General features: G+C 69.6%; 57 protein-coding genes and 1 pseudogene (1 of these 58 only partly in view). 27 read left to right on the top strand and 31 right to left on the bottom strand.

What is annotated here, in order from left to right:
• From VM95_RS11630 to VM95_RS44265, 7 genes are all read left to right on the top strand, one after another.
• Positions 1-252 carry the 3' portion of a hypothetical protein gene (locus VM95_RS11630; RefSeq protein ID WP_157882057.1) on the top strand. The gene continues 84 nt to the left of window position 1, outside the view, so only the last 252 of its 336 coding nucleotides appear in the window; the start codon falls outside the window, past its left edge; the stop codon is at positions 250-252.
• Positions 253-876: 624 nt separating this feature from the next.
• Positions 877-1,518, top strand: a complete 642-nt coding sequence (locus tag VM95_RS38740) for a hypothetical protein (protein WP_157882056.1) — start codon at positions 877-879, stop codon at positions 1,516-1,518.
• 172 nt (positions 1,519-1,690) lie between these two features.
• A complete protein-coding gene (locus VM95_RS11620; protein WP_045695203.1) occupies positions 1,691-2,761 on the top strand; it encodes a tyrosine-type recombinase/integrase in 1,071 nt (356 codons plus the stop codon).
• Positions 2,758-5,106, top strand: coding sequence for a tyrosine-type recombinase/integrase (locus VM95_RS11615; protein ID WP_244178727.1), 2,349 nt, complete (start codon positions 2,758-2,760; stop codon positions 5,104-5,106). The genes VM95_RS11620 and VM95_RS11615 overlap by 4 nt, the downstream gene beginning before the upstream one ends.
• Positions 5,107-5,213: 107 nt before the next feature.
• Positions 5,214-5,954 (top strand): hypothetical protein, encoded by a 741-nt coding sequence (locus VM95_RS11610; RefSeq protein ID WP_045695058.1) that lies wholly within the window; start codon positions 5,214-5,216, stop codon positions 5,952-5,954.
• A gap of 10 nt (positions 5,955-5,964) precedes the next feature.
• Positions 5,965-6,342, top strand: coding sequence for a hypothetical protein (locus VM95_RS42410; RefSeq protein WP_157882055.1), 378 nt, complete (start codon positions 5,965-5,967; stop codon positions 6,340-6,342).
• Between the two features lie 110 nt (positions 6,343-6,452).
• Complete coding sequence (locus VM95_RS44265) at positions 6,453-7,130, top strand: CPCC family cysteine-rich protein (RefSeq protein WP_244178726.1); 678 nt, start codon at positions 6,453-6,455, stop codon at positions 7,128-7,130.
• 30 nt (positions 7,131-7,160) lie between these two features.
• Here the strand turns inward: VM95_RS44265 and VM95_RS42405 are convergent, their stop codons facing one another.
• Entirely contained in the window at positions 7,161-7,331 is a 171-nt protein-coding gene (locus VM95_RS42405; protein ID WP_157882054.1) for a hypothetical protein, read from the bottom strand.
• Between the two features lie 65 nt (positions 7,332-7,396).
• Here VM95_RS42405 and VM95_RS11595 point away from each other — a divergent pair, with 65 nt between their 5' ends.
• Positions 7,397-7,942, top strand: a complete 546-nt coding sequence (locus VM95_RS11595) for a hypothetical protein (RefSeq protein ID WP_045695054.1) — start codon at positions 7,397-7,399, stop codon at positions 7,940-7,942.
• Here the strand turns inward: VM95_RS11595 and VM95_RS42400 are convergent.
• Positions 7,899-8,447: a transposase gene (locus tag VM95_RS42400; RefSeq protein WP_157882053.1), complete on the bottom strand. Its 549-nt coding sequence runs from the start codon at positions 8,445-8,447 to the stop codon at positions 7,899-7,901. The genes VM95_RS11595 and VM95_RS42400 overlap by 44 nt on opposite strands.
• 598 nt (positions 8,448-9,045) lie before the next feature.
• Here VM95_RS42400 and VM95_RS11585 point away from each other — a divergent pair.
• The 3 genes from VM95_RS11585 (at position 9,046) to VM95_RS11575 (ending at position 11,355) form a co-directional block, all read left to right on the top strand.
• Complete coding sequence (locus VM95_RS11585; protein ID WP_045695052.1) at positions 9,046-9,534, top strand: DUF4279 domain-containing protein; 489 nt, start codon at positions 9,046-9,048, stop codon at positions 9,532-9,534.
• 329 nt (positions 9,535-9,863) lie between these two features.
• Positions 9,864-10,211 carry a VOC family protein gene (locus VM95_RS11580; protein ID WP_045695196.1) on the top strand — a complete coding sequence of 116 codons (348 nt, stop codon included), beginning with the start codon at positions 9,864-9,866 and terminating at the stop codon, positions 10,209-10,211.
• A 166-nt stretch (positions 10,212-10,377) separates the two neighbouring features.
• Positions 10,378-11,355 (top strand): transposase family protein, encoded by a 978-nt coding sequence (locus VM95_RS11575; RefSeq protein WP_045695050.1) that lies wholly within the window; start codon positions 10,378-10,380, stop codon positions 11,353-11,355.
• Positions 11,356-11,414: 59 nt separating this feature from the next.
• On the opposite strand, the gene VM95_RS11570 is transcribed toward VM95_RS11575, so the two are convergent.
• From VM95_RS11570 to VM95_RS11560, 3 genes are all read right to left on the bottom strand, one after another.
• Positions 11,415-11,960, bottom strand: a complete 546-nt coding sequence (locus VM95_RS11570; protein ID WP_045695047.1) for a hypothetical protein — start codon at positions 11,958-11,960, stop codon at positions 11,415-11,417.
• A 629-nt stretch (positions 11,961-12,589) separates the two neighbouring features.
• Positions 12,590-12,739, bottom strand: a complete 150-nt coding sequence (locus VM95_RS38735; RefSeq protein WP_157882052.1) for a hypothetical protein — start codon at positions 12,737-12,739, stop codon at positions 12,590-12,592.
• Positions 12,740-13,175: 436 nt separating this feature from the next.
• Complete coding sequence (locus VM95_RS11560) at positions 13,176-14,420, bottom strand: MFS transporter (RefSeq protein ID WP_052707299.1); 1,245 nt, start codon at positions 14,418-14,420, stop codon at positions 13,176-13,178.
• Positions 14,421-14,491: 71 nt separating this feature from the next.
• Here VM95_RS11560 and VM95_RS11555 point away from each other — a divergent pair, with 71 nt between their 5' ends.
• Positions 14,492-15,475, top strand: a complete 984-nt coding sequence (locus tag VM95_RS11555; RefSeq protein WP_045695045.1) for a DUF5937 family protein — start codon at positions 14,492-14,494, stop codon at positions 15,473-15,475.
• A gap of 252 nt (positions 15,476-15,727) precedes the next feature.
• Here the strand turns inward: VM95_RS11555 and VM95_RS38730 are convergent, their stop codons facing one another.
• From VM95_RS38730 to VM95_RS11525, 5 genes are all read right to left on the bottom strand, one after another.
• Complete coding sequence (locus VM95_RS38730; protein ID WP_052707298.1) at positions 15,728-17,068, bottom strand: NUDIX hydrolase; 1,341 nt, start codon at positions 17,066-17,068, stop codon at positions 15,728-15,730.
• Positions 17,065-18,984, bottom strand: coding sequence for an ABC transporter ATP-binding protein (locus tag VM95_RS11540; protein ID WP_052707297.1), 1,920 nt, complete (start codon positions 18,982-18,984; stop codon positions 17,065-17,067). Before VM95_RS11540 ends, VM95_RS38730 begins: the two co-directional genes overlap by 4 nt.
• Positions 18,981-19,160, bottom strand: coding sequence for a nucleoside triphosphate pyrophosphohydrolase family protein (locus tag VM95_RS11535; protein WP_045695043.1), 180 nt, complete (start codon positions 19,158-19,160; stop codon positions 18,981-18,983). The genes VM95_RS11540 and VM95_RS11535 overlap by 4 nt, the downstream gene beginning before the upstream one ends.
• A gap of 72 nt (positions 19,161-19,232) precedes the next feature.
• A complete protein-coding gene (gene ltrA, locus VM95_RS40160; protein ID WP_078859795.1) occupies positions 19,233-20,966 on the bottom strand; it encodes a group II intron reverse transcriptase/maturase in 1,734 nt (577 codons plus the stop codon).
• Between the two features lie 584 nt (positions 20,967-21,550).
• Positions 21,551-21,784 carry a nucleoside triphosphate pyrophosphohydrolase family protein gene (locus VM95_RS11525; protein ID WP_045695038.1) on the bottom strand — a complete coding sequence of 78 codons (234 nt, stop codon included), beginning with the start codon at positions 21,782-21,784 and terminating at the stop codon, positions 21,551-21,553.
• A gap of 162 nt (positions 21,785-21,946) precedes the next feature.
• Between VM95_RS11525 and VM95_RS42395 the strand changes: the two genes are divergently transcribed.
• A complete protein-coding gene (locus VM95_RS42395; RefSeq protein ID WP_157882051.1) occupies positions 21,947-22,156 on the top strand; it encodes a hypothetical protein in 210 nt (69 codons plus the stop codon).
• A gap of 477 nt (positions 22,157-22,633) precedes the next feature.
• The gene (locus tag VM95_RS11515; RefSeq protein WP_045695184.1) at positions 22,634-23,254 is read left to right on the top strand and encodes an NUDIX hydrolase; all 621 of its coding nucleotides are present in this window, start codon (positions 22,634-22,636) and stop codon (positions 23,252-23,254) included.
• Positions 23,255-23,645: 391 nt separating this feature from the next.
• On the opposite strand, the gene VM95_RS11510 is transcribed toward VM95_RS11515, so the two are convergent.
• The 16 genes from VM95_RS11510 to VM95_RS11445 all read right to left on the bottom strand — a co-directional run bounded on the left by VM95_RS11510 (position 23,646) and on the right by VM95_RS11445 (position 37,657).
• Positions 23,646-24,245 (bottom strand): RibD family protein, encoded by a 600-nt coding sequence (locus VM95_RS11510; RefSeq protein ID WP_244178725.1) that lies wholly within the window; start codon positions 24,243-24,245, stop codon positions 23,646-23,648.
• An 80-nt stretch (positions 24,246-24,325) separates the two neighbouring features.
• A complete protein-coding gene (locus VM95_RS42390; RefSeq protein WP_157882050.1) occupies positions 24,326-24,463 on the bottom strand; it encodes a hypothetical protein in 138 nt (45 codons plus the stop codon).
• Positions 24,464-24,829: 366 nt separating this feature from the next.
• On the bottom strand, positions 24,830-25,915 hold the full coding sequence (locus tag VM95_RS11505) for a hypothetical protein (protein ID WP_045695029.1): 1,086 nt from the start codon (positions 25,913-25,915) through the stop codon (positions 24,830-24,832).
• 1 nt (position 25,916) lies between these two features.
• Positions 25,917-26,708, bottom strand: a complete 792-nt coding sequence (locus tag VM95_RS11500; protein ID WP_244178724.1) for a thiopeptide-type bacteriocin biosynthesis protein — start codon at positions 26,706-26,708, stop codon at positions 25,917-25,919.
• A gap of 17 nt (positions 26,709-26,725) precedes the next feature.
• A complete protein-coding gene (locus tag VM95_RS11495) occupies positions 26,726-27,850 on the bottom strand; it encodes a lanthionine synthetase C family protein (protein ID WP_052707296.1) in 1,125 nt (374 codons plus the stop codon).
• Positions 27,847-30,891, bottom strand: coding sequence for a lantibiotic dehydratase (locus VM95_RS11490; protein WP_045695025.1), 3,045 nt, complete (start codon positions 30,889-30,891; stop codon positions 27,847-27,849). The genes VM95_RS11495 and VM95_RS11490 overlap by 4 nt, the downstream gene beginning before the upstream one ends.
• A gap of 95 nt (positions 30,892-30,986) precedes the next feature.
• Entirely contained in the window at positions 30,987-31,184 is a 198-nt protein-coding gene (locus tag VM95_RS11485) for an FxLD family lanthipeptide (RefSeq protein WP_045695020.1), read from the bottom strand.
• Positions 31,185-31,234: 50 nt separating this feature from the next.
• Positions 31,235-32,458, bottom strand: coding sequence for a methyltransferase, FxLD system (fxlM, locus tag VM95_RS11480; protein WP_045695017.1), 1,224 nt, complete (start codon positions 32,456-32,458; stop codon positions 31,235-31,237).
• Positions 32,459-32,691: 233 nt separating this feature from the next.
• Positions 32,692-32,865 carry a hypothetical protein gene (locus tag VM95_RS42385; protein WP_157882049.1) on the bottom strand — a complete coding sequence of 58 codons (174 nt, stop codon included), beginning with the start codon at positions 32,863-32,865 and terminating at the stop codon, positions 32,692-32,694.
• A gap of 126 nt (positions 32,866-32,991) precedes the next feature.
• Complete coding sequence (locus tag VM95_RS11475; protein WP_341846003.1) at positions 32,992-33,633, bottom strand: HAD-IA family hydrolase; 642 nt, start codon at positions 33,631-33,633, stop codon at positions 32,992-32,994.
• A 34-nt stretch (positions 33,634-33,667) separates the two neighbouring features.
• Complete coding sequence (locus tag VM95_RS11470; protein WP_052707294.1) at positions 33,668-34,870, bottom strand: helix-turn-helix transcriptional regulator; 1,203 nt, start codon at positions 34,868-34,870, stop codon at positions 33,668-33,670.
• 181 nt (positions 34,871-35,051) lie between these two features.
• Positions 35,052-35,612 carry a hypothetical protein gene (locus VM95_RS11465; RefSeq protein WP_045695015.1) on the bottom strand — a complete coding sequence of 187 codons (561 nt, stop codon included), beginning with the start codon at positions 35,610-35,612 and terminating at the stop codon, positions 35,052-35,054.
• Between the two features lie 15 nt (positions 35,613-35,627).
• Positions 35,628-36,065 (bottom strand): ATP-binding protein, encoded by a 438-nt coding sequence (locus VM95_RS11460; RefSeq protein ID WP_045695013.1) that lies wholly within the window; start codon positions 36,063-36,065, stop codon positions 35,628-35,630.
• A gap of 214 nt (positions 36,066-36,279) precedes the next feature.
• Complete coding sequence (locus tag VM95_RS11455) at positions 36,280-37,014, bottom strand: hypothetical protein (RefSeq protein ID WP_045695009.1); 735 nt, start codon at positions 37,012-37,014, stop codon at positions 36,280-36,282.
• Positions 37,015-37,028: 14 nt separating this feature from the next.
• On the bottom strand, positions 37,029-37,217 hold the full coding sequence (locus VM95_RS11450) for a hypothetical protein (RefSeq protein ID WP_045695006.1): 189 nt from the start codon (positions 37,215-37,217) through the stop codon (positions 37,029-37,031).
• A complete protein-coding gene (locus tag VM95_RS11445; RefSeq protein WP_052707293.1) occupies positions 37,214-37,657 on the bottom strand; it encodes an ATP-binding protein in 444 nt (147 codons plus the stop codon). The genes VM95_RS11450 and VM95_RS11445 overlap by 4 nt, the downstream gene beginning before the upstream one ends.
• Positions 37,658-37,827: 170 nt before the next feature.
• On the opposite strand from VM95_RS11445, the gene VM95_RS38725 reads away from it, so the two are divergent.
• Both VM95_RS38725 and VM95_RS11435 read left to right on the top strand, forming a co-directional pair.
• Positions 37,828-38,691, top strand: coding sequence for a helix-turn-helix domain-containing protein (locus VM95_RS38725; protein ID WP_052707292.1), 864 nt, complete (start codon positions 37,828-37,830; stop codon positions 38,689-38,691).
• Positions 38,688-38,921, top strand: coding sequence for a DUF397 domain-containing protein (locus tag VM95_RS11435; protein ID WP_045695003.1), 234 nt, complete (start codon positions 38,688-38,690; stop codon positions 38,919-38,921). The genes VM95_RS38725 and VM95_RS11435 overlap by 4 nt, the downstream gene beginning before the upstream one ends.
• Before the next feature lie 43 nt (positions 38,922-38,964).
• Here VM95_RS11435 and VM95_RS11430 read toward each other — a convergent pair whose 3' ends face one another.
• Positions 38,965-39,990, bottom strand: coding sequence for a bifunctional lytic transglycosylase/C40 family peptidase (locus VM95_RS11430; protein ID WP_045695000.1), 1,026 nt, complete (start codon positions 39,988-39,990; stop codon positions 38,965-38,967).
• A 129-nt stretch (positions 39,991-40,119) separates the two neighbouring features.
• Here VM95_RS11430 and VM95_RS11425 point away from each other — a divergent pair, with 129 nt between their 5' ends.
• The 8 genes from VM95_RS11425 to VM95_RS11390 are packed head-to-tail and all read left to right on the top strand — an operon-like array spanning position 40,120 to position 48,511.
• A complete protein-coding gene (locus VM95_RS11425; protein WP_157882048.1) occupies positions 40,120-40,632 on the top strand; it encodes a hypothetical protein in 513 nt (170 codons plus the stop codon).
• Positions 40,633-40,634: 2 nt separating this feature from the next.
• Positions 40,635-40,931: a hypothetical protein gene (locus VM95_RS11420; RefSeq protein ID WP_045694993.1), complete on the top strand. Its 297-nt coding sequence runs from the start codon at positions 40,635-40,637 to the stop codon at positions 40,929-40,931.
• Positions 40,932-40,972: 41 nt separating this feature from the next.
• A complete protein-coding gene (locus tag VM95_RS11415; protein WP_052707291.1) occupies positions 40,973-41,743 on the top strand; it encodes a hypothetical protein in 771 nt (256 codons plus the stop codon).
• The gene (locus tag VM95_RS11410) at positions 41,740-43,212 is read left to right on the top strand and encodes a hypothetical protein (protein ID WP_045694991.1); all 1,473 of its coding nucleotides are present in this window, start codon (positions 41,740-41,742) and stop codon (positions 43,210-43,212) included. The genes VM95_RS11415 and VM95_RS11410 overlap by 4 nt, the downstream gene beginning before the upstream one ends.
• Positions 43,209-44,657 (top strand): SCO6880 family protein, encoded by a 1,449-nt coding sequence (locus tag VM95_RS11405; RefSeq protein WP_244178723.1) that lies wholly within the window; start codon positions 43,209-43,211, stop codon positions 44,655-44,657. The genes VM95_RS11410 and VM95_RS11405 overlap by 4 nt, the downstream gene beginning before the upstream one ends.
• An 11-nt stretch (positions 44,658-44,668) precedes the next feature.
• Positions 44,669-46,201: an ATP-binding protein gene (locus tag VM95_RS11400; protein ID WP_244178722.1), complete on the top strand. Its 1,533-nt coding sequence runs from the start codon at positions 44,669-44,671 to the stop codon at positions 46,199-46,201.
• Positions 46,201-47,934, top strand: coding sequence for a type IV secretory system conjugative DNA transfer family protein (locus tag VM95_RS11395; RefSeq protein WP_244178721.1), 1,734 nt, complete (start codon positions 46,201-46,203; stop codon positions 47,932-47,934). The genes VM95_RS11400 and VM95_RS11395 overlap by 1 nt, the downstream gene beginning before the upstream one ends.
• A gap of 40 nt (positions 47,935-47,974) precedes the next feature.
• Entirely contained in the window at positions 47,975-48,511 is a 537-nt protein-coding gene (locus VM95_RS11390; protein ID WP_052707314.1) for a DUF4913 domain-containing protein, read from the top strand.
• A gap of 23 nt (positions 48,512-48,534) precedes the next feature.
• On the opposite strand, the gene VM95_RS11385 is transcribed toward VM95_RS11390, so the two are convergent.
• The 3 genes from VM95_RS11385 to VM95_RS11375 are packed head-to-tail and all read right to left on the bottom strand — an operon-like array spanning position 48,535 to position 51,677.
• Entirely contained in the window at positions 48,535-50,193 is a 1,659-nt protein-coding gene (locus VM95_RS11385) for a hypothetical protein (RefSeq protein ID WP_045694985.1), read from the bottom strand.
• Positions 50,190-50,630: a hypothetical protein gene (locus tag VM95_RS11380; RefSeq protein WP_157882047.1), complete on the bottom strand. Its 441-nt coding sequence runs from the start codon at positions 50,628-50,630 to the stop codon at positions 50,190-50,192. The genes VM95_RS11385 and VM95_RS11380 overlap by 4 nt, the downstream gene beginning before the upstream one ends.
• A gap of 3 nt (positions 50,631-50,633) precedes the next feature.
• A complete protein-coding gene (locus tag VM95_RS11375) occupies positions 50,634-51,677 on the bottom strand; it encodes a serine/threonine-protein kinase (RefSeq protein ID WP_157882046.1) in 1,044 nt (347 codons plus the stop codon).
• A 364-nt stretch (positions 51,678-52,041) separates the two neighbouring features.
• Here VM95_RS11375 and VM95_RS42380 point away from each other — a divergent pair, with 364 nt between their 5' ends.
• The gene (locus VM95_RS42380) at positions 52,042-53,043 is read left to right on the top strand and encodes a hypothetical protein (protein WP_157882045.1); all 1,002 of its coding nucleotides are present in this window, start codon (positions 52,042-52,044) and stop codon (positions 53,041-53,043) included.
• Between the two features lie 394 nt (positions 53,044-53,437).
• Here VM95_RS42380 and VM95_RS11370 read toward each other — a convergent pair whose 3' ends face one another.
• Positions 53,438-54,154 carry an SDR family oxidoreductase gene (locus VM95_RS11370; protein ID WP_045694976.1) on the bottom strand — a complete coding sequence of 239 codons (717 nt, stop codon included), beginning with the start codon at positions 54,152-54,154 and terminating at the stop codon, positions 53,438-53,440.
• 149 nt (positions 54,155-54,303) lie between these two features.
• Between VM95_RS11370 and VM95_RS11365 the strand changes: the two genes are divergently transcribed.
• Complete coding sequence (locus tag VM95_RS11365; RefSeq protein WP_045694973.1) at positions 54,304-55,233, top strand: AraC family transcriptional regulator; 930 nt, start codon at positions 54,304-54,306, stop codon at positions 55,231-55,233.
• Positions 55,234-55,290: 57 nt separating this feature from the next.
• Positions 55,291-56,527, top strand: a pseudogene (locus VM95_RS11360) (IS701 family transposase).
• The last annotated feature ends 92 nt before the right edge of the window (positions 56,528-56,619 follow it).

The raw sequence follows: 56,619 nt of genomic DNA, 5'->3' as shown, positions 1-56,619 counted from the left end.
AGCACCCCGCAGACGGTCGCCGGGCCGATGTCGCTCGCCCAGATCGCCTCGACCCCGCGGACCATCTCCAAGCCGGACCAGCCGAGCGGTCAGATGGCCTTCACCGAGAGCGGGGAGCTGACGGTGCCCGCGGGGGTGACGTCGGTGACCGTGTACCTCTGGGGACACGGCGGGCCCGGCGGAGGCTCCACCGGGGAGGCCGGGTCGGCTGGTGAACCGGGCGGTCCTGGCTACGCACTGATCACCTGGTGACCGGGCGTTCCGTCCCCGGTGTCGAGGATCGGATTCCGCGCCGGGTCGGGGCCGTTTCGCCGGTGAGCCAGCGGCGATGAGGACGTTCTCGTGCATGGTCACGCGTTCGTCGGGCGCTGAGCCGGCGGTCCCGCGGTCCGGGACGGGCCGGTCGGACGCGGCAACGAAGGCGTGACAGGCGGTGACCAGGTCCAGGAACCCGCCCGGGCCTGCCCCAGTCCAGCCTGCCCCGGTCCCGCCAGGCCCGGGCCTGGTTGGCCCGACTGCGGGCGGGTTCGTCCGACACCGCCCGCAACGCCACCGCCGGGACTACCGGCCCCAGTGATCATCGCCAACCCCCGCAACGGAACACCCCCGCGGACGCGGGGGTGTTCCGGTTCCTTGGATGCCAGGATGCCTGCTTTCTTTGTCCTCCCCGCCGACGCGGGGGTGTTCCGTCGAGGCGCCGGTTCCGGGCGTTACTCTCCGAGTCCTCCCCGCGACGCGGGGGTGTTCCGGGGGTGCGCAGCACCTCGGTGTCGGTCGGCGTGGCTCTGGGCACGAGTTGCGGTTCTGGTCCAACTTCTGTGGAACCGTGACGCTCAGTACCGACGGGTGTCGGTAGGACGGTCGATAATGCCGGTCATGGCAGATCGCAGTCCGGTTCTCCGGATCATCACCTCGGCAGCGCGGGAGTCCCTGAAGCCGCTCGGCCTGGCCCAGCGTGGGCGGTCGCGGCTGTGGATTGATGATCACGGGTGGTGGCTGGGGGTTGTGGAGTTCACCCCACCACGGACTGCTGGCAGCGGTCTGCACGTCGGTGCGATGTGGCTGTGGCACGACGTGGACCTCCTGGCCTTCCACGTGGACGCAGTCCGAGTCAGCCCCGAGCCGTTCCGCGCCGAGGACCAGTTCACGCCGCTGGCACTCGAACTCAGCCGACAGGCGGCTGCGAACGTGTCCGCGCTGAGGGAGAAGTTCCAAGCTCTGCCGGACGTCGCCCGATACCTGACGTCCAGGCCGGTGCGGCGGGGATTCCTCTGGGACTGCTTCGATGCCGGGATCGCGGCCGCCCTGGTCGGGGATTGGGACACGGCCCGCGATCAATTCGAGCGAGTCCTTCGAGAGGACCCGCTGGCTCCGTGGATGGTCGAAGCCCAGGAAAAGGCACGTGAGCTTCACGCGCTCGCGCCAGATCGCGAGGCCGTGACTGCCTGGGTCGCCCGGGCCGTCGACTCGTGCCGGAACAAGCTGGGCCTGGATCCTGTGCCTCTCGCGATCAGCTGAATGGTCCCGTTCGCTGAGCAACAGAGCTACGGTCAGGCCAGCAGGACTCGCTTCCGCAGCAGGTCGAAGCCAGCCCGGCCGTACATCTGGCGCTTGATCATTTTAAAAGTTACGTGGAATCTGTCCGGGGTGATCATGTCTCCTCGGTGCAACCACGGACTTGGGAGACGTGTTGAGCGGCACGACGGTGCTGACGGAGAAGTGGCCGGTGCTGGGCCGGCACGAGCAGGCAGCAGTGTGGCTGCAGATCTGGACTGATCTAGGTCGGGCGCCGAGGACGATCGATGCCTACGCCCGCGGGCTGGCCGAGTACCTGGTGATGTGCGAGCGGGAGGACGTCGACCCGGTAGCCGCGAACCGCGCCCATATAGCCTTCTACGTAAGGGAGTTGACGTCACGGCCTCACCGTCGAGGGGCCAATGTGGTCTCGATCGACTCGGGGGCAGGACTGGCCAACGCCACCATCCAGCAGCGTCTGGTGCCGGTCCGCCTGTTCTACGACTTCCTCATGGAGGAGGGTCTGCGGGAGTCGAACCCGGTCGGCCGGGGTCGCTACACCCCTGGGCGCCAGCGGGGCGGGCAGCAGCGCGGGCTGGTGCCGCGGCTCACGAAGCTGCCGTGGATCCCCAGCGAACAGCAGTGGCTGGGGATCCTGCAGGTCGCGCGGGCGGAGTCGGTCCGCAACCGGGTGATGCTGGCTCTGGCCTACGATTCCGCGCTGCGGCGAGAGGAGTTGTGTTCGCTTCGAACCGACGACCTTGATCCGGCCCATCGGACGCTGAGGGTGCGGGCGGAGACGACGAAGAACCGGTTGGAGCGGGTGGTGCCGTACTCGGCGTCGACCGGCGTGTTGATGTCGGCCTACCTTGCCCACCGGGCCACGGTCAGCCGGGCCAGGGGGCCGCTGTTCCTGTCGGAGTCCCGGCGCAACCACGGGCAGCCGCTGACCCTGTGGACGTGGTCGAAGGTGGTCCGCCGGATCGCTCTGGAGGCTGGTGTCCCGCGGTTCTCGACCCATACCACCCGGCATCTGTGTCTGACCGATCTGGCTCGGATGGGCTGGGAGTTGCACGCGATCGCGACCTTCGCCGGCCACCGCAACACCGATTCCACGCTCCAGTACATCCACCTGTCCGGCCGGGACCTGGCCGACAAGCTGGCCCGCGGCATGGAGCACATCCATGCCTGGCGAATACAGATGCTCACGTCCGCGGACGGCACGACGGCGGAGGTGTCGAGGTGACCGCACCACTGTCGGCCATCGCGGCCGAGGACGGGGCCGGACGCTGGTCCTGGCCGATCTCCCCGCCCTGCGACAACGCAGCGGTGGCAGTGCGACCTGTCGAGGCCAGGGCCGTGGCCGACCTGGGCGTGCGCAATCTGCGGCGACTTCAGTACCACGACCCGTCCGCGCCGGGCTGGCGCGTGATCGCGCGGCTGCTGGGTCCGCTGGAGGCGGTCAACGCCGCACTGGATTCCCCGTCCACCCCGCACCGCAGACGGGCCATGCTCGACGTGGTCGCGGTGCTGCTGACGCGGTGCGCGCAGACCGGCAGGACCTTCTGGGGCTGGACCGAGGAGGAATGGTTCCACCTGCTCGGCCGCACTCAGGCCGAGTTCCGCCGGCACGCCCCTGCCTGGGCCGGCGATGAGGTCCGCCCCTATCTCGCGGCGCACGCCTACCTGCTCGGTGGCTTCAACGAGTTCCACCGGCTCGGCAGCTTCCAGCGGCTGACCCTGGCCTGGCGGATCTTCGGACGCGACCGCGTCAACGGCGAGGTCGCACGACTTCGTACGGTCCTGGCAGCCTGGGGCTACCGGCTCGGCCGGGACGAGGACACCCTGCTGCCGATGGTGGCCTGCCAACTGTTCCTGCTCAACCGCAGCCCTCATCTTGAGGATCTGGACACCGCACTGTTCGACCGGGTCCGCCGCGACGGGCTGCTGGAGGGCAGCCGGCTGAACACTCTGCACGCAGTGCAGCGGGCGGTCGCCGAGCTCGGATTCTGTGAACCTCCGCGTCCCGGCACCGGCCGCCACTCAGCCCGGGCCAGTGGCGGCGCGCGGATCTGGGAACAATGGGCCGACCGTTGGTATGCCACCTCGACGCTGACCCCGCGCGTTCGCGGCGGCGTCCGCTCGAACCTGCTCAAGGTCGGCCGGTGGATCGCCGCCGAACAGCCCGACGTCGCAGATCCGGCCGACTGGACGCGGCAGACCTGCGCTTCGTGGATTGCCGCGCTGGATCGGATGAAGGTCGGCGACTACGTCCAGCGCACCATCGGGCTGGGCGACCGGCTCGGCAAGCCGCTGGAGGCGCCCAGCAAGGCCGGGCAGATCACCGCGCTGCGGACGTTCTTCCGGGACTGCCAGGAATGGGAGTGGCTGCCCCGCCGCTTCGACCCCGTTCGCGCGTTGGCCATTCCCCGCAGCATCACCGCCCTCCTCGGACCCGACCCCAGGGTGATCGCCGACGAGGTCTGGGCGAAGCTGCTGTGGGCGGGCTTGAACCTGGAGGCCGCCGACCTCCCCCAGACCCGCTCCGGGCACTTCTACCCTTTCGAACTGGTCCGCGCGGTCACGCTGACCTGGCTGTTCTCCGGACAACGCAGCAACGAGATCGCCCGGCTGAGGGTGGGCTGCATCCGCTGGCAGCACGACGGGACACCGATCGCCGGCGACTCGCAGCAGGTCCTGGCACGCGACGCGGTCTGCCTGCTCGACGTCCCCACCCACAAGACCGGCACCGCCTTCACCAAGCCGGTCGACCCGATCCTCGGCCAGGCCGTCGACGCCTGGCAGGCCGCCCGCCCCGACCAGCCGAAATTCACCGACCGCCGCACCGGCGAGCTGGTCGACCCGCTGTTCGCCGTCCGGGCCCGCCGCGTCTCCACCAGCTACATCAACAACACCGTCATCCCGATGCTCTGCCGCAAGGCCGGAGTCCCGGCCGCTGACGTCCGCGGCAACATCACCAGCCACCGCGCCCGGTCCACCATCGCCAGTCAGCTTTACAACGCCAAGGAACCGATGACCCTGTTCGAGCTGCAGGCCTGGCTCGGACACCGCTCCCCGCAATCCACCCAGTACTACGCGAAGATCACACCCAACACCCTGTCCAAGGCCTACTCCGAGGCCGGCTACTTCGAGCGGAACGTGCGCACCATCGAGGTCCTGGTCGACCGCGACGCCGTCGCCTCCGGCGCCGCCGCGGCCGGCGAACCCTGGCAGCACTACGACCTCGGACACGGCTACTGCAGCTACACCTTCTTCGAGCAATGCCAGCACCGCATGGCCTGCGCCCGCTGCGACTTCTACACGCCGAAGGCCTCCAGCAAGGGCCAGCTGCTGGAGGCAAAGGAGAACCTGCAGAAGATGCTCGTGGCCATCCCACTCACCGACGACGAACGAGCCGCCGTCGACGACGGCCGGGCCGCTCTGGACCAGCTACTGGAACGGCTTGCCGATGCCCCCACGCCAGCAGGGCCTACGCCACGTCAGATCGGTGTCCCAGCCACCGCGACACTCTTGCCGATCGTCAACGTGACCGCCAGTCCCCGAGAGCGCGGTCCCGGAGGTCCATGCTGAACCCACGACGGTCGCGGCCACTGGAGTTCGCGCTGCACTGAACCACCTCGACCCGGTATCGTGCCGTCCTGCGAACCCACACCCCGTCTTGGGAAAAGAAGTGCAGGATGCACATCCTGGATGACCTCACCGGTCTTTCCTCTCGTGCAAAGAGTCTGCTTGAACGAACTGGCTGGCGCGATGATCCGCCGGAACCCCGGCTCTCCACCGAGTTCCTGCGGGTCCGGGACTGCTTCGGCCAGTTGGTTCCCACACCCATGATGCTCGTGATCCGCCGGGAGGGATTCGAGCAGAAGTACGGCGGACTGCGCTACCAAGTGCGAAGCAGCTACACCGTCGAGGGCGAACGCCGCGAGGTGCTTCGTGACTGGCACTACGACCTGGGCCAGGGCATGTGGTCCGGCTCCGCCGATGACTGGTACTTCGATTGGTTCGGGGAACGTGTCTCCTCCCCAGTGCGCTACCTGGTGCATACGGACGGACGAGTCGGGGTGGACGATGGAGGCGGCACGTTCCTCGAAATCGCCCCGTCCATCCCAACACTCATCGAATCCCACGCCCTCACCGACGCCGTCTCGACCTGGGACCGCACCACCGCAGAGGTCGACAGCTTCGCACTCGCCGAACAGCTCGACGGCCTCACCGACATTCCCGAAGCATCAGGCAGCACCATCCGATGGCGGCTCTCCGACAACGTCGCGGTCGAGGAGTTCCGGAACTGGAGCAGCGACGCGCCACGTCGTTGGCGCGCATTCATCTGGAGCCGAGGTGAAGCCGGCCGACGCCAGGTTGAAGAGGCCGCTGTTCGAGCGGTGGCCACACAGCAGACCCTGTCAGCCACCGGATGACGTCCGCTGCTTGACAGAGCTGATTCCACAGAATGATCCTGGTCACGTTGCCTTCGACAGCGCCCGAGGTGAGGGTGGTGGTCAGGGCGGCGAGGACAGCCGCGCGGTCACGCCGGATCCCGCCGGCCAGCGAGCGGAGTCCTCGTTGTCCATCGAGACGGACATCGGCGAGCCAGACATCGAGGTCCAGGTGCTCGCTGCGGCGCTCGCGAACCATGGTGGCCAGCCGCCGGGCGTACCCGCCGCCGGCCTCCCCAGCCCCATCCTCGCCGACCTGACCGGCATGCACCGTCACACTGCCATCCGCTGGGTCACCTACGTCCGACGCGACTGGGCCGAGTACCTCGCGGCACGCGCCGAGGAACAAGGGCGGGATGGTCACGAGTAGAGCTGATCGCGGCTGGGAGGTACCGTCCGGAGATCGCTTTACGAGTGGCGAGTGATCATTTCCTGGAAACCGAGTCGCATTTGGTCGGGGCGCCAGGCCAGACTGCCTCGGTGGATACCCGTCGGCCGTGCCCCTGCTGTGGTCATCTCGTCTTCGACGTCCAGGACGGGTGGCCCGGTTCTCACGTCATCTGCCCGATCTGCTTCTGGGAGGACGACGCGCTGCAGTTCCGGTGGCCGTTCATGCCGGGCGGCGCCAACCGAGTATCGCTGGTCGAGGCTCAGCAGAATTTCCAGGAATTCGGTGCCTGTGATCAGCGGGGCAGGCTGTTCGTGCGGCCACCGACAGCTGACGAGCCGTCTGATGCCGGCTGGCGCCCGATCGACCTGGCCACGGACTTCTTCGAGGACTGGGAGAGCGAAAGGCACCGGCCTTGGCCCGATGACCGGTCGGCCCTGTGCTGGTGGCTTCCCTCTTTCTGGGGGATCACCAAGGAGCCCGAGTCAGCTGTGGGTCGACGCGTGGTGATCGACGTCGCCCCCGTGCACAGTGAGCGGGCTCTCCACGCCGTCCTCAAGCGAGAGCTCGACTTCCCTGCCTTCTACGGCATGAACTGGGATGCGTTCTGGGATGCGATCACCGGCCTGGTCGAGATGCCCGACGATCTTCGCTTCGTCCACTGGGCCGAGCTGGAGCTTCGTGTACCGTCTGCGGCAGCCGAGCTCCGCCGCCAGTTGGCCAGATACAGCTCGGTTGCCCATAACTTCAATGTCGTCTACGACCAGTAGCGCCGGACTGGTCGATGGCGGACATGCCGCTCAGCCCGTGATCAGCGGGTCGAAGGGCTCATCCTCTGGCGTGAAGATCAGAATGAAGTCCTTGCCCGCCTCAGTCGCGACCTCGCGCAGGCTGGCCAGGACGTTGCCCTCAGTGGGAAGGTCAGAAGCTGTTGTCTTTCCAGGCCTGAGGACTGCGTTTCTGCTGGTCACGTATAGGGTCGGCGGTCCCGTGGGAGTAGTGCCCCGTCGTGTCGTTGCTCCGGTGGAGGTCGGGGATGCCGTCGGTCGTGGGGCTGCTGGAAGAGCGCGAGCGGGCCGCTCGCCGTCGTGTGGACGAACTGCGGGAGGAGGCCGACCGGATCCAGGCCGAGCTGGCCGTGGCCGAGCGGGACTGGAACGAGTGGGTCATCGCCCGATCACGCGTCGGTGAGGTGCTGGCCCCTGCCGACGACGGCGTCGTTGGCCCCGACGCCTCCGAGGACCAGCGGGATCCTGGTGAACATCCGATTCGGTCCGGGCCCGCGGAAGCGGCGAAGCCGAAATCGGTGGTGCCGATGTGGCGGGCGGGACTGGCCTGGTCGGCGCTGTCGGTGGACTACCAGCGCATCGTGCAGGCTCTCGTGGACCGGGACCGGCTTGGCCAGGGGGCGCTGACCTGCCAGGAATTGGCCGCGGCCTTCGGTCTGGAGGTGGCGCCGGCCAAGGTGGAGGCACTGCGCTCGAAGGCGAAGCGCCTGGTGGCCCGTGGCTGGCTGGCCGAGGCCGCACCGGGCCGGTTCACGCTCGCGAAGGGTGTGGCCGGGCCAGGCGGCGGGTCATGAGCAGGTTCATCGACCAGTAGATCACCGCCTCGGCGCTGCTGGTGCGGCGCTCGAAGTCGCGCACCAGACGGCGGGTGCGCATCAGGTGAGCGAAGAAGCGCTCGACGATCCACCTCTTCGGCAGCACGACGAACCCCTTCTGGCCGTCACTGCGCTTGACGATCGCCAGCACCAGCGCCAGGGCGGTGAAGCAGTGGTTGATGAGGCCGCCGGTGTAGCCGCCGTCGGCCCAGACCAGTTCCAGCAGGTGGTGCGCGTCGGCCACTTGGGCGAGCAACACCTCGGCGGCGGCGCGGTCGCCGACGTCCGCGGCGGTGACCGTCACCGCCAGCAGCAGGCCGAGCGTGTCGACGACGACGTGGCGCTTGCGCCCGTTGATCAGCTTGCCGCCGTCGAAGCCGCGGCTGTCGGCGCCGACGACGGCGTCCGCCTTGACCGATTGCGAGTCGATCACGCCCGCGCCCGCCTCGGTGTCCCGGCCCGCCCGGGGTGCGGACCCCGGCACGCAGCCGATCGTGGAACTCCTTGACCAGGCCGAGGTCGCGCCAGCGGCGGAAGAACGCGAAGACCCGGTCCCACGGCGGAAAATCCGCCGGCATCGCCCGCCACTGCGCCGCCGTCTGCGCCTTCGCGCGTCACTCCCCCGTTCCGTCAGGGCGAGGCCCTTCCGGACGCCCTTCGCACCGGCCGGCTGACACGGCTGTGCGTTGATCTGCAGGCCCGGGTCGGCCGTCTTCCTGACACGATGCGGGAACTGTGCCACGGAGCGCAGGAGGGCTGACCGGCTCGGCCTCGCAACAGCGGCCGATGAGCGCGGATTCCGATGGGCCCGTGGCGCTTGCCGCCTGCCGACCCGGGCCGCCGATCGCCGCCCCTTCCAGAGGGTGTTCTGCCGGGTCTGCGAGTCTTGGGCGGTCCTCGTAGTCCTTGAAGGCGGGTTGTCCGGTTCCGGTGCTTCACGGTGGGCCGTCTGCGCGGTGTGCTGATGGATGTGGGTGAGCGTCCTGTGTACCCGAGCGACCTGTCGTATGGAGTCCGCCTATCGCCCAGTGCCCCGTACTTTTTGCCGAGCCGCCGGCCGGTGCGACGCCTATCCTTCCCGCGTGTTCATCAGTCAGTACGCCTATTTCGGGCTGTCCAGCCTCAACATGTCCGCCGCGGAGATGACAGCCGTGCTGGGAATCGAACCGGACGAGATCGCGGTTCGAGGCAGCCGCTTCACCGAACCCAAAGTGGTTCCGGTCCTCCACCGATGGAAGATCGTATGCCGCGAGCCGGGCTTGAGCGTCGACGAACAGGTGGCCCGCGTCGTGGCGCGGCTCGAACCGTACGTCGATGCAATCGCTGCCCTGACCCGGAAGCTCGACGCCGAAGACTGTCAAGGCGGCTCCAGCGCTGTTCTGGAAGTTGTGCGCATGTTCAACGATGAGGACGGACAGGACCGCCTCGCCAGCGCACCCCCAGAGCTCATCGAGGGTCCAGGCCTGCTGGGGTGGCACCTGGGACGCGACGTGCTGGCGTTTCTCCACGCCACCGGTGCGGCTCTAGACGTCGACGAGTACGACTACACGCCTGACCCGACAGACGAATGATCTGCAGCTGAACTGGCGACCGCGTTTCTCATCCGACTCCCGCACAACGCCCTCTCGGACGCCGTTATCAATCCGGGGGTGATCGACGGCCGGTCGTGCAGCTCGGTGAGCAGGCCCTGGGCCACGGAGCGGTGGAAGAAGCGGTGGACGGCCCGCGGGTGGCGGGAGTCGGCCGGCGGGCATCGCCCGCCACTTGATGCCGCCGTCGACGAGGTGGAGCACGGCGTCGGCCATGGTGCGGTGGCAGTAACGACTTGGGGACCGGTAGCGGCGGGGTCTTCGTCCGCAGCGTGACGGCGGCCTGCGGTCGCAGAACTATGGTGTCCGTCATGAACAGCTTCACGATGGTCGAGTTTCCGACGTCCTCGGCCGTGCAGTCGGCTCAGTTCCTCCAAGCGGTCTTCGGATGGGCCGCGACACCGTATGGTCCCGAGTACCTGGACGTGGACTGCGGCAGCGGCGTCAGCCTCGGCTTTCAGCAGGACCGTTCCGAGGCCCCGGCCGCGCCGTTGGCTGTGATCCAGGTCGGCGACCTCGATACGACACGGCAGGCCGTGATCGAGGCGGGCGGCACGGTCACGGTCGAGGCGTTCGATTTTCCTGGCGGGCGGCGCTTTCACTTCCGTGAGCCCGGCGGGAACGAACTGGCCGCCTGGGTTCCGGCGAGCGAGGGGTGATGCCCCGTTATGCCCGGGCCAGGCCTGTAGTCGGCGTCAGTGAGCAGATGCCGTTCTGGCAGCGGTCCTGCCTGCAGCGTTGGCATTGGCGTAGAGGAAGCAACGTCGTCGGGGTTGGCAGCGGCTGGCGCGTGACGTGATAGCGGCCGCGCGGGTTGGGCGAGTTGTGACGCTTGCCTGGGCCCGTGCGGCCTGCTCCCATCCTGCCCTGTCCGGGGTCTCGCGCGCACACTTCGGCGAGTTGCTCGAAGAAATCGCTCCGCGGTGGGAGGCTTCGCGAGAGTCGGCGCTGCGTGAGCGGCGCGGTGGTGACCGGCGGCGGGCGGCAGGTGCCGGCCCGAGGCGGCGGCTGGTGTTCGTGGACCGGCTGTTGGTCACCTTGGTGTACTTGCGCCTCGGGCTGCCGCACGCGGCACTCGCCGAGTTGTACGGAGTGGACCGATCCGCGGTCTCCGGCGCGATCCGCGAGGTCCGCCCGCTGCTGGCGTCCCGCGGCTTCGCCGTCTCTGACCGCCCGGGGCTGCGGATCCGCACTCTGGAGGACCTGTTCGCCTACGCTGACGCCGAAGGCGTCGAGTTGCGGATCGACGGCACCGAGGTTCAGGTTCGCCGCCCGCGGGCGGGCCGTCCTGGCCGCAGGGCCTTCGTCTCGGGCAAGAAGCAGCAGAACACGATCAAGACGACGACGTTCAGCGACGACCAGGGCCGAACGCTGTTCAGCGGGGTGATCCGGCCCGGCCGCATGCACGATCAGACCGCCGTACGCTCCGAGGGCGTCGCCGAGCAGTTCCGACAGCACCCTGGCGTGAGGGCGAAGGTCGACGAGGGCTACCGGGGCCTGGCCAACGAATTCCCCGACCAGGTCAGCGCCCCGCCGAAGAAGCCGAAGGACGACGCCCCGCTGGGCGAGCACCACGCCTGGCGCGAACGGAGGCGCCGCCAGTCCTCGGCACGGATCTGCGTGGAACACACCAACGCCGAGTACAAGCAGTGGCGGCCGCTCCAGAGGTTCACCGGACGCCGCGAGACCTACGCCGAGACCCACCTCGCCATCACCGGACTGGTCTCCGACCGCTCCGCCCAGCGCGCGACCCGCCGCAAACCCAGCACCGAACTGGTGCTCGCCCGGCAGACCGCCTGCTGATCACCCTCCAGCCGACCCGCCAGGTGAGCACGCCCCGAACTCAATCGCTCCCAAGGTCGTTATCGGAGCTCAGGCAGCGGTCCGGAGTTCTTTGGGTAGCAGCCCTCTTGAAGCCGGAAGAGGTACTTCCGGAGGTCCGCGCGGAGCCCTTCAGTGATGTAGGCGGCAAAGTCCCTCAGCCCCTCCGCGGCTTCCCGCTCGTCAGACCTGTCGCTGGACGACCATGTGGGCAGGAGGGACTCCAGGTACTCGGTGACGCGCCCACGGTCGCGCCACCAGTCCCGAAGGGCCTCGGGTGTCCATCGGCTGTCGCCGTCGCAGGCATAGCCGCGGTACGGATCTTCCTGGGCTGCTGTCACCAGGTTCAGGACCTCGGCCGTGGTCGCCGGCTGGCGATACACATATTCACCGAAGTACTCGCCGCCGTAGAGCACATGACGTGGTGCGTGCAGCCGGCCCGTCCAACAGTTATCGGCGATCCCGGTATAGAAGGGGCCAGGAACGTTCAACCAGAGCCGGTCCTCCCAACGCCCACCGAAGGACGTCTCGGGCTCGCCTTCTGGAAGCGCCGCTATCGGTTCCCAGCACAGCTCTTCGTAACTCATCCGCGAAGCTTAGGACCCGATGGGCAGGATCTCTCGGCATCGGCGCTGCTTCGTCCGGTGTTGCGGCGGATGTCGGGCATGCCGAGGTGGACCGTGGACGGCTGAGTCGCACGCTCACGCATGGCATCCAGCTTCTGAGCGGCGGCGGCCATGGTGGTCTCGACGGCGGCGACCTCGCCGAGCCATCCCTGTTCCCTGGTACACGGCTTGACATCGCTGATTCCACAGAATCACTCGCGTTACCTGTCCTTCGGCCGGGCCAGAACTCCGGGGCAGGGACAATCCAGCGATGATGGCGTTCTCGTCGTACCGGAGCCCCAGGGCGAACGCCCGGATGGCCGGCAGGTCGTCGCGCAGAACACCGCTGATCCAGTCGGGCAGTTCGTGGCCGCGCAGGTCGGTCATCATATTGGCGAAACCGCGAACGTGGCTGGTGGCGGCCTCCAGCTGGGAGCAGCGGCATGGATCTCATTGAGGTCGAGGGCCTCGTCGGGCCGTAGGAGCTCAGGCCGTGTAGTAATCCACTTCAGGATTCGGCGGGGCCGTGGGGCCGAGCGAGGTGCTGGCGGCACGCCGGTAGAGCTCTTGAGCAGGCGGATGCAGCGGCCGACGCCGTCCCGGCTGCCCTCTTAGCCGAGGGCCTGCACTTCCCGGTGAAGCTGGCAGCCCTCGTTCCACCGCTGGTGAAGGCAGGACTTGAAGTCGTCCAACAGGGTGGACCGGTTGACCACCTTGACCAGGACTTCGTCGACGCTCCCGGCTCGGGCGTACCGTCGCACGGAGTAATAGTCGAGCCGCAGGTCTCGGCTGATGCCCTTCAGTAAGCGCCCTCGGGCCAGTAGTTGGTGCACGGCGGCGTATCGTTCCCGCATCGTGGTCACGATCCGGCCGCTCGCGCCCGCGGACGTCGCGCTCGGTGTCCGGCAAGGGAGTTGGCGAATCTTCGTGGCGGTCCGCGAGTTGGCGGGCCTTGGTGTCGTAGGCCCGGCGGACGCGCCGGATGAGGAAGATGCAACTCAAGATCACGGGAGTCGCACGCCGAACATGATCACAGAAGCTGCCACTACTGCGAGCCCGATCACACCGATTGCGACAGACCCGGCGAACGTGCAGAGCGTGCCGTACGTCACAGCGCCGGAGCCACCAGTTGTCCGGGTGAAGGCATGAGACACAGAGCCCGTTCTCGTACGTACCTCACAGCTGTCCGAGGGCTCGTCAGACATGTCGGGTGCTTGAGGTGGCAGGGCGCTGGCCGAGCCGTAGGAGGCCGGGCACCGCGGCCAGACTGAGGACGAGCAGGAAGAGCCAGGGCCAGGCGGCGCCGCGGTCGAGCAGCAGGGTGAGCAGGCCGGGGGCGACGGCCTGGCCGACGTTCCACGAGAGTTGGTAGACGGCCAGGTAGCGGCCGCGCTGAGCCGGGTCGGCGAGCGAGACGCTGAGATCCTCTCGGCTGGGGGTCGCGACGGTCTCGGCGAGGTTGTACACGAGCATCGCGGTGTACAGGCCTGGCAGGACGGCCCAGCCGGGGGCGGCTGCGAGCAGCGCGAAGAGGCCGAAGGCGAACGCGTTCAGCAGTGCCCCGGCGGCGACCACCCGGGCGGGAGGCCGGCCCTCCAGGCGACGGGCGACGACGCTCTGGGTGAGTACGACCTGCACGCCGTTGAGGACGAGGAGAGCGCCGGCCACCGAGGCGTTGCGGTGCAGGCCGACGGTGACGTAGACGGCCAGCAGCATGCTGAGGATCATCGACGCGAAGACGAAGCTCAGGTTGACCGCCACCAGCAGCAGGTATCGCCGGTCCCGCAGCACCTCCCGGTAGCCGCCCGGCTCGGCCGTCCTGGCCTCCCGAGCGGGTGCAGCGGCGGGCCGCCACGTGGCCAGCAGGATGGACGCGAGCAGGTAGCTGGCCGCATTGAGCACCACCAGCAGCCGTAGCACTCCGGTACCGCCACCGGTCATCAGGACGGCTCCCAGCGCCCCACCGAGGCCCATGCCGGTGTTGCGCAGTGTCTGCACCAACGCGAACCACCGTGTGCGCTCGCCCTCGGGGGAGGCGAGGACCACCAGGCCGGTGCTGGCGGTCCAGTAGCCGACGTGGCCGATCTGGGCGAGCAGGCAGACCAGGACGATCTGCCCTGCCTGGTGGGTGAGCAGGAACCCGCAGTAGGCGAGCGCGGACAACGCGTTGGCGCCGACCGCCACGACGCGGGCGCCGTGGCGGTCGATCAACGGGCCGATGGCGAGGGCGGTGGGCAGGGCGAGCAGCCGGGCAGTGGAGACGGCGGCGCCGACCGTGGTGAGAGGGAGGTCGGTGGTGCGGGTGAAGTAGACGAGGACGAAGGCGAGGATCAACCCCGTGCCGAGGCTGTCGACGAGGTGGGCGCCGATCAGACGGGCGCGGCCGGCGGTGTCGGGCAGGCCGAGGCGCTCGCGCAGCGGCAGGGGTGTGGCGGTGGTCATGCACCGAGGCTCTCTGGAATGATCACTGCCGCCCAGATATTCCATCCTGATCGAATCCTCGCGGAGGGCCAGTGCTCACCTGGGAGTTCTCCGCACAGGACCTCGCCCGGACGCGCTTCGCCCGCTCGCCTCTGTGCGAGGTCACGGCGAGCGTCGAGGTGCTCAAGGACCCGGGCCGGCACGCGGTCCATCTGCCGTGGGTGCGGCAGGCCAGCGCGCAGCTGGCGGGGGTGGGCTGGGAACTGCTGTCCCAGCTGGTGCGGCTGCCGACGGTGTACGTGCCGGACTTCCTGACTCCGGTACCGACTGCGTCCAGCCCGACGATCGAACAGGCACTGGCCGACCTGGCCGCCACCGATCCTGCGGCGGTGCGCCGCGACCTCGCCCGGATCGGGGGTGAACTGTCCCCGTTGGTAGCGGAGTTGGCGCGGGATCCGGAGGTCGGTCTGGCCCGGCTGGTGGCGGAGATCCGGGTGTACTGGGATACCGCGATCGCCCCGCACTGGGACCGGATCGAGCGGCTCGCCGAGGGTGAGATCCTGCGCCGGGCCCGGCAGATGGCTGTGGGTGGTCCGGCGGCGCTGTTCGCCGACCTGCACCCGCAGGTGACATGGGAACGGGACACCTTGCGGATCGGCTACCGGATGGTCGACGCACACCGGCGGCTGGACGGAGAGCGGGGCCTGGTCCTGGTACCGACGGTGTTCGCCTGGCCCGGCGTGTTCTCCCAGCAGAACCCGCCGTGGCAGCCGGGCCTGGTGTATCCGCCACGCGGGGTGGCGACGCTGTGGGAGACGGCGGGCAGCGCGGTGCCGGAAGGGCTGACGCGGGTGATCGGCCGTACCCGCGCCTGGCTGCTGGCCGAGCTGGACGCCCCCGCCTCGATCGGCGAACTCGCCGAGCGCACGGGCCTGTCCGCCCCGAACGTCTCCCACCACCTGACCGCCCTCCGTGGCGCCGGGCTGCTCGCGCGCCACCGCACCGGCCGCACGGTCATGTACCTGCGCACCGATGCGGCCGAACTCCTCCTCCGGGCCGTCCCAGCCGACGGTTGATCCGACCACCGGAGCGCGCTGCGGTAACCACCGCAGCGGGAGGAGACATCGCGGTCGTGCACCGTTGAGCAGTACCTGCCTGTGCACGTTCGGGTGTACGCCGACACCGACACCACCGACTTCGGCTTCGCCGCCTCCGAAGGCCCGGGCATCGCCGGCCGTTCACCACGATCCGGCAGGTCCTCGGCGACATCAGGGCCGTTGGCCCCGCCTGCTGCGCCCGTCAACACATGTTGACGGGCGCAGCCTGGTTCAGGCTCCGATCTGGTCGAGGTAGTGGGCGACGTACGGCGGGGTCCGGAGCGCGGTGACTTCGGCGAAGGGCACCCAGGCGATGCCCACGCCTTCGTCGCCGAGCCGGATCGCGTCCTTCGGGCCGGTGTACACCGCGTGCAGGACACGGGTCATCGCCGAGACGCGCTCGTGACGGGGGCCGGGCAGCACCCGGACGTCGGTGATGGTGATCCCGGCTTCCTCGAAGACCTCCCGGGTCGCGGTCTCGGGCGGCGTCTCGTCGTCCTCCCGCCACCCGCCGATCGGGGTTCGGTGTCCGGGCCAGGCGATGCCCTCCTTCTCGTCCCGGTGGTGCAGCAGCAGCTCGCCGTCCGGGGTGGTGACGAACACCACGACGCCTTCGAAGTCCTGCTCGGGCGGCGTCGGGCGCTCGATGTAGAGCACCCGGCCGGAGCGGGCGGCGCGCAGCACCTGGAGGTCTTGCCGGTACTCCTTCGGAGTCTTGTAGTGGCGCCAGGTGTAGTCCGTTTCGAAGCGGTGCTCGCAGTGTTCGGCCGGGTCGAGGACGATGCGGGCCTGCTGTTCCCCGGTGAGCGTGCCGCCGTCGAAGACCCAGCCGATCGACGCCACGGGTCGGATGTGGTCGGCCTGCTGGTGGATGACGGCGATCAGCCGCTGTCGGCCGACCGGGTCCGGGTTCTCCGCGAGCAGGTCGAGGCCGATCTCCTCGCGGGCCTCGCGCAGCGCGGTCTCGAACGGGGACTCGCCGGGCTCGGAGTTCCCGCCGGGCCAGTCCCAGCGTTCGGTGTCCACGGCGTTGCGCATCCCGAGGACGCGGCCCTCGTGGTCGCGTACCAGGAAGCAGGCCCACGTCATCGGCCGGTCGATCGTGGCGAGGTAGTGGCTGGCGGGCTGCCATCCGGCGGCGAGGCGGTGGGTGAGCCAGGTGATCACCTCGCGGTAGCCGTCGCTGGTCGGCGGCAGTTCGTCCGGGTGGAACCAGCCGTGGGCGTCGTGCTCGGAGAGGGTCACTGCGGTGTCGTCCGGGACGGTGCAGGTGAAGACGAACTGGCGGGTCAGGCGGCCTCGGGTGTTGATGAAGTCCAGGGCCCGCACGTACTCGATGTCGGGGCAGTGGATGCCGGTCTCCTCGGCGAGCTCCCGGATCGCACCGTCCCGGGGGTCCTCGCCGTCGTTCAGCCCGCCGGCCGGGTAGTCCCACAGGCCGGGTAGCACGTCGTCCTGCGTACGGCGCAGCATGAGGAGGCGGCCCTGCGGGTCCCGGACGACCGTTCCGGCCGCGATCTTCTGGACGCCCTCGGCCAGGGCCTGTTCGGCGAGCAGCTGGTACGAGATCACGCGTTCTCCTCTTCCGGGGTGCGCTGCGCGGGGATGCCCGTGCGGTCGTTCTGGAGGTCCCACAGCTCCCGGAACCGGCCGCCGGTGTCGGCCACCAGTTCCTCGAAGGTGCCGCACTGGATCACCTCGCCGTGGTCCAGGACCACGATCCGGTCGGCGATGGCGACGTTGGTGAGCCGGTGCGTCACCAGCACCACGGCCTTGTCAGTGGCGAGTGCGCGCAGGTTGGTGAAGATCCGGTGCTCCGCGCGGGGGTCGAGCGCCGCGGTGGGCTCGTCCATCACCAGCAGCCCGGCCCGGCGGTAGAAGGCGCGGGCCAGCGCGATGCGCTGCCACTGGCCGCCGGACAGTTCCTCGCCGCCCAGCCACTCCACCGCGAGGAGCGTGCCGAGGCCCGAGCGCAGCTCTGCCAGCACCTCGTCCGCGCCGGAGGCCCTGGCGGCGGCCCACAGCGCCTCGTCGTCTCCTTCGTCGTGGGGCTGGCCCAGGGTGATGTTCTCCCGGGCGGTCAGGGGCCAGCGGGCGTAGTTCTGCGGGACGACGGCGACCTGCTCCCACATCGCCTGTGGGTCCATGGTCCGGGTGTCGGTGCCGTCCCATTCCACCGCGCCGGCACCGGGCTCCGGGGTGTAGAGGCCGGCGAGGCACTTGGCGAGCGTGGTCTTGCCGGAGCCGTTCTCCCCGACGAGCGCCACGATCTCCCCTCGGTCGACGTGCAGGGTCACGCCGTTGAGTGCGGTGCGCTCGCTGGCCGGGTAGGAGTAGGTCAGCTCCTTGACCGTCACCTGGTGGGGCGGGGCTGGCCGGTGGGTGCCGGTGCGCAGGGCGAAGCCTCCGGCGTTGTCGAGGAAGCCGAAGAGGTCGTCCAGGTACATGCCGATGCGGAACAGGTAGGCGCCGTAGCCGACGATCCCGGCCAGGCTGTTGGAGACCGAGGTGAGGACGACGACGGCCGCCCCGCCGTGGGGCAGGCTCATCCGGCCGCTGGTGACCAGCCACGCCATGGTGGCCCACACGATCCCGGCGCCGAGCCCGGAGGCGAGCGCGCCGAGGACGGACACCTTCGCGGTCGCCGCGGCGGCGTCCTTCGCGTTGCGGTCCAGGCGCCGGCCGACCTGGTCGTACTTGGCCATCAGGAAGCCGCTCATCGTGTCGGAGCGGACCTGGTCGGCCTGGGCCTTGACGTGGATGTACCAGCGCAGGTTCGCCATGATCCGCCGATCCGCCATGGCGTCTCGGCTGGCGAGGTACTGCACCCGGGCGGCGCGCACCGAGGCCAGACCTTGCGGCAGCGCGGCCAGGACCAGCAGCGGAAGCAGCAGCGGGTGGAGGTAGGCGATGACGGAGGCCGCGCCGATCAGCGAGCCGAGCGAGGCGAGCAGGTTCTGGGCCTCGCCCAGGATCTCGACGCACATCTCCGCGCCGCGGTCGGCCGCCTCCAGGTCGTCGGAGTACCCGGAGTGGTCGTAGGCGGTCAGCTCGGTGGCGAGGGTGGCGCGCAGCACCGTCGCCTCGGCCTCGCGGGCGATGCGGGGGGACAGTCGCACCGTGATGGTCTGGTTGACGATGCCGAGCAGGCGGCGAAGCCCGGCGGACGTGGCGATGACGAGGATGGAGGGCAGGGCCGCCGTCAGGCGGCTGGTCGTCGCCCCGGCGGCGAAGACGGCGCTGATGCCGTTGGCGGTGGCGAACAGGCCGGTGGCGCCGAGACCGGCGGACAGGATCTGGCAGGTGAGCAGGAGCGCGGCGGAGCGGGGTTCGATGCGCCAGGTGAGGGCGTAGGCGCGGGCGACGACCTGGGGAAGGCGGCGGGCCATCGCGGTGACGGTGATGGCGCGGGTGGCCTCGACGCGGCGCCGGTCGCCGCTGAACTCCAGCTGCTCGTCCGCGACCGGCCCGGCGGTGGTTGTGGTCAAGCGGTGGCCTCCCAGCCCTCGGCCTTGGTGCGGATGGTGCTCAGGTGCTCGGTGAGGAACCATTCGGGGTCGCCGCCGAGCATGCAGAGCGTGACGAGGGCGGTGAGGGCGGTGTCGCACGCCTCGGCGCGCACGTGGTCCCAGGTGTGGGAGTGGGTTGGGTAGGAGGGATGCATTACTGCATCCCTCCCCCCGTGGAACCGTACGTGCGACTCTCACCGCATACGGCTCGGGCTGGCCTCTGGCCACTATTGCGGGTGTCTGGAATGGTCTCCGGCATGGAGCTGCCGGTGGCATTCTGCATGGATAACCTCCAGGTTGCTTCGGTGGTTTGACCCACCCTTGCTGCGGTACACGAGGTGGTGCACATGGATGGCTCGAATGGACGCCGTGAACCACTTCGCCCAGTCTTGGACGTCATCCGGGTCGTACCCGGCGCCTTCGATAAGGTCCGTACCGCACAAAGTGCATAGCCCCTTCTGTCGATAAGCCAGCTGGAGAACCGTTCGGCTCTCTGTTTCTGGCAGTCGCTTTCGGGTTCTTTGTTTCCAATAATCTTGAAGCTCGGGATCGTCGGGCGAATGTCCCCCTCGGATCAACACGTGGCGCACGATCGGCGTCCATTGGAACTTTCTGAGATATTGACCCTCCGAGCCAAACACCCAGTTGTCCGCTCTGGCCGGATTGTGTCGCCCCCAGTACCTACGCATCACCCACCCGTGGGATTTGTTGCCGTGACTGCGAACAGCCCACCGGCGGAGTGCGATGTAGGTCCTTTCATCGAGGTCCTCGAATATGTCCTTGGAAACAACATGCCGATAGTAAGTGGACCAGCCTCGGATGAGCGGGTTTAGCCGCCCAATCAAGACCCTGGCTGATTTCCCCAGGCTTGTCTTGATGATCTCCTTGACCTGATCCTTGGCACGCTGCACAGCAGCCCTGCTTGGCTTGATGAGCAGTTTCCCGCTGTACCGGCGGACATTAAACCCGAGAAAGTCAAATCCGTCTTCGAGGTGACGCACCGTCGTCTTTTCCTCGTTGAAGGATAGTCCTCTGGGCTTCAGCCATTCGGCCAGACGGGTCTTGCTCGCCCATGCTTCTGCCTCTGTTTCGCATAACACCACGAAGTCATCGGCGTACCGGATGAGAATTGGTGATTGGTTATCTCTTTCCCTGATCCTTTCTGTTCCTTCTCGGATAACCACCTGTCCCATCCCGTGGAGCGCGACGTTCAGCAGCAGTGGGCTCACGACCCCTCCTTGTGGGGTGCCCTCCGGCGTGGAGCTGAAGCGGCCATCCTCCAGGACCCCAGCTTTGAGCCACCCGCGGATCTGGTTGCGGCCTGGGAAGAGGCCGACTTGATCCATGAGATGCTCGTGGCTGATCCTGTCGAACGCCGCCGAGAGGTCTGCGTCGAGCGCCCACAGTCTTCTCGCGTTCTTCTGGCTTACAACGGTGAAGATTCTCCCGATCGCGTCATGGGTGCTGCGACCGGGGCGGAAGCCGTAGCTCCTCGCCTCGAACCGTGCCTCCCATTCAGGCTCAAGTGCATTCTTTACTCGCGCCTGATTGACGCGATCCCGAATAACCGGGATGCCGAGGGGTCTCTTCTTTCCGTTGGACTTCGGGATGTATACGCGTTTGACCGGTTTGGCTGGGATTGCTGGCCTGGCGAGGACTTCCTTAGCAAGGCCACCCCTTGCGGCGGGAGTTAGAGCTGTTTTCCCGTCGATGCCGGCGGTCTTCTTTCCAGAGCTCTGCTGCGTCACTCTCTTGATGCTGACCAAGGCATTGGCCCGCGATCGCAGCATAAGCTTTTGCAGGTTGCGCACCTGCTTCCAGTCGCCTGCTTTCGTGGCCCTGTAGATCCGTTGCCGCAAACGCCTTACGGATGCCTCTTCCAGCTTCCAGTCGATGCTGTGCCAGAGCTTGGCGCCGCTCGCGGGTCCGTTCGTCCGTAGGGCTTCTATGCTGGTGGGCATTCGGCCCTCCTTCCGTCTAACTTGTGCCGCGATGCAGATATTCGGGCATTGGTGCTACATGGCCTACCTGTTCGTGTCTGCCCACTTTCGTGTCCGACAGTTGCCGGTATCCGCCGGGTTATACCGGGAGGAGAGAGTCCTTTATTCCCGGCTTTCCCCTGAGCTTTCGCTCTAGCGGCATTCGCTTCTCGAACATCCTGACCTGCATAGGATTTCCGCCTTCGTTGCCTCCGGCCTACCGACTTCCCGGACCCATACAGGGTTTCCACGTTCCGCTGTCGACAGATGCGACCGGCGAGGATGCCCTCTCTTGCGCCGACCTCCATGGTGGTCTCAACCGCCCCAAGGGATGGGACTGTTGCATGTGGAACCTCTCAGTCCCGGAGGCTGCACCCACCGACTCCATACCGTTGCGGGCTCCCACTAACGACGCTTTAAAAGGGTTCGCTCAACGCTCATCCGTCCGGTCTTCCCCTTCGCCTGTGGCTCCCAACGGTCTGGGAATCCCTTGGGCTTGACCACCTCGGCTCAGCACCCCGACGTTGCCATCGACGCACCCGAGGCTGGGGACCGGCTGTTGACCACTAGCCGGAGTTCAACCGTTCCTCTCTTCTGACTGAACAACTGTTAGACAGCGACTTCGTGTCGCACCCCTTGTTCGGGTTGAGTCCGAGCGCTCCGATGATGGCCTGGGCGAGTTCGCCGGCCTCCTCCTGGACCTTGAGCCCTTGCAGCATCCGGAGCTTCTCGGGATCGTCCTTGAAGCGTGAATTCAGCTTATTAGCAACCAAGTTGGCTACTTGCAGCAGCTCTTCCATGGCGGCTGATCCTGCTCCCTGTTCGATTTCGCGTCCAAGCGCCGGGAGGTTCCCGGCGGTTCTCGGCGGTTCCCGGCGAGCCCGGGTCGAAGACCACGTTTTCGATTCGGGCCGGGCCGCTCACCACAAGGTCGGGTCCTCCTGCGGCCGGGGTGGGTGGCGGTGGCCGGGCAGTCCGGGCGGGACGGCGGCGGCCAGCAGGGCGGTCCAGGTGGCGTGGTGCCCGGCGAGGTGGATCAGCAGCAGGGCCGCTGCGTGGGCGTCGAAGGCGGCTCGGTGGCGCTTCCCGGGGACGGCCGAGTAGCTGTCCAGGTGGTGCGCAGGTTGCGCAGGGTCGTCTCCGGCTGGTGGCGCATGTGGCCAGGCTCGTAGGCGTGCTCGGCGGTGCCGGAGAAGTAGCTCGCCCCGCACCCCGACCCGCGCCGCTGCCGCTGCCGCTGCCGCTGCCGCCACTGCGCCGACTGCAGCGGGAGGAACACCCCAAAGCGGCGGACATCACTGCGGTCCTCGTGTCAGAGCCAGACCGGGCCCGATCGACGGCCGGTGGACGCACGCCCTGGTCGAGGGTCCGCAAGGGAAGTCGCACCCACCGGCCCAGGCGCTCGGAGCGGCGCGCGTCGGGGTACGGGGCGAGAACAAGCCCCCGGTGAAGAACCGGGCCTCATCGGGGTCATGGCGGGGTTCTGGAGACGGCGCGTTGGTGGGTGGAGGCTTAGACCTGACTTGTAGAGTGCCAACCGCCTTGTAAGCCACGCATCTTGTGGGAGCCGACTGTGTTAGCGCTCGTAGCTCGTCTCCGATCTATCGGTCACAGGGAGTCTTGCTCCCGGGGTGGCGTGGAGGTTCGCCGTGGCGATCAGTGATGCGGCTATCGCGAGCGCCCTTGCCGCCTACCTTGAGCGCTATCCGGACGAGGCTGAGCAGCTGTCCGAACCTCTGCGACTTCTGGGTGAAGGGCGGGACTTCGCGTCGCGGCGGAGCTTCCCCATGCACGTGACCGTTGGTGCACTCCTTGTCCGGGACGACGCTGAGGTCCTGCTCATCGAGCATCTGGCGTACGGCATTACTCTGCAGCCTGGCGGGCACCTTGAGCCCACCGACGTCGACCTGCTCGCTGCCGCGGTGCGCGAGCTGACGGAGGAGACCGGGCTTGACCCTGCTGATGTGGTCCCTGCGTCGGTGACGCCGGTCTACATCGAGTACGGAGAGGTTCCGGCTCGGCCGGAGAAGGATGAGCCAGCTCACCATCACCTCGACCTCGGATTCGCGTTCAGGACCGCTCACGCGAACGTGGACGTTGGCGCCCTCCAGGAGTCCGAGGTGACCGGCGCGGCCTGGTACCCGCTCGCCACGGCCGAGCGTCTGGTTGGATGGCGCATCGGCCGGGCGGTCAGTGCGCCGACTCGGCTCGGCTGTCCACTCCGTGGTCGGCCCGCCAGGTGGCCGGCCGACCGCGGATCCCCTCGGTAGTCGACAGCAGATCTGATAAGTCGGCCGCGCGCTCAGTCGAAGGACGGCTTGCGGTCCCGGCTCCGCTTGATCTCGAAGAAGCCGTCTGTGTCCACACCGCGGTCCTCCAGGATCACGTCGACGCCGTCCAGCAGCTCGGGGGTCAGGCGCTCGACCGGACAGGGTGTCGGCGGCCTGGTCGGTCAACTCGTCCAGCGCAGGCACCGGGAGCCCAGCGAGGCGGCCGTAGGCGGTCACGGTCTCGGTCAACGGCTGTTGTTCGGTGTGGGGCAATACGCCGGTGCTGGCCAGATGGGTGAAGGTATCGCGGGCCGCGTAGCCGTCTGCGTGCTCCAGAATCCTGGTGATCAGCGAATGACGGCCGCCGCGACGGCCGTCTGCCTTGTGCTGCTCAGGCCGAGACTTCCTTCGGCGCGTAGCGCAGCAGCACCACGTCGCCCACGGTCTCAGCCCCCAGCAGCTTCATCCGGTGGGTGCTGCCGCCGGGGAACTCGGCCGGGTAGGCAAACCGCGGGGCGCCGGCCTCACCGAGCAGCAGCGGGGCCACGGCCAAGTGGATCTCGTCGGCCAGGCCGAGGCTGAGGAACTGGGTGTGGATCTGGCCGCCGCCTTCGACCATCAGGCGGTTCACGCCGCGGGTTGCCAGGTCTTCGAGCATGACACCGAAGTCCACCGTGTCGCCGGTGGAGACCACGTCGGCCAGGCCGTGCAGGGTGTCGCCCAGCTTCAGCGCGCCGGCGTCAGTGGTGTAGACGACCTTCTTGTCCCCGAAGTGCCAGAACTTGAGGTTCCGGTCGAGGTCGCCGCTGGCCGTGATCGTGGCCTTCAGCGGGTACTCGGGCTTGCCGGCCGCGACCCGAGCGGCCCGGCGCTCGTCGCTGTTGACCAGCAGGCGCGGGTTGTCGCTGCGCAGGGTGTTGCCGCCGATGAGGATGGCGTCCGACTCGGCCTGCACCTGGTCCACCCGGTCGAAGTCGTCGGCGTTCGACAACAGCAGCCGCTGCGGCGAGGTGTCGTCGATGCACCGTGGCTCCGTTCTTCGCGGGTGTGGTGTCGAAAGTCCTGGGGAGATCACACTTCATGGAGCATGACGCCGTCGAGAGCCTGGCGGAACGACGCGACCTCGGTCACGTTCGCCCAGCGCTGCAACTGGCGGTCGAGTGAGGCCAGTTCACCGAAGATCCGGCCGGAACCGGTGGCCACGGCCACTGACAGGGCTTCAGCTGCGGTCAGGGCAGCCTGCTCGGGGCCGAATGCGCGCGGCTGGGCTCCCGCCGCCCGGGCCAGGTAGACGCACGTTTACGGCGGAACGAAGCCGGCAGTGGCCGGATGGCTGGTCGAACCCTCTGGCCGCCGCCTCGTAGTGGCCGAGGACGGCCAGGGGCGCGCCCTCTGCCCAGTAGAGCAATCTCCTGGACCGACGCCGCCAGGACGACAGCATCGACCGACTTCTTCCTATAGGACCAACAAGCCTTGGACAGGCACCAGTTCGCGACCCTCCAGCAGGCCAAGCCGCGCGATCAGAAGTCCAGGCCTCCGCCACGTACTGACCACGGCTGACCATGCACGAGGTCGTTAGCAGCGGGCGGTCAGGCTGTGGGTGAGCGCCGAGGCGCTGCGGTCGAGCGCGGCGCCGAAGGTGTCGTGCAGATCGGTCGGTAGCTCCATTCTGTCGAAGCCGCAGGCGACCACGGTCTCGGCCAGTTGCTGCTGCTCGGTGCAGGTCAGCGCGGAGGCGCAGGCCGAGTGGGCGAGGACGTCGCGGGCCGCGTAGCCGTCGCCGTGCTCCAGCGTCCTGGCGATCAGGAACCGGGCCGCGTCCCGGGCGCGGGGATGGTCGGTGCCGCCCACGGTGTCGATGAGCGCGAGGCCGAGGCGGGTGTTGAAGACCGCGTTCCGCGGGTCAACTGCGTGCTGCTCATAGGAGTACAGCATCTCGGTGGGGTCGGTGACGGGCTGACACAGGGCGGTTAGGCAGGCGGTGACCGTGGCTTCCCACGGGTCACCGGGAAGGGTGGCGGCCAGGAGCGCGAGCGCGCCGCCGATGTCGCCGCCGAGCGCTGTGGCGAGCACGGCGATCTGGCGGCCCTCGAACATGCGCCGACCGATCATCCCGGGCCGCTCCAGGTGGGCGTGGGCCTCCTCCCAGCGCCCGGCGCGGGTCAGGGCCCGGGAGCCGTCGACCAGGAGAGTGCCGCGCGTCCACTGGACGACCTCCTGGTGGTCCTCGTCGTTGGCGGTCAGGGCGGTGACGGGCACGGCGATGCCCGCCACGGTCGTGTCGGTGCGGGTGGTGACGGCTTCGTGGAGTGCCCGCAGCACGTCGAACGCCTGGTCGGCGTCGCCTTGGCGGATCAGGAGGTTGGCGACGTTGACGACGGGGGCGAGCGAGTGGCAGGCGTCCTTGGCCGCCAGCGGCGCGGCGGCGAAGAAGAGCCGGGTGTGGTCGGCGCACAGACGGCGGGCGAGGCCGTGCAGGCCGAGGTCGCAGGCGATCAGGGCGGCGAGGTTGTGGACGGCGGAGGCGCCGGTCGCGTCACCCTGTGCCTCGGCCGTGCGTGCCTGCTCGTCCAGGCGCTGTATCCGGACCGGCAGCGGCGGGCACGGCGGCCGGTGCCGGGGGGCGAGGGGGAAGCGCGTGGCAATCGAGAGCAGGTCCATGTCACTCCTTGCCGAACACGCGGCTGCTGGCGGTGGACGCGATGGCGCCCTGAACGGCGGGGCTCAGGCCCATCCGGTTGAAGTGGAACAGCACGTGGTGTGCAAGGACCGCGCGCAGTCCTCGGGTCAGCTGACCGTCGTGGGCCAGGCGTACCAGGCGGTGGCCGGCTCGGGCGTGGACGTCGAGCCACGGCGCGGCGAAGGCGAGCGGCCCGCTGTACAGGGTGCTGTCCGGGCTGGTGTCCACGCTGACCAGCCGCTCAAGGGCCGGGCCGAGCCGGGCGAGCTGCTCCGGGTCGTCCTCGGCCTGCCGGTGGGCCGCGACCTTGGCCCAGACGTCGCCCTGCTCGTACCACTCCTGGCCGGCGCCCCGCAGGAGGGCGGTCACCATGAGGATCGCCAGCTCGCGCCGCCGGTCCCGCTCGCCGGCCGCGGCAAGGTGGTCGAGCACGTGACGGCTGTCCTGATGGAAGAGCAGGTGCGCGGCGTCCATCCCCAACTCACCGCCGAAGGCGTGGACTTCGGGCTCGTAGATGACCTGCTTCCAGCCGTCCACCCGTGGGTCGGTGAGCGCGCTCGTGAGGGCACCGGTGACCTGGTCCGGGTCGGCGCCGTCCTGGACCTGGTAGCGCACCCGCCACACGTCGCCCTTGCGCACGAAGTGCCAGCACTCCAGGTGCCCGGCGGTCTCGGCAGCGAGGAGCGCCGGGCGCAGCCGGGCGAGGGCCGTCGGTTCGGCGGCAGACCGGTCGGCGAAGCGGACGTGCAGCTGGAGCATGCTGGTCTCGGTCACGGCACCTTTCCGTTCGGTCAGTTGAGGAGCAGGCAGGAGTCCCAGCCGGACAGCGCCGTGCCGGTGCTGGCGGTGCTGCGGGCCAGGGCGGTGCCGGTGGTCCCGTCGAGCAGGCCGGCCAGGTCCTCGTCCGGCTCGGGGAGCAGCGCGGCGAGCGCGGCGAGGTGTTGGGCGAAGGCCGCGTTGGTGCTGTCCTGAGCGATGCGCCAGACGGTCTGGTAGAGCCCGGCGGTGCCGTGGCACAGTCCGCCGTCGTCGGGGAGCCGGCCGAGCTGGGCCGGGTCGGTGAGGCAGCCGAGCACCGCCGTTTCGGCGAGCTGCTGGCGGGCGGTGTCGGCGAGCGCGAGGGCGGCGAGTTGCTGCGCCCTGGCGAGTCCGGGGGTGCCGTAGCACCACGATGGGCGCAGGGGTCCGCGTTGGCGGGTTCGGCGGGCTGCTTCCTCCTGACGGGTGACGGCCTCGGGCCACCATGCACCGGTGGGTCCGTCCTGGCGCCAGGCGTCGAGCCACGTCAAGATCCGGCGGATGGCCACCGGCTGCCCGAGAACGGTGACGCCGTGGCGGGTGGCGAGGGCCAGCAACGCCAGGGGGCCGCTGATGCCGTGGGCCAGCCCGAGATTGCCGTGCCCGCCCAGGTACTCGGATGAGCGCTCGCCGGAGGGGGCGAGGTGGGTCCACCAGCCGGGCAGGCCGTTGGGTAGCGGATCGGTGAGCCGGACCAGGTAGGCGAGGACGTCGCGCAGCAGTTCCCCGTCGTGGTGATGGCGCAGCAGGTGCGCGCCAAGGCCGGTCAGTCCGTAGAGCAGGTCGTACTCGGCGAATTCCGGTGTGAGGCCGCGGTCGATCCGAGCGTGCGCGGCGGTAAGCCGGGCGCGGGTCGTGGTCGCCACGGCCTCGTCCAGTGCCTGGATCGCCCGCTGGTAGCTGCCGGGGCCGATCGTCGCGCTGTGGACGGCGTACGCGGCGGCCGGCGCCCCGTAGAACAGGCCCATCCCGGGGCCCGCGCTGACGCCGCCGTGCAGGGCCTCGGCCAGATGGGCGTGGACGTTCTGCCAGCTGCCCTGACCGGTTGCGGCCTGCTCGATGCGCAGCAGGGCGAGGCCCGCCGCTCCCTTGGCCAGGGACTGGGCGGCCCGGTTCACTGCGCGGCCTTCGCGGTGTAGGTGAGAGCGGCGGCGCGGGCCAGGCGGTGGCAGAGCCGTTCGCTGTCGCGATCGATTCCGAGGGCGCGCACGTGGTGCATGTGCAGCAGAGAGAGGAGCACCTGGTCGTCGTCGGGGTCGGCGGCGGTGAGTTGGTCGCGGTAGGCGGACAGTGTCTGGGTCCGGTGCGCCCAGGCGTCGGCGACATTGGCGCCGGCGGGCGTCTCGCGCAGGGCTGACCAGTCCTGGTCGGGGTTGGCGAGGCGGACGGCCTGCCGGTGCACCTCGCGCGGGACCGGGGTGGGCGAGCCGGGCGGGATGGTGGAGGTGAGCCAGCGCATCCCGGCGGCGGTGCCGTGGAAGCCGGTGGCCAGGGCAGCCATGCCGGCCCCGGTGACCGCTCGCGGATCATCGTCGCTGGCGGCGATCAGGCGCAGCTGGGCGACGGCGGCGCGGGAGTCGGCGGCGAACACCGTCTCGGCGGCGGCCAGCGTCGGCCCGTGGCCGTACCGGCCGGCCTCGGGCTGGTAGGTGTCCAGCTGGAGGTGGGTGATGAGGCCGAGGTCGCGCAGCCGGGCGGCCCAGCCGCCGACGTGCAGAGCTGCCGGGCCGTAGGCGGCGGTGTCCGGCAGGGTAAGGCGCAGGCGCAGGTGCGGGTCGGGGTCCTTGTAGCGCAGGAACCACCACTCGGGTGTGGTGTCGAACTCGGCGAACAGCGCGGGCAGGTGGGTGGTCAGGATCTCGGTGTGCCGGTGGGGGCGGCCGTAGATCTTCGCCGACAGGTAGGCCGTGGAGCCGGGTAGGTGGCCCTGGGTGCGCAGCCGTACTGCGCGGCGGCGACTGGCCGGGAGGGGAGGGCGGGTGCTGGCGAGCGGCATCGTGATCTCATGGGGGCGGCCGTCGATCCAGCCGAACGCGTCGGCGTCGGGCGCCTCGGTCAGCTCGGCCGCCGGGTGGGAGTCCAGGTGATCGCGCAGCAGGACCAGGTGGGCGCTCTCGCTCAGGTCCAGGCGAAGGCGCAGATCGTGCTGGGTGAGGAATACCCGGTCCGGGACGCGGTAGAGCGTCAGCCACCGCTCGGCGGCCTCGCGCCACCTCAGCCACGGAGCAGCGGCCGGTGGAAACTCGGCGGCGGGAAGGCGCCAGCGGGCCAGGGCCAGGATGGTGCGGCGGTAGCGGACTCGGGGCAGGAAGGGCAGCTGTCCGGCTGCACCCCAGTCGAAGCCGGTGTAGGTCGGGGTGTGGGCGGTGGTGATCTCGCACAGGAACCGGGCGAGGGGCTGGGTGTTGTTGCGGAACTCGACCGCCGTCATGACCCGCGGCTCCACCGGCTGGCCGGTGGACAGGGAGACCAGCCACATCCGCTCGTCGTTGCCGCAGACCGCGAGGTCGCGCAGGTCCAGCACCTCGGGCCCGGCAGGGTCCGGCTGCTCGGCCAACGGTAGGAGCAGGGGAAGGACGGCGGGAGCGCGGCCGACGTTCTGGACCCGGGCGTGCAGGGGCGGGGCGGACACCTGCACGGGGATCGCCTCGTCGGCGAGGGTCGGCAGGGCGGCGTACACGGCAGTCATCCGGTCACGGTCGCCCGGGTCGAGCAGGGGCAGGAACCGGCCGGTGGTGGTCCCGGCCGCCCGGGGCGTACCGGTCACGGTGAGGACGAAGTCGCCCCGCTTCAGGTGCTCGCGGGTCGGCGCGGAGATGGTGAACGTCAGCTCGGCGTGAGGCTGAGCATGGTGCCCGGCCGGAACGCGGGCGAGGTCGGCGACGGCCTGGTCGTCCAGGACGGTTTCGGTGCGCCCCTCGACGGCGGCGGCCTGGGCCAGGGCGAGGAGCCGGGCGTCGCGGCCGGTCAGGGAGGGACGGGGTATCTCCTGCAGGGCCTCGCGGTAGCGGGCGGGAAAGCCGAGACCGGAGTTCGGGTTGGTGATCTCCAGGACGGGCACGACGGCGCCGGTGCCGTACCGGTCCAGGTAGCGGTCCCGGTAGTCCCGCCAGGGCGGGAGCCCGTCCGGCTGGGGGGTGAGGCGGGTCAATGCGCTCACGGCAGCCTCGGCCTCGGCCACGACCTTGCGGGGCAGGGTGAGGGCGGCGTCGAGCCGAAGGTCCACCATCAGCGGCTTCTCTCCGGTCAGAGCCTGCGTCATGGTCTGGGCGAGGCCAACGCGCGCCTTGGCCCGCTCCGCTGGATCGTCAGTGGTGTCGTGGTGGTGCAGGGCCTGTTGAGTCTCGCGCAGCAGCTCAAGCAGCGGAGCGGCGGCCGGCACGGTGTCGGCCTCGGCCTGGTCAAGGACCGCGAGGACGTGGGCGAGCGGGTCGGTGGCCGTCATTGGCGGCCGTAGGGCGGTCAGCAGAACCCGATGGGCCACCAGGCAGGACAGCAGGTCCCGCACGGCGCCGGGGGCGGCGGTGGGGAAGTCCGCGGTGAGCTGTCGGGCCAGCACCTCGACGCGCACCGGGGCGAAGGCGGCGCCGAGCACCGCTTCGACGGGGCGGGTACGCCTGACGGCAACCTCCACTGGATCGCCCTCGGGAATCGGGTTGGCCTGCCACGGCACCACGAGGCGGTCGCCCTGGATGAAGCACAGCGGGTTCGCCACCACGGGGAGTCGGTCCAGTAGCTCGGCTTCGGCTTCCAGTCTGGTGATGGCGGCCGACAGCCACACCGCGTCCGGTCTGGCCACCGCCCGGTGCCCGCTGCCGAAGGACAGGGCGAGCCGGTCCCCGATCCGGGCCGGGGCGATTCCGGCGAACAGGCCGAACGGCGTCGCCCGGCCATCGGCCCGCAGCAGGTAGCGCAGGACCGACACCGTCAGGCGCCGCAGCTGCCGCGCCGGCAGAACCCGGCCGGCGGCCACCGCCGTGGCCCGGTCGGCCACCACGGGGCTCGCCACCGTTACCGCCTCGGCGAACTGCTCGTTCGACCAGACCTGTTGCAGCCACGCCGTCCACTGCCCGGCGTTCCCGCCGACCAGGTCCGGCCAGTCCGGCTTGACCGGTAAGGCCGCCGCCCGGAACAGGACGGCATCCACAGCGCGGTACACCGCTCATCACCCCCATGAGAAGACGGAAGAGGGCCCGGCGGGCGGCCCAGGGCCCTTCGGTCCCGGCCCGCCCGCCGAACGTTCAGCTGTTCAGGTCAGCCGACGTTGCCGCCGCCGCTGGCGCAGGCGCTGCCGGAGCAGGTGCTGCCGCAGTTGTCGTTCGTGTCGCGCAGCAGGTTGGCGAACACGTCGCCGCTCTCCACGATGGTCGGGTCCAGGTCGAACTCCGAGCCGCCGAGGCCGCTGACCGTCGCGTTCTCGGTCTCCGGCGCGGTGAGCGTCTGAGGCGCCATGCTGGTCCCCTCCTTGGGTATTGGTTGCCTTCTCCGGCCTGGCCTGTCGATCACGGCCAGGAGATCGTGATGCGGGTGTGCCGCTTGTCGATGACGCGGCCTTCTCCGAGCTGCTCGTCCGGTGTCCCGGCCGGGTGGATCGTGAACTGCGGCCCCGGCCCGGAACGGTGGCTGCGGTCCCAGACCCGAACCTGCTCGGCCAGCTCGGCGGCGAGCTTCGCCGCCTCGGGCCCGTAGCCGTGCGCGCCGAACTCGAACGTCCTCGGGTCGTCGCTGACCTTGCGCAGCGCGAGGTGGGCCAGGCTCGAACCGTCGGTCATCGCCGGGCAGGCCGTGCGGTTCTGCGGCGCGACGAGCTTGGTGTCCGAGGTCGCGGACAGCATGCAGAAGCCGGGCAGCGCGCTGGCGAGCCACAGGTGCAGGGAGTCGAACGGCTCCGTCTGCCCGACCGTCGCCCCGGTCCATTCCTCGACGCGTGCGGTGTCCAGCGCGCCGGTGAGCTTGTCGGCGTGGGTCGGCGGCTCCTCGTCGAACCGGAGTCCGACCTCCTTGCCGTGCAGGAGCAGCAGCTGCTCCTCGTGCGCGCCCTCGCCCTGCATCCGCACGAACCCGGCCATCTCGGCGGACACGCTCACCAGGCGGTCGCCGTCGCGGCGCAGGGTGATCGAGCGCGAGACGCCGCGCATCCGCAGCGGGACCGTGATGGTGCCGTGCTCGGTGAGCTGATTCACCCAGGCCGGCGGGATGTCCCAGGCTCCCACGGTGACGAGGATGCGATCGAAGGGGGCGTGATCGGCGCAGCCCTGTTCGCCGTCGCCGAGGACGACGTTCACCCGGTCGTAGCCGGTGCCGGCCAGACCGCGGGTGGCGCGGTCGGTGACGTCCTGGTCGATGTCCAGGGTGGTGACCTCGCCCTTGTCGCCGACGATCTCGGCGATCATCGCGGCATTGGTGCCGCTGGAGCCGATCTCCAGGACGTGGTGGCCGGGCTGGAGGTCGGCCTGCTCCAGCATGAACGCCTGGATGCGGGGGGCGGAGACGGAGCTGATCGCAACGCCGTACCCGTTCCGCTTGGTGATCACGACGTCGTCCACGTCGTACGCCTGCCTGGCGGGCGCCTCGGGGACGAAGACCTCGCGCGGCACCGTGCGGAACGCGCGCTCGACGCCATCGCTGGTGATCTTGCCTTCCGCGAGCAATTTGTCCGTCATCGCCGAGCGCAGTTGCTCGGGGGTGTCGGCGCTGGTGACGTCGGTCTCCACCGTGTCGGGCATGGGACTCTCTCTCATGTGATGATCAGTCAACTTTACGAAAACGATGTGCAGTTAGAAGCCCAGAGCATACGGACCGCCACTGTCAGTGGCGATCGATGGGCGCCGGCGGCCTCGCGACAATCGGGGACGGCTGGGCGCAGTCGGATGCCGGGCATCAACCTTCGCCGGCGCCACAGTGCCGAGACTGTCGCTCTCGGCGATCCTGATGTCCGGCCGGCCGCCGCCCAGGACGCTCAGCAAAACGGGGGCAGCACCCGCGCGTCGATGAACACCGCGGCGACCACCCACTCCCAGGTCTCCGCGCACCGGCGGCGGGTCTCCAATACGCCGGCGAAGCCTTCGCCCGGCGAGGCGAAGTGGATCACCACGAGGACCCGGACCGGCGATCGAGGTGCATTCGAAGGCATGTCACTACTGTCACAGCACCGTCGCTCTGAGCAAACCTGCGGGCCGTACGACTTCCAAAGGTCGCGGGACGGTGGAGTCGTACGGCGCGTACGACTCCACTATCCACGTCGAACCATGACGCAACGTCAGACGCAGGGAGCGGGGCTCGACTCGACGGGCTCCAGGTCCAGCAGCCGGGCCACCCTGGCGGCGACGCTGGGTCCGTCCGCGAGAACGGGCGTGATTCCCAGGGCTTCGGCAGGCGCGAGGTTCTGCCGGTGGTCGTCCACGAAGACGCAGTCGGAGCCGGCAAGACCCATACGTTCCAGCGTACGCCGGTAAATCACCGGGTCCGGCTTCGCGATCCCCTCGAGTCCACTGATGACTCGCACGTCGAAAAGTCCCCAAATCCCCGTCGCGACATAGGGGTTGTACGGATCGAATCCGTAGCTGTTCGACAGCAAGGCGACGACGATGCCTGCGGCACGGGCACGTTCCGCCAAGTTCACCATCTCCGGCACGGCCCGTACCCCGCCGTGGGCACGCCCCATCAGGTTCTCCCCGGAGACACCCATGAGTGCCGCTGTCCGCTGGTTCCAGTCAGCCTGCGGCATCCGGCCAAGCTCCAGCTCCACGTACAGCGCCCGTCCCGCCGGATCGTCCTCCAGCGTTCGTCGCCAGGCGTCGGCCGGTAGTCCCTCGCTGGCGCACCATGCCCGCGAGGACCGGCCGATCGGAGTGGTCATCACTCCCGCGAAGTCGAGTATCAGGCCGCGGTAGGGCGACAACGGGCACTCCCAGGCTGAGGGGTCGGCGCAGCGCTCACCGGATGTCCGGCGAGGTCCCCAGGATCTCAGACAATTTGCGGATTCGGCTGTTCCCAGCGCGACCGGCCCGTTGGATGATCACCCCGGGGATGGCCTGGTGCTTGGCCCACTCCGGATGGGCTGAGCAGACCTCGAGCAGGGTGTCGAGGGAGGATTCCCACTGCCGCGAGTCGCACTGGGCGAGCGCGATGTCCAGTTGCATCCGGTTGTGCGCGGCCTGCGTCAGGCCGGACGGATCGAATCGCCGGGAGAGGTCAAGTGCCTTGGTCGCGTTTCCGAGGGTCACGTTGATCCCCACGGCCTGCGCACCCGCATAGCTCGGACCGTACTGCATCCCGTTTCCGAAGACGTCGCGCCCCAGCCGCGCCGCCACCGCATGTGCCTGGGAGAGCAGGTCCGCAGCCCGGTCGGAATCCCCGAGTCGACTCGCCGCGACCGCGGCGAAGGTGATGTTCTTTCCGTACGCGGCCAACAACCCCGTCCCTTGCTCGGAAAACCTCGGCTCGGCACGGGTCGCGGCGGCCTCGGTCTCCCGCAGCGCCTGCTCCACCCGCGCGTCCCGTAGCAACACCCTCGCTCGGGCGGAGCCCAGCATCGACAACCGCACAGGATCGGCTGCCAGCTCCGCGTGCCGGAGGGCGTGGCCGACCGACGAATACGCCAAGTCCCTTGCACCGAGGAAGTTGGCGATCAAGCCGGCCGCACGATAGGCATCCGACATCAGACCGGCCGCCGCTGCCTCCTGGTCGGCTGGCACGGACCGTGCGAACAGCGCCACCGACCGTAGGAAGGGCCCGACCAGCGAACCGGCCTCGGCATACGCCCCGCGCCAGTAAACCCGCCACATCCGCTCGGCGGCCTCGGCGAGGTCGGCCTGGGCCGGAGCCCCGCCCTCGGCCGGATCGGCAAGCACACCAGCAGCCGTGTCGTGAACCGTCCGGGACAACTCGCGCAGCATCGAGCGATCGTCCCGCCCCATCCCGCGCCGCGGGGCCTGCTGGCCGAGGATCACCGAGACGTCGGAGTGCAGCGCCTCCGCCAGGAGCAGCAGCGTCGGCAAGGACACCGTCCTGTCCTGCTCGGCCTTCTGGATCGTGTGCTTCGACAGCCCACTGCGCTCTGCCAGTTCGGCCTGGGTCTCCTTCCCACGGAGCATCTTGATCCGCTCGCCCGTGGTGAAGTCCTGCCACTGACTCACTGGTCACCCCTCCGCTGCTTCCGCTCTCGTGGACCGTAGCCGCCTTTGCGCGCCGGCGGAGGGCGCTTTCCCGGGAACGAAATTCCTTTGGCCGACCCGGTCCGCACCATTAGCTGGCCGACCGGTTCATCGCCGGTCGGCCAGCAGCGCTCAGGAAATCAACGGGGACGACTTCCTGCGGTTACGGGGTGGTCGCGTGAGTGGCCCGCGCGCGGCAGCGGGCGAGGGCGTTGCGGAGGCGGACGTCCGGGGCGGGGTCGGCGGTGAGGAGTTCGCCGGCGGTGACGAGGGTGGTCCAGTAGAGCTCGGGGTCGCCGGTGGTGGGGAGGGGTCGGGCCGCGGCGAGGGAGAGGTAGGCGGCGGTGAGGTTGCCGGTGGTGAACCAGCGGGCGAGACCGTGCTGGTGGCCGGCGCGGATGGCGCCCATGGCGTCGATGGCGGTGAGGAAGAGCTCGATGATCGCTCGCTCGCGGGCGTCGAGCTGCTTGGGGACGTCGAACACGCCGAGGGCTTCGAGGAGTTCACCGGTGTCGTCCTCGGAGCCGGGGCGGGGGTTGGCGAGCAGGGCGTCGTAGCAGTCGCCGAGGCGGCGGTCGGTTTCGGTGGCGGGGATCGCGAGGGCAGCGCAGACGGCGCGGGCCGAGCGCAGGGGCTCGCGGGTGCGGCGGGCAAGGGCGGCGTAGGCCTCGGCGGGGGTGGCGCCGGTGTCGAACAGGTGGCGGGCGGCGAGGGCCAGTCGCATGGTGGGCGCTCCCTGTCAGGCCGCGAGCGCGGAGGCGGGGGCGACGAAGGCCCAGGTGAACTTGCCGATGCCGCCGGCGCGGGGGCAGCAGCCCCAGCGCTCGGCGAGTTCGTTGACGAGGAGGAGGCCACGGCCGTGTTCATCGTCGGGGCTGGCGCCTCGGAGCGTGGGGCGGCCGCTGCCGCCGTCGTGGACTTCGAGGCGCAGGCGGTCGTTGATGACGGCGAAGCGGATCTCGATGAGGCAGTCGTCGGGCGCGTCGGAGTGCTGGACGGCGTTGGCGAAGAGCTCCCCGAGGAGGAGCTCGGCGACGTCGCGGTAGCGGTCGCCGGTGGGGAGGGCGGCGAGGTACGCGCGGAGGAGGTGCCGCGCGAGGGGCGTGGATTCGGTGCGGGAGTCGAGCCGCGCGGCGAAGGTGCGGGGGCGGCGAACGGCCGGGCGGGTTTCGAGCATGGCGAAGTACCTCAGTACAGGAAGGAAGGTGTACAGAACCGGGGACCTGGCGCTGACGTGAAGGACGGAGCAGCGTTGCTTCACATTGCGGGGCGCACAGAGGGGCGCGCGTATGCGCATTCACGCCCCATGGGCATGACGCACTCCACATTGCACAACTCTGGGTTTGCCGCCCGCCCCGCCGACCGGGGCGGACACGGAGGGTGACTTATGGTCAGATCAACGGCCCGAAGAGGCCGCGCTCCCAGGTGCCGAGCCAGGAGGCCGTGGCGGACGGCAGCTCCTGGTCCTCCGTGGACTCGTCGTACGGGAGCATCGCGGTCGGAGCGATCCAGCCCTCCCCCGGCTCGATCCGGATGCGCAGGACCCCGAGCCGCCGTCTGCCGCCGGCGAGGAACTGCCGGAGGTCGTCGGTGTGCGGGTAGTGGGTCTCGTAGTGGTCGTGCAGCGTGCGGCAGATGGACTTGATGTTGATCGTCGCGAGGAGCAAGTAGCGCTCGCCGGGGCCGAGGTTGACGCAGAGGCGGCGGCGCGAGGTGTCACGCTCCAGGTACGGGAGGTTCTGGTAGCTGTCGATGTGGAGCCCGGGGCGCAGGCCGGTCTCCGGCAGGCGGTGGGTGACGGGCTCGCCGGGCGGGTCGTCGGTCGTGCCGAGCGGGATCGGGTGCGGGTCGCCCAACACGCGGACCAGGGCGGCGAGCGAGTACTCGTCGGTCACGGTGGCGGGGGCCCGGAAGAACTCCACCAGGCCGCTGTCCTTGGTGAAGACGGACGGCGCGCACTGTGCGGGAAGGTCCCCCGACAGCGGCGCCCACTCGCCGGCCGGGAGCACGGCGCCGGATTCGTGGTCGGGGTCGCCGCGGAGGAGCCGGACGCCACCGATCTCGCAGCGGTCTCGGAGGGCCGCCGGGTCGCGGAAGGCGATGGCGGCGGGGTGCATGCTGGTCATGGTGTCGCCTCGGGTCAATCGTCGTCGTCGGATGAGTTGTTGTGGCGGTTGATGCCGGTCATCAGGGCGGCGGCCAGGGTGGTCCACCAGACGACGTCGGCGGTCGCCGGCTCGCTCGGGGAGACGAGGTCCGAGGCGAAGCAGGCGAGAGCGAGGCTGGCGATGGCGATCCCAGCCGTCGTGGCGAGCTTGATGGGGATCAACTCCCGGGAGATGGACGGTTGTTGTCCGGGTCGAGGAGGACCCGGACCCAGACCCGCTTGCCGGCGTCGCGGCGGACGATGACGCCGAAGTCGACCGCCAGCTGACGGACGAGTTCGATCCCTCGGCCACCTTCGGTGAACCGGCGGGGGTGCGGGCGGCGGACCCGGAGGTCGCCGCGCGGGTCCCGGACCTCGAGCCGGCAGTCGCCGTCGAACTCCTGGAGCGAGAGGCCGACTTCACCCTGCCCGTGGCAGGCGTGGACGACGGCGTTGGTGACGAGTTCGGAGGCGATGAGGACGAGGTCGTCGACGGGGTCGCCGCTCCAGCCCCAGGAGTTCAGCTGCTCGCGGATCAGGCGACGGGCGGTGCGGACCGAGGTCGAGTGCTCGGTGAGGACGGTCTCCCAGGTTCGGAGGACCGGGTTACGCAAGGTGGACATGAGTCACCCCACACCTTCTGCGGCGTGTTCAAGCGGTCACGTTGAGTGTGGGGTACCGAAAATCGAATTTGCAACCCAAACAGCTACAAGAAGAAAATAAATTAGTTGATCTTGAGTTGGCTTGAGTCCTCGCGGCTCGAACAGCGAGACTGGTGCGGACCATGGGAGGGATGTTGAGCGAGGACCCGTCAGCGATCAGGCAGATCCGCCTCGGAGACGAGCTGCGAGCGTGGCGAACAGAGCACAACAAGACGCTTGCCGAGGTCACCGCCGGCCTGAAGGGGTGGAACCCCGCTCGGCTCAGCAAGATCGAGCGAGCGCTACTACCCGTCACCGCAGCTGACTTGGCGACCTTTCTGGACCACTGCGGGATCACCGGCCCGGAGCGAGCTGAGATCGAGTCCTTCGCCACCGACAGCCAGTCGAGGCACTGGTGGCAAGATCATGAGTTTGCCGACACGATCAGCTCCGCGTTCGCCGAGTTCCTCAGCCTCGAAGCCGACGCCACTCAAATGTGCGAGTACTACCTCTCCGGCTTCCCCGGGTTGCTTCAGACCGAGGACTACGCACGCGAGATCATCGCTGCCGGTCTCGACGGCCTCAGCGAGGACCAGAGCGAGGCCGCCGCGGAGATTCGCGTCCTACGCCAACGCAGACTCACCGAAGAACCGATCCTCGAGCTGGACGCCTACTTCGGAGAGGTGGCCCTCCTGGTTGGCGGCGACGAAGAGATCCTTGCCAGTCAGATCCGGCACGTCCTCAAGGTGGCCCAGTACCCGAACGTCACGGTCCGCATGGTCCCGCTCAGCGCCGGACGACCAGGGATCCTGGCGTCCGGGCTCACGCTTCTCCGCTTCCCGGGAGAGCCTGTGGAGGGCTTCTCATTCGTCGAAGCGGTCGGCGGTATGCTCCCGCGTAAATCAGGGCGCGATGTTCGTCGAGCCGAGCGAGCCTTCGCCCGACTCAAGCGCTGCGCTCTTTCGCCGGACGCGACCGTCGCCGCCCTTGAACGCAAGTTGGAAGAGATCACGTGACCGAGAAGAACGATCCCTACGCCCACGACCCCGCCGACGCCACCTGGGTCAAGTCTCCCTTCTCCGCTGAATCCAACGGCAGTTGCGTGGTCATCGCACGCTTCGACAACGGCGACGTCTGGGTCGGCGACGACAAGAATCCCGACCGACCCCACCTCGCGTTCGACCAGGCCGAGTGGACCGCCTTCGTCCAGGCCATCGAAACCCGAGACCCCCGCTTCACCGCCTGACCACCGCCGCAGCGCCACAGGGGATGTCAGCCAGGCCGAGCGCCTACGGCCTGGTAGCGCCTGCGAAATCGGCGGCCGGCATATCGCCGACCCGGGCAACCTTGACCACGTCGCCGGTCTTCGGCGCGGAGATCATCTGTCCGTCGCCGAGGTAGAGCGCCACGTGGTAGATGTGGCCGTCGCTGTGCCGCCAGAACAACAGGTCGCCGGCCTGTAGGGCGGCCTGGGCCACGGCACGGTCCGCCGTGGCGGAGTACTGCTCGGCCGCCGTGCGAGGAAGTCGGCGCGCCGGCCAGTAGGCGTACTGGACGAGGGCCGAGCAGTCCCAGCCGACCGTGGTGTCGGCCAGGCACTGCCCGTCCCGGTATCCGCCGACCCCGTCGCAGTGGCCGCGGCTCGGCCCAGCGGGGCTGCCACCGCCGTAGCTGTACGGGACACCGAGCTGGGTGGCGGCCCTGCGTACGGCTTCGGGGCCGATTCCCGTCCCGGTGATCGGGGACATCGAATCGCCCGCCTGAAAACGGCTCAGGTTGCCCATGATGTCCGCCACATACCGCCGGGTCTCGGCGTACGGCGGGACACCCCGGCTGCCCTCGACCGCGGCCCATCCCGCGTTGAAGCCGGCCAGCGCGAGGCGCCGGGGATCGTCCGCGAAGCCGGAGGACACCGCCTGCCCGAGCAGGCTGCACATGTACCGGCCCTGCGCCATCACGGCGTCGCCGACGTCGTACGGCGACGCCGAGCCGCTGTGGTCGTCATCCCGCCCCCACGTCGCCCACGTGCCCGGCATGAACTGCGCGGGCCCCTCGGCGCCCGCCGAGCTGCGGGCGTCGGCACGGAATCCGCTCTCCTCGAACAACTGGGCGGCAATCAGGGCCGGAGTGAGACTCGGGTCTCGGCAGTCACCCGAAGCCCTGAGCACCCACGACCGGTACTCCTGCGGCACACCCGCCAGCGACGTACTGCGCGACCCAGCAGCTGCAGTCGGCACAAGGAGGGCGACAGCTGCACCGAACGCGGCGAGCACCAGGGCGGCGGCCCCACCGCATCCGACGAGGACCTTCTTCACCGTTCCCCTCTCGTCCCGCGAACCGGATCCGTCCGAATGGGCGGTTCGGCGTGCCCTCCACGCCATCAGCCCAGTTACGCCACGTGGTCGAACGATCACGCTACTCTCTGCACTCGAAGGGAGGCGATCTTGACAACGCAGGTTTTGGATGAAGGTTCCGGCGTGCCACCCGATCCGGTGGCTGCCGCCGAACGAGCTCCGGCCAGGCCGCTGTACGGGCTGATGCCGATTCACGGCTACGACATCGCTGCGGCCGTGGTTCTCCGGATGCTCGACGGCGACGACGGGCGCGGTTTGCGAGCACGCGGGATCGGCCCGGGAGAGCCGGTGCCGTACGGAGTCCAGCCGGTGATCGTCATTCCGAGCACCGTCTACGGCACCGTGCTGCTCGAGGCGATCGTCCGAGGGTGGCCGACCGGCGCCGTCCCGAGGCCCTGGCTCGTCGTGGTGGCTGACGCCCCTGCCCGCCCGGCACCCGCCGCCCGCTACCGCCTACGCGCCCTGTCCGGTCGGCTCGCCGGAATCGCCTACCTGCCCTACCTGCCTGTCCTCCGCGCGGTCGAACGCGTCGAGGACGCCCTGGCCGACGGCGCCGTGGCCCGCGCGGCCGCACGACTGCGTGCCCAGCTCGAGGGGAAGTGAAGATGTTCATCGCATTCATCGCGGAAGACCCGCAGCCCGGCTCAGGGCTGATTCCTGCTGCCAAACCCACGAAGATCCCGGGGATGGACGGCATGGTCTCGACGCTGTTCGGCTACGGCCTGTGGATCGTGGTCCTGGCCGGCGTGTGCGCCACGGGCTGGGGCGTGGTCAAACTGGCGACGGCGGAGAAGAACCGCCACGGCGGCGGGTCGGAGCCGTTCAAGTGGATGGGATCGGGTGTGGCCGCGATTCTGCTGGCCGGCTCGCTGATCTCCATTCTCAACGGCATCGCGGGCTGACCGTGCGCAGTACGAGGAGGAGCAGCCGGCTGTCGCGCGCCGTGCTGTGGGGCGCCGCGGGGATACTGGCGGCCGTCGTCGGGCTGACCGGCTACGCGGCTGTGCAACAGGGCGCCGACGACGACGCTTCCCATCCGGGGACCAGCGCGTCCCCTCCGCCGTCCGCGACGGCCGCCACGACCACCGCCGCCCCGGTGCCGGTGTCCACCTACAGCGCTCCTCCCTCCTGGGAGGAACCCGACCGCTGGCTCGCCGCTCCGCGTGGAACTCGTACCGTCGGCGGCCGTGAGGTCGGTTTCCCGCACACCATGGAGGGCGCGGTCGGGATGCTGGTGGCTTCCTCCGCCGTTGACATCGAGGGCGCCACGACGACCGTGGACGAACACCTCGCTTCCTACACCACCTACACCGCGGTCGGCGACCAGACGCCGGCCAGGGAACAGCGGGTTCGTCAGGGCGCGGCGAAGGCGGACGCGCGCGCACGGGCCACCATGGGGGCTCCGGATTCGGGCCCGCTCCCGGCCGGCGCGTGGATGCGCTCCCACCTGGTCGGCTTCAAGATCGTCCAAGCGCGTCCCGATGCGGTCACCGCCCATCTCCTGCTCCGCAACGGCCAGAAGGCGGGCGAGACCGCGCGGGAGTCCGTGTTCTACACCGTGGGAATCGTCGGGGTGGTGTGGCGCGATGACGACTGGAAGTTCGACACCGCCGGCGGCGCGTCCCCACCGGCCGGGTCGGTGCCGGAGATCGCGGCACCCGGCGACGCCGCGTTCAACACGCAGGGCTGGACCGCGATCAGGCAGGCGTCGTGAGGCGCCGCCTGGCCTTCCTGCTGGTTGTGCTCGCCACGCTGGTCGGCAGCATCACGGTTGCCCAGCCGGCTGCGGCCGACGACAAGCAGGGCATCGTCGGCTCGATCGTCGAGGCGGGCTGTGACGTCGGCCTGATCGGCATCTACGACACCATCGCGGACAGCCACCATTGCGAGCACATCGGCAAGAGCGTCGACCAGACGATCACGGCTGAGTGGAACGACGTCTGGACCTCTGCTCTCGGGGAGTTGCTCAAGGCCGGGACCGACTTCGTCAAGGGACTGGTGCGGTTCACGCTGACCGTCGCCCTGCAGGGGCCGTCGCTGCATCTCGAGGACACCGGGCTCTACGGTGAGAAGGCCACCTTGGCCGGGGTGCTGGTGTGGTTGGGGCTGGTGATCTCCGTGGTCGGCCTGATGTGGCAGATCGGACGGATGGCTGTCACCGGCCAGGTTCGGCACTTGGGTCAAGCCCTGAGCGGCTGGCTCCAGAACTGCCTCCTGTGCGCAGTCGGGGTCTCCGCCGTCGCCATGCTGCTCCGGGCCGGGGACGTACTGACCGACGGGATGGTGAAGCTCACCTTCGGCGATTCCGGGGCGGCCACCGGACACATCGTCGACGTCCTCGTCCCGCACGTGGTCAACCCCTTCATCGTCCTGTGCGGCCTGCTGGTCCTCGTACCGGTGGGGTTCGTCCAGCTCGTTCTGATCTACCTGCGGAACTCGGCGATCCCTATCCAGTGCCTGCTGCTTCCGGTCGCCGGCGCCGGCCGGGTCGGGGGCGAGACCACGCGCAAGTGGGCCCCGCTGCTGATCAAGTCGATCCTCCTCGGCATCGCCTACAAGCCGATGGTCGCGGTCATCGTGTGTGCCGGCTTCGCCGAATTCGGCCACGCCGACACGGTCGTCGAATGGCTGCGGGGGCTGACGACGCTGATGCTCGGCGTGCTCGCCCCGGCCGCACTCGCACGCGTCTTCGGCCCGATCGCCGAGGAGGTCGGAAGCGCGATGAGCAGCGGCGGGGCAACCGCCGCTCTGTCCGCCGCCGCGAGCTACGCCACTCGCGCCAGCGGCGGCGGGGACGACTCCAAGTCGGCAGGGGGCGACGGCGGTGGGCCGACCACCGCGGTCGAGCACGCTCGGCGTGTCGAGCAGTCGATGTCCGCGCACTCGGGCGGGGACGGGGAGTCGGGGGCAGGTGGGGACGCGCTCGCCCAGGCCGCGCGCAACCAGGCAGCCCGGACCGGGCTGATCCCGTCGCCCGCCGAAGCCCCTGACGGGCTCCCGGGCGCAGCGGGGGTGCCTGCTGCGCCCGGCGGAGACGGAGTGCCTGGCGCGTCAGCAACCGGTGCAGGCGTCGCGGGAGCGGCGGCCGGTGGGGCGGGCATCGCCATCCAGGTCCTCGACGGTCTGAACAGCGCCGTGCAGCGTGGTGCGGGCGAGATCGGAAGCAGCGGAGGAGAGTTGTGAGCGTCCATGAGGTTCCGGACGGGCTGATGGTGAGCGGTTTCCGAACCCGCCGCAGCTTCGGGATGGGGAACCTGTCGAAGCAGGCGACGATCGCGGCAGCGACGGTGCTCGCCGCCGACGGGCTCGTCGGTGCCCAGCATCCGGCCAGCCTGCTCGTGAGCCTGCCGCTGACCGGCGCGATCGTGGGCCTCGCCGCCGTACGGCGCCACGGGATGTCGGCTCTCGCCTACTACTGGGCGCAGCTGGCGTGGCGTCGGGCGGCCCGCGCCGGCAACGCCTCCTACCGGCGCATCCTGCTTCCCCAGCCGTACGCCCTCGACCTGCCCGGCGTGGGTGCGAGCTCCGCGCTGATCTCGGCGTACGACCCCGTCAGCGGCCGCAGGATCGGGGTCGTGCACAACCGCTCCACCGGCCGGATGACCGTATCCACCCTGCTCGCCCCCGGCGGTAGCCTCATGGCCCCCACCGGCGCGGTCCGGGCAGGCATTCGGACCTGGGGCGAGGTGCTCAACGCCATGTCGACGAACGAACAGATCAAGGGCGCTTCGGTCACCATCCAGATCACACCGGGCGCGGGCGAGGCCTTGGCCGACGACGTGAAGGTGCGGCGTCGGCCGGACGCCCCCCGGCTGGCGCTGGACACCATCGACGAGCTGGTGCGCAAGACACCGAGGTCCACCGCTTCGGTGGCCTCGTGGATGAGCGTGGTCGTCGACCCGTCCGCGACCACGTCCCCTCCGGCCGACCTGGCCGAGCAGGTCGGCGAGACGCTCCGGGTGGTGGACACCCTGGACATGAGCGGTACCGGGACCGACATCGTGCGCCGGGCCACCCCCACGGACCTGCGTCGGATCGTCCGTTCCGCGTACGACCCCGAGGTCGCACTCGCCCGGGACGAGCAGTTCGAAGATTTGCAGTGGGGCGAGTGCGGACCGGTTGCCGCCGACGACCGGGTGGAGTCCTACGCGCACGACGGCGCGGCGTCGGCGAGCTGGGTGCTGGAGGAAATGCCTCGCCGCCCGATCCCCTACAGCGCTCTGCTCCCCCTGCTCGCCCCCGGCCGCTTCCAGCGGCGGATCACGCTGAGCTACCGGGTCCTGGACCCGCGCGAGGGTGAGGCGGTGCTTGAGCGCGAGATCTCGGCCGCCGAGCACCGCGCTCAGGCCACTGCCGAGGTCAAGGGCCGTGCCAGGTGGAGCCAGAAGGCCGACTACCAGCGGGCCGAGCAGGCCGCCCGCCAGGTGGCCGGAGGCGCTCAGGTCGTCGACTGGACGCTCATGGTCACGACCACTTCTCGAAGCCCCACCGAACTCCCGCTCGCGCTCCAGGAGTTGAAGCTCGCTGTCTCAGGCACTCGGGGAATCCGCATGCGACCGGCCTTCGGCGCACAGGCAGCCGTCTTCGCCGCTGGGCTGCCCATCGGCTACCACGCCCTCGTCCAGTAGGGAATCCGGCGATGCCCGACAAGAAGTCGACGACACTTCTGACGCCCCGGTGGCTCCCGGACGCCAAACCGAGGACGTCTCGTGGGACGAGCCTGCCATCGCCGTGGCGCGGGCGCAGGATCTTCGCCCCGCGGCTGGGCTGGGGCGGTCCGTTCGGCGGCCGGGTGGCGGTGGAGGACAGCGGAACCGTCTACACCGGCCCCTCCACCCAGGTCGCGTCGATCTACCCCTTCCTGCTCGGCTCGGGCCTGCCGCCACGCGGGGTGCCGGTCGGCCGTGACGTCCTGACCGGCGAGCTGGTGTGCATCGACCCGTCCGGCTGGACCGGCCGGCTCACCACCAACCCGGGTGTGTGGGTGATGTCCCAACCCGGTGTCGGCAAGAGCGCTCTGGTGAAGCGGATCTGCCTCGTCTACGTCGCGTACGGCTGCATGATGTGCGTGCCGGCCGACATCAAGGGCGAGTACTCCACGATGGTCCGCGAGTTGGGTGGCAGCGTGCTGCGCATCGGCACCGGGGTCGACCGGATCAACCCGCTCGACTCCGGCCCGCTGAAGCACCGCTTGGCCGTGCTGCCCGCCACCGAGCGCCAGGCGCTGCTCGATGTCCTCACCGGGAGGCGTCTGGAGACACTGGGCGCTCTGTTGGCCACGCGCTGCGGTCTCGGGCGCCAGCCCAACGAGATCGAACGCAGCGCGCTGACCACCGCGGTGCAGCTCGCCGCCGACGCCGCGTCGGGCACGGACCCGGTCGTCCCGGACGTGATCGCCGTCCTTCGGCAGGCCCCCGAGGCACTGCGGGTCAAACTGGCGGCCGACGGCGACACCTACCTCGACCTGACCCGCTCGGTCGTCGCCGGCCTGGACAACCTCGTCGACGGACCGCTCAAGGGCATGTTCGACGGGCCGACCAGCACTCCTCTCGACCTCGACGCCCCGGCGGTGTCGGTGGACATCAATGCCCTGCGCGCCCGCGGCAGCGACGTCGTCTCGGCCGGGATGATCGCCAGCTGGGCCTACACCTACAACACCATCGACAGCGCGCGCAGCCTGGGCGTGGTCCGCCGCCGACTGGTGCTGCCCATGGACGAGATGTGGCGAGCCCTGCGTTCTGGGCCGGGTCTGGTCGACGCCATGGATTCCATCAGTCGCCTCAACAGAACCACCGACGACGTCACCATCTACGTGACGCACTCCCTGGAGGACGTGGAGGCCCTGCCGACCGAGGAAGACCGGGCGAAGGCCCGTGGACTGATGGACCGGTGCGACACCTGGGTGATCGGCGGCTCGACGGACGAGGAGCTGGGCCGGGTGTCCGGCAAGAGATCGTTGACCGAGCAGGAACGAATGATGATCACCTCCTGGGCTTCTGCCACCAGCACCGGCCTCGACACCGCCGACCAGGTCCACCCCGGGCGCGGCAAGTACCTCATCAAGATCGGCACCCGGCCCGGCATCGCCGCCGCGATGGAACTCACCGCCACCGAGCGGCGGCTGTACCACACCGACAGGAACACCGAGCCCGTGGGAGACGCCCGTCGATGATGACCGAGAACGACCGGATGTGGCTCGCCGGAGGCATCCTCGTCGGCGGTGTGGTGGTGTTGGCCGCCTCCACCTGGACCGGTGCCGCCGCCGGCGCCGTCCTGACCGGAGCCGACGCTCCATCGCTCAGCCCGTACACCGTCTTCGAGATGGCGCGCAGCTGGACTGCGGTCTGGCCGCATTCTCCGGTGGCCAGCGGTGCCGGCGCCGCGCTGTTCGACGCGGTGGTCGTCGCCGGGATCGGCTGGGGGCTGTGGGCCGGCCTCCGCTGGTTCCACCAGGCTGCCCACCTCGCCACCCTCCACCAGGTACGCGACCTGACGCCCAAACGGGCGGCGAGCACCTCGACCCGCCTGCGCGCTTCCCTGCGGGACGTCAAGCCCCGCGACGTCACCCCGCGCGACCGAGGCGTTCTGCTCGGCGACCACCTCCCGACCGGAGTGGAGCTGCGCGGCTCCGACGAGGACACCTATCTCGCTCTGATGGCCCCCCGTGCCGGCAAGTCGAGCGCCATTGCCATCCCCATCGCGGTCGAGGCACCCGCCGCGCTCCTGTTGACCAGCAACAAGTCGGACGTCTACGCGGCCACCCTCTCCACCCGGCAAAAGGTCGGCTCCGTCTGGGCGTTCGACACCCAGCGCGTCGCCCAGATCGAGCGTTCCTGCTGGTGGGACATCATTGCCGAGGCCGAGACCCTCGACCGTGCGGAGCGCCTGGCCACCCACTTCGTCAACCAGGTCAAGAGCGATGCCGCCGACCCGTTCTGGGCCCAGGGCGCCAGCGATCTGCTGGTCGGCATGTTCCGCGCCGCCTGGTGGGACGGCGCCACCGTCCGGGACGTTCTCAAGTGGGTCGCCGACCCCAAGGAGCGGGCACCGCTGCGGATCCTCTACCAGCACGAGGAGGTCCTGGCCGAGCAGGTGGAGAGCTCCGTCAACATCGCCGAGGAGACCCAGTCCGGCATCTACCAGAACGCCCGCACCGCCATCTCGGCGCTGCGCGACGAGAAGGTCCTCGCCTGGATGCTGCCCGACCGGCACCGCCCCCAGTTCCGGCCGGAGGAGTTCGCGCTCAGCCGGGACACCCTGTACCTGCTCAGCAAGAAGGGCGGCGCCTCCTCGGCCGTCGTCGCCGCCCTCGCCGACTCCGTGTTCACCGCGGCGACCGAGGCCGGAGAGCGGCACGGAGGACGCCTGCCCGAGCCGATGCGCGCGATCCTCGACGAGGCCGCCAACATCTGCAACATCGCCGACCTGCCGGACCTCTACAGCCACCTCGGCTCGCGCGGCATCAATCCCTACACGATTCTGCAGAGTTACTCGCAAGGTGTGCGCGCGTGGGGCGAGGCCGGCATGAGCGCCCTGTGGGGTGCGGCCACCAAGAAGGTGATCGGCGTCGGGCTGGACGACACACGCTTCGTCAACGACATCGCCACCCTGGTCGGCAATCACGAGATCACCCGAGAGTCCCACTCCAAGAGCCGCGACGGCGGATCCACCTCCATCAGCGAGCACCGCGAGCAGATCCTCGAGCCTGCTCGGATCCGTGCCATGAAGCGCGGCACCGCCTTGCTGCTGTCAACAGGCATGCCCGTGGCCCAGATTGTGCTGAGGCCTTGGTACTTGGAGGAATCAATGGCACACCTGGACCCGGCCATGCGGGCGGAGGAGGCCGCCATCGCCAAGCGCGCCCACGTCGCCTGGGAGGAACGAAAGGCAGGGCGACGTGGCTGACGCCGACCACCCGGAGACGGCTGCTCCGAACCAGGTGGCGATGGCAGAGGACATTGACGACCTCAAGGCCGAGGTGGCCTCGCTGCGCGCCTCGGTGGAAGCACTCTCCTCCGCCCCTGCGGAACCAGCGGCGCTGTTCACCGGCGATGCCTGGACGGAACAGCGCTCGGAGACCGAGGACAGGCGGTACCCGCCGTTCATCTTCCTGCTCGACGGCGACGAGCTGGACTCGGAACTCCGGCTGCTCGCCGAGTGGGTGGAGGGCGTTCTGGTCCCCGGCTGTCTCGGCGAGCCTTCCGCCGACGCCCGTTGGTGCCACCTCTGGACCGAGCATTGGGACGCGGTGGGTGCCCTGCACGCGCTGTGGCTGGCCTGGCAGGAGCTGACCGACCCCGCCACATGCGGCTACACCGGTCCCAGCACGTGGTACCGCGACCACTATCGCCCGTGCATGACCGAACTGCGCGGGCCGAGGGGACCGTTCGCCAGCTGCACCAAGGGCGAGCACCGTGTCGAGCACCGACTTCCCAGCCGGGTGCCGAGCGCCTGGTACAGCGGCGACGACAGCGGCAGCTGAATCCCCGCAGGTCCGGCTGCGTTCTACCGCGCGTTCCGGCGGCGGTGGTGAGCGGCGACTTCACGGGACAGCTCGGCCGCCCGGTGCCTGGGGAGCCCTGGGGGCTCTTGGTTGCGGCTGGGAGATGCCGTCGCGCTGCGGGCACGGGCCGCGGCAGCGTTCACCCGTTGCCGGTCGCGGTCAGGGCTGCCGGTGAAGCCGAGCGTGCGCCGCCGGTCGGCGTCGAGCAGGGCCCGGGCGAGAGGGTGGCCGGCGGCTGCCGCGGCAGAGGCCGTCGCGGACTGCGCAGCGGCCGAGGCCTTACGGGCTTCGTCGTAGGCAACCGTCACCGGCACGATCTGATCGGGGGACGCCGGATACCAGCGGGTCCAGCCCTTCTTGAACTGATCAGCAGGCGTGCTGCCGTGCGGGTTGTGCTCGGGATCGGAGCTCAGCAGGACACCTCGCCCGATCATGGTCTGGGCGAGCCAAGGGGTGTGCTCGGCAAGGACCTGGCCAGCGGCCGGAACCGCGTGGACGGCGGCGAGGATGGGAGGCACATCGGCCGGCGCGGCGATGATGTCCTGGGGAGCCCTGGTCGGCCGCCGCCCGCTGTCACGGTGGGTCCAACCGGCCGAAAAGAGCGTGCGGCCAAGCCTGACGACGGCGAACTCGGCCTCTTGAGCGGGACGCGAATCGCGACTGGTCGATGCTGATCGGAAGTACGACCCCCAGCCAACAGCGACCCGCTGCCACGCCTGGGCGGCCGCGCGAAGCGAACCCGCAGCCGACATGAGGGCGTCTTGACCTGCGGAGTCCGCGGTCAGCTGCCGGTGCGTGTGCTCGACCAACCGCGCTGCGAAGAGGTGAGCGAGCGCGGTGTGGTTGGCCGTCAGAGAGAGTTCGGTGAAGGTGACATCGGGAACGCGGAGCGTTGCCTGTCGCACGGTGTGGGCTCCGAGCCACTCCGTTCCGGCCGTGACGGCGGCCAGGGCTTCGTACTGCGGCTCACCGGGCCGCACCGGAGACGGCGGAGAGATCACGGCGGTGGGCAGGTTGGGGAGGCCGGGAGCGGGTGTGACAGGCCGCGGGGACCTTAGCTGACGGTGGATGCCGATCGCGGCCTGTTCGATCAAGGTGGCCGGCTCGGCCAGACGGCGTTCCAGCGGGTGGCCCCGGGTCTCGCGAGGATCCGGCGGGCACAGGAGACCGAGCCGAGCAGCGACCCGTCCGGCAGTGCTGGCGAGCTCGGAGACCTCTGCGATCACATGACGGGCGACGGTGGGGCTGTCCAGGTAGGCGGCGTAGGGACTGCGGTGTTGGCCGTCCGGGCCATGATGGCTGTTGAGCAGGTCACTGCCGAGCGCCAGCATCCGCGTTGCATCGGCAAGGTGCCGGGCCACCGGGTCCGGCTCGGGCCTGGCGTAGCGCGCTTCGAACCGAAGTACGCGCCCGAGGGTTTCCAGGTTGCCCTGGAGGCGGGCGACGTCGCCCTCGGCGATGCCGAGCGGGTCGTGTGCGAGGGGGCCGAAGCGCCGGGAGTAGTTGTGCAGCAGGCGGCACGTACCCGCCAGCGCCTCGGTGCGTGCGGCGTGCTGCCCAGGCGTGCTTCGGGTGGCGGCCTCGGCGAGAGCCGCAAGGGCGTACTGAAGCCTCAGGAAAGCCAGCTCGGTGAAGTCGCCCCAGGTCGGGTCCGAGGTCATTCGGAGGCCTCTCCGACTGGCAGGGCGTTCCGCAGTGCGGTCGCCGTGTCGCGGGTGCGAAGGGCAGCGGTGTGGCGGTCTCGCGTCTGCCGGAGCTCCGTGGAACGGCGGGCGAGCTCGTCGAGCTCGTCAGCGATCTCCTCCAGGTGCCGCACCAGGAAGGCAGCTTCACGGTAATTCGGCTGATCGAAGCTTTCCCTCGGAGAAGTGGGCAGTGGCAGGTAGGAGGCTGCCTCGATGGCATAGGCGGCGGCGGACAGGGCCCCGATCTGGTCATACCGGTCGTCGGTCACCGCCAGATCGGCGAGCGTGTGCGCCACAGTGGTCGCAACTTGCAGGACCTCGGCAGCAACCTGCTCGACGTCGGGTGACGGCAGGGGATTCGAATTCACCATCTGACCTTCCGGTTTGGCCGTTTCGTTCTTTCGAACTGACATCCTTCAGCGCTGGCGTGGCTTGCGCCCGGACTGCGCCACCGAAGCCGTCCTCGGGTGCGCTGCCTGTTCTCCGGCGGGAGTGCTGCGCCTCACCTGGCCGGCGCCGCCGGAGCGCAGCCGAGCTGCGGCTGACGACACCTCCCAGCCGGGCCCGGGCTTCCGAAGAGCACGACCCAGCGCCACCAGGCCGGGGACGTCGACCTCGGTGCCCGTCTGCGCCGGAGACGTGTCCCGGCCGAGGTCGCTGCCCAGGGCGAGCAGCGCCCCTGCGGTGGGAAGGCTCCCGTGGCTCCGCGCGAAGGTGGAGTAGGTGCCCGCCGCGTTGCCGAGTGCCAGGAGGGCCTCCGCGCTCGGGAGGGCGGTCCGGCCGCGTAGGAGGCGGTCGGCCGCGAGCTGGGCGAGCCGTGCGATCGTCTCGCACGCGCGGATCGAGACCTGGCGAAGGAAGTCGGAGATGCGGTGGTCGCGGAAGAGGCGGTCGGCGTGCTCGCCCGCCCGTGTCGCCAGGGTCCGCCACAGGCGGTCGACCGCCTCGCGGACCGTCCGAATCTGCTGCCACTCGGGTACGCCGCTGAGAGCCGGAGCATGCCGGTCGGCACCGCGCAGTGCGGCGTTGACGGCATCCGCCTGCTGCTGGGCAGCTCCGTGGGCCCGCGTCCCAACGGGTGCTTCGCCTCCGTACGGGAGCGCGGCGACGGATTGCCAACGGACCTGGAGCGCCTGCACATCGGCCTCGAGGACCGCTCGCAGGTCGTCGGCCGTACCGCGCTCCGCGGGCACGGCTTCCCTCCAGGCCGCGGCCACGTCACCGAGCTGCGCCTTGAGATCCGGGATGCCGCTGTCTGCCACCTCCGACCGGGCCTTGGCCGGCTCGGGAGCCCCCTCGCCGACCCACAAGGGCAGCTCATCCATCCGAAACGACAAGTCCATGGGCTCGGAAGGAATGCGCACTTCACCACCGGCTTCCGAAACGGGTCGATTCGCTGTCAATCCGGCAGCAGCGGCATCCGACTCAGCCAGTTCGTCCCAGATCTTTTGGTCGATCATTGACGGCACCCCAAGTGCGATGTCTTCTTGCTCGGGTGGATTCAGTGAGTGCATTCTCCACCTCCCATGGAAATGAACCACGTGACTGTTGATCTGCATCGAGGATGCAGCGCCCCCGCCGAACAGATCCCCTCCTGCTGCGCGGACCGCACCTGGTCTAGCACACGGCTGTCCTCCCGCACCGACCGACGCGACCAGGAATTTTCGCCATCTCTCAGCCGGCTGCCGTCGCCTCCAGGTCCCGCGTCAAACCGTCACCACGTGGTTCACACCATGGGCTGACGATTGTCGAACAAGCGTGGCGCCGAGGTGGAGCAGCCGTGATCTGATGGAAGGTGTCGGCGATCATCGACAAGGAGGGATCGTGCTCCCCAGGACATCCTTCGGCTCAACACCGGCAAGCGTCCCGACCCGGTCGTCGGCCGACATCGGCGTTCCACCCGACATGGAGTTCGCAGCGCTCCCCGATGACTATGCTCCGGCGGTCCGGGGCATTCGCGCCGCGGTGGAATCCGGGGACCACGCGAAGGCAGCCCGCTTGGCGGACGAACTTCTGCGGCACGTTTCCATGGACCGCGGCTCCCTGCATCCCGCGACACTCAGGGCTCTTGAAGTGCGCGCGCACGTCGCGGTTTGCTGCAGCGCCTACGAGCAGGCGGCCGAGCTGTATTCGGCGGCAGCAGCCGGCTGGGCAGGACGCGGGTCGCCGTCACGGCTTCCGGCTGCCCGTAACGCCGACCTCTGCCGACTGTTGGCGGCGGATGCCGCGGCGGCCGGGGGACCGATCCGCGTCGCGAGCGCCCCGCGCCGGCGGGCGCGGGCGGAACGGTTTCCGCTTCGGCGCAGCCTGACGCCGGTCGTTCTCACCGCGATTCTCGTCGTCGGCTCGGCGTTCACGGGCGACGAGCGCCGCGCAGACTCTGCCACCTTGCAGGCGGTGTCGAGCCCCGGGACTCCAACGGCCCCGGTACTCATCGCGGCGCTCGATCACGAGCGGGAACGAACAGCGCCGACTTTGCCTTCGCCGCCCGCCCCCTCTGCGGTGCCGGCTTCACCTTCGGTCGCGCCCGACGTCGCGACGGACCCGACCGACGACACCGCGTCCGAGGATCTCGGCGCAGCGCCTCGCTCACGTACGCATCCAGTTCCTGCACCAAGGCCTCGGACTCCGGAGCAGCAGCACCCTGACCCCGCTGCGCCGCCGTCTGCGCCTTCGCGCGTCACTCCCCCGTTCCGTCAGGGCGAGGCCCTTCCGGACCCCCTTCGCACCGGCTGGCTGACACGGCTGTGCGCCGACCTGCAGGCCCGGATCGGCCGTCTTCCTGACACGATGCGGGAACTGTGCCACGGAGCGCAGGAAGGCTGACCGGCTCGACCTCGCAACAGCGGCCGACCGAAAGCCGAATCCCGTCCGATCCTCGAGTCCCTCAACCGCCCGTCCTGACACCACCAGCACTCCGTGTGACGTCGCGACCTTCGTGCCGAGAGCCGCTGCCGTCGTGGCTGCGGCGTGCCGAAGCTTGGTGGCGTCCGCGCCAGTTCGACCAGTGCGGGAGGGCGTTCAGGGTGGTGATCGGCGGGCTGAACAGTGCGTCGATGAGGCAGTGGATCTCCGGGACGATCAGGTCGACGGGTCTCCGCTTCGGGCCTGGCCGTTCGGATCCGCACGTCAGGTCGGCCTCGCGTCGTCAGCTACCGCGGCGGGGAACGCGTCGCGTGGGTGTGGCCCTGCTTCGTTGACTGTTCTGTGTGGCGCCTTGTCACACCAGCGCCGCGCCGCCGTCCACCGCGAGCGTGGTGCCGGTGACGTAGGCGTTGGACAAGGCGAAGAGATAGGCCGCCGCGGCTTCCTCGGCGGTGCCGACACGCCGCGTGAGCAGCTCGGACCCGGCGCCCTGGAGGAAGGCCTCCGGGTCCGGGACGCTGTCGTCCCACAGCTCCGTGCGGATCACACCGGGCTGGACCACGTTGACGCGCAGAGGGGCGAGTTCGACGGCGAGTGCCCGGGACAGGGCCTCGATGCCGCCGGTGATCCCCGCCGTGAGCGCGGTTCCGGACAGGGGGCGGATCGCGAGGACGCCGGAGCTGAAAGTGATCGAGCCGCCGTCGCGCAGTCGCGGTGCGGCGTACTTGGCGGAGAGGAAGGCGCCCCAGAACCGGCGCTCGAAGACGGCCCTGGCCTCCTGCGGGGTGGTGTCGACCAACGGCTTGATCAGCAGGGATTCGCCCGCGGTGTAGACGAGGTGGTCGAACTCCCCGACCTCCTCGAAGAACGCGGCGATGGCGTTGCCGTCTGCGACGTCCAGGCGGCGGCCTTCGGCCGGCTCGCCCAACCGCTTCGTCGCGGCGTCCACGCGGTCCTGATTGCTGGAGGCGACCACGACGGCCGCGCCGGCCGCAGCGGTCTGTTGGGCTACTGCGAAGCCGATGCCGGAGGTTCCACCGATGATCACGATCTTCTTGCCAGCCAGAGACATGGGATGGGGATCCATTCCTTCGTCGATGCGGCGCCGGGGTTCGGCAACCGCCATGGCAAGAACGTACGCCCGCACATCGAGACGATGAATGACTCAAGATCTCGATTCCCTGTCATATCGTCTCGCCGCACAGGCACTAGAGTGCCGCTATGGACATCCTGAGCGACACCCTCGACGTCCTGCGCACGGGACGCCCGATGGTCACCCGCACCGACGCGCACGCCCCGTGGGCCCTGAAGTTCCAACCCATCTCAGGAGCCGGATTCCACGTGGTCGTGGAAGGACACTGCTACCTGCTGCCACCGCACGGCCAACCGCTCGCGCTCGGACCCGGCGACATCGTCTTCCTGCAGCGCGGCAGCGGACACACCCTGTGCGACGTGCCGGACCGCGATCCGGTGGACTTCGTACCGGAACGCGTGGACCGTTCCTCGCCGATCGGCCAGGTCACCGTGGACGGACCAGGGCCGCACACGGTGCTGGTGTGCGGCGCCTACGCGATCGACGTCGAGCGCCCGCATCCGCTGTTCAGCGATCTACCGGAGGTCATCCACCTCCCCGCGGTTCCCGGCCGCCACCCGGTGCTGCGCTCGGCGGTCGATCAGCTGTGCGCCGAGTTCCACACGCCGCAGCCGGGCTCGGACGCGGTCGTCACGGCACTCATCGACCTGCTGCTGCTGTACATCCTCCGGTCGTGGTACGCCGAACTACCGAAGGAGCGGACCCGGGGTTGGGCGGCCGCGCTGTCCGACCCGGCAGTCGCCCCGGCTCTGAAGGCGATCCACGACGATCCCGGCCATCCCTGGACCGTGGAGTCGCTGGGCACCTGCGCCGGGCTGTCCCGGGCGGCGTTCTCGCGCCGGTTCACCTCGGTGGTCGGCGAGCCGCCGATGACCTACCTGGCCAACTGGCGGATGGCCACCGCGGCGCGGTTGCTGCACCGATCGCCGAACCCCCTGAGCACGATCGCGCAGCACACGGGGTACACGTCGGAGTTCGCCTTCGCCAAAGCTTTCAAACGACACTTCGGATCGCCGCCGGGGGCCTACCGCAAGCAGGTCAGGACGGCGGGCGACTAGTAGTACTTCGTTAGGTTGATTTGATCTTGGTGGCTGTGGCGGTGCATGCTGCAGCCTGTGGATCTTGGTGAGGTGGAACGGCTTCGCGGGGACCTCGGTGACTTCGTGGCCGAGGTCTTCATCCCTTGCGCGTAAGGACCAGCGTCGGCAAGGGGACTGCTACCTGCGTGGGCTGATGCTGGACGGGCGGCGAAAGTCGATCCAGCCGATGGCCGAACGGCTGCCGGACGGGAACATGCAGGCCTTGCAGCAGTTCGTCAGCCAGTCGCCGTGGGACCACGCGCCCGTGCTGCGGCAGATCGCCGGGAAGATGACCTCCGCCCTCGGGCCGGAGGCGTGGGTGATCGACGACACCTCGTTCCCGAAGTCCGGCGACCAGTCGGTGGCAACCTCTCGGCAGTATTGCGGAGCACTGGGAAAGCGCTCGCTGTGCCAGGTCGGGGTCAGCGTCCACGCCGTCACCGACCAGGCTTCCAGCCCCCTGTCCTGGCGGCTGTTCGTGCCGCCGGACTGGGACGACCGCAACGACGACCGCAGGCGACGCACCGGCCTGCCGACGCAGGTCGGCCATGTCGAGAAATGGCGGCTGGCGATCGAGACTCTCGAAGAGCTGATCTCCTGGGGACTTGCCCCGCAGGTCGTGGTCGCCGACGCGGGCTACGGTCAGTCGGCGGCGTTCCGTCATGCCCTGCGCTCCCGGGATCTGGACTACATCGTGGCGGTGCGCGGGGACGAGACCGCGCACCGCCACGATGCGGAGCCCGAGGCGCCCGCCTACCGCGGCGCCGGGCGCAGGACACTTCCCCGCTACCGCACCGACTCCGTCGCCCTGTATGAGCTTGCCGCCGCTGGCGGGCGCAGGGCGTTTCGGCAGGTCACCTGGCGCCAGGGCAGCCGCGGAGCGATGCGCTCGCGGTTCCGTGTCCTCCAGGTGCGGCCCGCGGGGAAGATCCCGCGGGCGCTCGCCGCCGCCGACGCCGGCGGAAGCGCCGCCTGGAACGGCATCCTGCCGTCCGAGACCCTGCTCGCCGAATGGCCACCGGACGCAAGCGCACCTACCGACTACTGGCTCACCAGCCTGCCGCCCGACACCGCGATCCGCCGCCTCGTGCGCCTGGCCAAGATCCGCTGGCGCATCGAGCACGACTACCGCGAGATGAAGCACGGCCTGGGCCTGGACCACTTCGAGGGCCGCACCTGGCGAGGCTGGCACCACCACGTCACCCTCGTCACCGCCGCCCACGCCTTCCTCACCCTCCGGCGCCTCGACCCAAAAGTCGAGGCGCCGGCCTGACCTTCTACCGAGTCCTCGACGCCATCCAGGACCTCATTCGGGCCTGGACCGGCGAATGCCCCACCTGCCACCGAGAGTTACCCACCACACGC

The organism is Streptomyces rubellomurinus, from assembly GCF_000961885.1.
Taxonomy (GTDB): Bacteria; Actinomycetota; Actinomycetes; order Streptomycetales; family Streptomycetaceae; genus Kitasatospora; species Kitasatospora rubellomurina.
This window is presented reverse-complemented; position numbering and strand designations above follow the sequence as displayed.

Coding starts and splice junctions, on each gene's coding strand:
- VM95_RS38740 (WP_157882056.1), top strand. CDS start 877: ATGGCAGATCGCAGTCCGGTTCTCCGGATCATCACCTCGGCAGCGCGG.
- VM95_RS11610 (WP_045695058.1), top strand. CDS start 5,214: ATGCACATCCTGGATGACCTCACCGGTCTTTCCTCTCGTGCAAAGAGT.
- VM95_RS11595 (WP_045695054.1), top strand. CDS start 7,397: ATGCCGTCGGTCGTGGGGCTGCTGGAAGAGCGCGAGCGGGCCGCTCGC.
- VM95_RS11580 (WP_045695196.1), top strand. CDS start 9,864: ATGAACAGCTTCACGATGGTCGAGTTTCCGACGTCCTCGGCCGTGCAG.
- VM95_RS11570 (WP_045695047.1), bottom strand. CDS start 11,960: ATGAGTTACGAAGAGCTGTGCTGGGAACCGATAGCGGCGCTTCCAGAA.
- VM95_RS11560 (WP_052707299.1), bottom strand. CDS start 14,420: ATGACCACCGCCACACCCCTGCCGCTGCGCGAGCGCCTCGGCCTGCCC.
- VM95_RS11535 (WP_045695043.1), bottom strand. CDS start 19,160: ATGCATCCCTCCTACCCAACCCACTCCCACACCTGGGACCACGTGCGC.
- ltrA (WP_078859795.1), bottom strand. CDS start 20,966: ATGCCCACCAGCATAGAAGCCCTACGGACGAACGGACCCGCGAGCGGC.
- VM95_RS11525 (WP_045695038.1), bottom strand. CDS start 21,784: ATGGAAGAGCTGCTGCAAGTAGCCAACTTGGTTGCTAATAAGCTGAAT.
- VM95_RS11505 (WP_045695029.1), bottom strand. CDS start 25,915: ATGGACCTGCTCTCGATTGCCACGCGCTTCCCCCTCGCCCCCCGGCAC.
- VM95_RS11485 (WP_045695020.1), bottom strand. CDS start 31,184: ATGGCGCCTCAGACGCTCACCGCGCCGGAGACCGAGAACGCGACGGTC.
- fxlM (WP_045695017.1), bottom strand. CDS start 32,458: ATGCCCGACACGGTGGAGACCGACGTCACCAGCGCCGACACCCCCGAG.
- VM95_RS42385 (WP_157882049.1), bottom strand. CDS start 32,865: ATGCCTTCGAATGCACCTCGATCGCCGGTCCGGGTCCTCGTGGTGATC.
- VM95_RS11465 (WP_045695015.1), bottom strand. CDS start 35,612: ATGCGACTGGCCCTCGCCGCCCGCCACCTGTTCGACACCGGCGCCACC.
- VM95_RS11460 (WP_045695013.1), bottom strand. CDS start 36,065: ATGCTCGAAACCCGCCCGGCCGTTCGCCGCCCCCGCACCTTCGCCGCG.
- VM95_RS11455 (WP_045695009.1), bottom strand. CDS start 37,014: ATGACCAGCATGCACCCCGCCGCCATCGCCTTCCGCGACCCGGCGGCC.
- VM95_RS11445 (WP_052707293.1), bottom strand. CDS start 37,657: ATGTCCACCTTGCGTAACCCGGTCCTCCGAACCTGGGAGACCGTCCTC.
- VM95_RS38725 (WP_052707292.1), top strand. CDS start 37,828: ATGTTGAGCGAGGACCCGTCAGCGATCAGGCAGATCCGCCTCGGAGAC.
- VM95_RS11420 (WP_045694993.1), top strand. CDS start 40,635: ATGTTCATCGCATTCATCGCGGAAGACCCGCAGCCCGGCTCAGGGCTG.
- VM95_RS11400 (WP_244178722.1), top strand. CDS start 44,669: ATGCCCGACAAGAAGTCGACGACACTTCTGACGCCCCGGTGGCTCCCG.
- VM95_RS11395 (WP_244178721.1), top strand. CDS start 46,201: ATGACCGAGAACGACCGGATGTGGCTCGCCGGAGGCATCCTCGTCGGC.
- VM95_RS11390 (WP_052707314.1), top strand. CDS start 47,975: ATGGCAGAGGACATTGACGACCTCAAGGCCGAGGTGGCCTCGCTGCGC.
- VM95_RS11385 (WP_045694985.1), bottom strand. CDS start 50,193: ATGACCTCGGACCCGACCTGGGGCGACTTCACCGAGCTGGCTTTCCTG.
- VM95_RS11380 (WP_157882047.1), bottom strand. CDS start 50,630: ATGTCAGTTCGAAAGAACGAAACGGCCAAACCGGAAGGTCAGATGGTG.
- VM95_RS11375 (WP_157882046.1), bottom strand. CDS start 51,677: ATGATCGACCAAAAGATCTGGGACGAACTGGCTGAGTCGGATGCCGCT.
- VM95_RS11370 (WP_045694976.1), bottom strand. CDS start 54,154: ATGTCTCTGGCTGGCAAGAAGATCGTGATCATCGGTGGAACCTCCGGC.
- VM95_RS11365 (WP_045694973.1), top strand. CDS start 54,304: ATGGACATCCTGAGCGACACCCTCGACGTCCTGCGCACGGGACGCCCG.